We start from the raw sequence: 54,509 nt of genomic DNA, 5'->3' as shown, positions 1-54,509 counted from the left end.
TTTCCGCCGGAGAGACCGAAACCCGGACCGGCGGGGTCGCGGACGCCGTACCGCTGGGGCTCGCCGCCTTCGCGCTGTCGACCTTCCTGTTCTCGGTGTTCAACGCCGGCTGGACCAGTGGCACGACCGCCTGGCTGAGCTTCGGGTTCGTGGCCGGCGGCCTCGTACAACTGCTCGCCGGGATGTGGTCCTTCCGCAACCGCAACCTGTTCGCGACCGTCGCGTTCTCCATGTACGCCGCGTTCTACTTCGGACTGTCGTTGTACTTCACCCTGGTCGCACCAAGCGCGGACGCGGCGGCACAACGCAACGACCTCGCCTGGATCCTGCTGGCGTTCGCCCTGTTCAACTTCTATCTGCTGCTGTGGTCCAGTCAGGTCAACGAGGCCCTGTTCGCGCTGTTCTTCTTCCTGGGCGTCACCGAGGTCGTGCTCTGCATCGGCTTCTTCGTCGACAACAGCACGGCGGTGCGGGTCGGCGGGTATCTGGGCGTCATCACGGCGCTGATCGCCTGGTACGCGGGGTCGGCCGCGCTCATCAACGGACTGCTGGGGCGGGACGTGGTCAAGGTCGGCGGGCCGATCAAGTTCGACCTCGAGCGGCGAATGGCCCATCGGACGCCGGCCACACGTTAGCGCTTCGTCTGTTGGTGGCGGGCCGGGCCGCGCTCGCCGAGAATGCCGGGATGGGTGATGAACCGATCCGGGTGACGGTGTGGGGCGAAGGCCGCCACGAGAAGCGCGACGCGAACGTGCGTGAGCTCTATCCCGACGGCATGCACGCGACGATCGCCGCTGGCATCGCTTCGCAGGCCGGTTCGGCGGTCACCGTCCGCTGCGTCGCGCTCGACGATCCTGGGCAGGGCCTGCCGGCGGAGGTGCTGGACTCGACCGACGTGCTGACCTGGTGGGGACATATCGCCCACGACGAGGTGAGCGACGACCTGGTCGACCGGGTGCAGGAGGCCGTGCTCGCCGGGATGGGCTTGGTCGTGCTGCACTCCGGTCACTGGTCGAAGATCTTCAAACGGCTGATGGGTACGAGCTGCGCGTTGCGCTGGCGCAACGGCGACGACCGGGAGCTGGTCTGGACGGTGGATCCCACGCATCCGGTCGCGGCGGGGGTGCCGAGCCCGATCTCGATACCGAGCCAGGAGATGTACGGCGAGTTCTTCGACATCCCCGCACCCGACGAGCTCGTCTTCGTCAGCTCGTTCACGGGCGGTGAGGTGTTCCGCAGCGGGTGCGCCTGGCGCCGCGGGCGGGGCCGGGTGTTCTACTTCAGCCCCGGGGACCAGGACTATCCCGTCTACCACCATCCGGACGTACGCCGGGTGATCGCCAACGCCGCCGTCTGGGCCGCGCCTGCCGGTCCGCGTTCGTCGACCCCGATCGCGTACGCGGCGCCTGATTGGTTCGTGGGGTCGTGAGTGGTCTTCGGGCTGTGTTGGTGGGGGCCGGCGCTATGGGTGTCGAGTGGCTTTCGGCGATCGCCGCCAGCCCGGACGTGACGCTGGCCGCCGTGGTTGATCTCGATTTGGCGGCTGCGGAGCGCGCGGCTCAGGGCGTTGTTCCGTCTTCCACCACGCTGGCGTCGGTCGCCTCCGGTGCCGACTTCGTCGTGAACGCCACGGTGCCGTCGGCCCACTTCTCCGTCACGGCCTCGGCGTTGCGGTTGGGCCTGCCGGTGTTGGGCGAGAAGCCGCTGACCGCGACGCTGCCGGAGGCGTTGACGTTGGCGGCGTTGTCGTCGTTGACGGGTTCGCTGTTCGTGGTGAGCCAGTCGCGGCGCTTCGAGCGGGGTCTTCCGTCGTTCAAGTCGCGGCTTTCCGCGCTGGGCCCGGTCGGCTCGTTGACCACGGAGTTCTACCGGGGTGCGCGGTTCGGCGGCTTCCGCGAGACGATGGCCAATCCGCTGTTGCTGGACATGGCCATCCACGCCTTCGACACGGCCCGCTACCTGCTCGACGACGACCCTGTTTCGGTGTACTGCGACGCGTACAACCCGTCCTGGAGCTGGTACGCCGGTGACGCGTCGGCCAACGCCCTGTTCCGTTTCGCGTCCGGCGCCCGCTACTCGTACCTGGCGTCCTGGTGCGCCGACGGCGGCGACACGTCGTGGAACGGCAACTGGCGCGCGGTGGCCGCCGGAGGCACGGCCTTCTGGGACGGCGATCGCTCTCCGGCCGACGCCAACACCTTGCTGGACACCATCAGTGCGTCGTTGTCGGTCTTCGTCTCTTCTTTGCGGTCGGGCCGACCCCCGGCAACGGCTGTGCGTTTCAACGTGATGAGCCTGGCGATGGTCCTCTGCGCGGTCGAGTCGGCGTCCACGGGCCTGCCGGTCGTGATCGACGACGTGTTGGCGTCGGCCCATGCTGCCGCTCTCTCGGCAGCGTCGCCCGACGTGGCCGAGGTACTCCGCTCGTGGCCGTCAGTCCGGGAAATGTCGTAGGTGTGTGGTTGTCTTTGTCACGTGGGACGACATGGAGAGTTCACGGTGGACAACGAACCGCTCACGCTGCTGGCACGTGCGCTTGACCAGGTCGGCGAGGTGCTCTCGGAGATCCGCGCGGACCAGGAACACCTATCGAGCCCGTGTCGCTCGTGGACGGTGGCCCAACTCGGCGACCACGTGGTCCACGACCTAGGCCAGTTCCGTCTGACGGCCACCGGCGGCAAGGCCGACTGGTCCGCCGAGGCCGCGGTGGTGCCGGCAGCCGAGCGGCCGTCGATATTCCGATCGCGCGCCGCAGACCTGCTCGACGCCTGGCGCGCGGCCGGCGACCTGACGGGCACGGTCACGTTCCCGGGGATGGGTGAGGTGCCGGCCCGCTTCCCGGTCGACCTACAGACGGCCGAGTTCGCGGTGCACGCCTGGGACCTGGCCCGAGCAACAGGCCAATCGACAAACCTAGACCCGGAGGTGGGCCAACTGGCCCTCGACTGGATGCGCGGCACGCTGGTCCCCCAGTTCCGCGGCCCCGAAAGCGAAGGCAAATCCTTCGGCCCAGAGGTCCCGATCTCAGCCGAAGCCCACCTATACGACCGCCTGGCCGCCTTCGCCGGCCGCGAGGTGCACCAGGCCTAGATCCTCCCGAGGCCTTGCCGCAGCAGCGAGCCCGGACGCGGTCCACGAGCCGTCAACGCCGGCGAATCCGGGCGCGGTCCACGGGCCCGGGCGCGGTCCACGAGCCGGCAAGGCCCGCGAACCTGGGCGCGGTCCGCGAACCCGGACGCGGTCCACGAGCCCGGACGCGATCCACGAGCCCGGACGCGGTCCACGAGCCGTCAACGCCCGCGAACCCGGGCGCGGTCCGCGAACCCGGACGCGGTCCACGAGCCCGGACGCGGTCCACGAGCCCGGACGCGGTCCACGAGCCCGGACGCGGTCCACGAGCCGTCAACGCCCGCGACCGTCGACGCGGCGAAGGGGCCTCCGGTCGACCCGGTCCGCCGCGGGCGGCGAAATGACCCGGACCCTGGTGGGCATTGACCACCAGGCGGAGTGCGCTCAGGGCCACACCACAGCAAGCGGGCGTGCCCGGGGCCACCCGGGGTGGCCACGCCAGACGCGGCGTCAGACCCGACTCCGCGGTAGGCACGGACGCCGCGGCGGCGCGGCTTTGCGCAACGGGCGTGTACCTCCTGGGCGTCCGGTCCGGGCAACGGCCGGATATCTCCCGAGCGTCCGGGCCGGGTACCTCCTGGCGGTCCGGGCAACGGGCGCACGACGCCCGCAGTCGTTTCCGCCGGAGACCCGCCCCGCAACCCGGGACGTGTCGCCGCGCCACGCACGGCCTCGCGCGTCAGGACGGAGGGACCGAACGTTCCCTCGCCCTCGCCCTGCTTCGCCGCGGATCTTGCTTTTCGACCCACGGACGCCGAAGGGTCGGGCCCCCGAGGGCCCGACCCGGTCTCCGGCGGGAGCGGCGGTCCGCACCACCGCGGACCCGGGAAAGCTACTGCTCGGAAAGGGGGATGGCGCTGAGCTCCGCGTACTCGGCGAACGACATGTTCCAGTCGGTCCAGCCGTTGCCGTTCTGGAGTTTGCGCTCCGTGCCCTTGACCGTGATCGGGTCACCGATCCGGGTTTGGCCGAAGAGCCACTCGCCGTCCTTCATCGAGACGTTGACGCAGCCGTGGGAGACGTTGGTTGTGCCCTGTTGGCCCTCCGACCACGGTGCGGCGTGGATGAACTCGCCGCCCCAGGTCAGGCGCTGCGCGAAGTCGATGTCGGTGCGGTAGCCCTCTTCCGGGCCGAGCTCTTCGAACGTGTCGAAGACCGTCTTGCGCTTCTTCTCGATCACGATCATCGTGCCGGTCGACGACGGGGTGCTCTTCTTGCCGAGGCTCACCTTGATGGTCTTGATGACCTTGCCGTCCTTGGTCACCGTCATCCGCTTGGTGCTGTTGTTGACCGTCATGACCAGGGCCGGGCCGATCTTCAGATCCACCGTCAGGTCGTTGCGGAGGAACGAGCCGTTGCCCAGCGGGAGGCCACCGGTCTGCAGCTTGTAGTGGACCTTGGTGTTGGCCTTCCAAAACTCCTTGGGGCGGAAGTGGATCTCGGTCGGGCTGATCCACGCCCAGGTGCCCTCCTGCGCCGGCGTCGTGGTGACCTTCATGCGCCGTTGGACGTCGGCGCGGGCATCCTGCGGGATCGCCTTGCCGAACTTGACGATCATCGGCATGCCGACGCCGACCACGGCGCCGTCGCCGAGGAAGCTGCTCACCGCGGTCGTGTTGCCCGGTTTGGCCATGACCTTGAAGGTGCTCTCGGCCGTCGCGGCCTTGCCGTCGTCGCCGGTCGCGGTCACCGTCGCGGTGTAGCTCGTGCCCCAGTCGAGCGCGCCCGTCGGCAGCCAGCTCTTCTTGTCTGCGGACAGGGTGCCCTTGACGGTCTCGCCGTCAGCCGACTTCAGCTCGACCGAGGTGTCGACCGCGTCGGTGGTGTCGAACGCGATCGCGGTCGAAGCCGGCACGTCGGCGGCGTTGGCGGCCGGCTCGGTGATCGTCGCCTTGGCCTTCGTGTCAGGCTCGGCCGACTGCGACGAACCCGGCTTCGCACCGTCCGACCACGCCGCGTTGCCACTCTTCGTGCAACCCGCTGTGACCGAGAGCAACCCGGCCATGGCGACGGCCGCCAGCATGACGCCATTTCGGCGAGTGGGACGCCACTTTCGGCTGCTCAGCATGAGATCCCCTCACAGGTCCGTGTACCGCAGTCATGTTGCCCGAAAGACGCTTCGGAACACCTCACGGTTTCGTGCCGTGTGCGGTAACACGCAGACGAGTGTACGAACGATCGAGCTGAGCAACGGTACCCGAAAGAGACTTAATCGGTAGGCGTCGGTGTCGGCGTGGCGTTAGCGGTCGAACCCACCGACTTCAGACTGTCCGGAACGGGCAGCGCGCTGCCCTTGACGAAGTCCGCCCACGACAGGTTCCAGGCGGTCCAGCCGTTGCCGGCCTCGAGCTTGCGCTCGGTGCCCCGGATGGTGATCGGGTCGCCGACCTTGGTCTGACCGAACAACCAGCTCGCGTTCTGCGGCGCGAGGTTGACGCAGCCGTGGGAGACGTTGCGCCGGCCCTGGTCACCCACCGACCACGGCGCCGAGTGGATGAACTCGCCACCCCAGGTCAGCCGCTGCGCGAAGTCGATGTCGGTGCGGTAGCCCTCCTCCGGGCCGAGCTCGGCGAAGGTGTCGAAGACCGTGTGCTCCTGCTTGTCCATCACGATGAGCGTGCCGCTGGACGAGGGCGTGCTGGGCTTGCCGAGGCTGACCGGGAACGTCTTGACCAGTTTGTCGTTCTTGAAGACCTGCATCTTCTTGGTCTTGTTCTCGACCTTCATCTCGAACTTGTCACCGATCTTGGCGCTCGCCTTGCGGTCCTGGTCGCCGACGCGGCCGTTGGACAGCGGGATGCCCTCGAGCGCCGCCCGCACAGTGATCTTCGTGCCGGCCTGCCAGTATTCGGGCCCGCGGTAGTACGCCTGCGTGCCGCTGCTGACCCAGTGCCAGACGCCCGGCTGCGGCGGGTCGGTCTGCACGAACAGCCGGCGCTGCACGGCGGCCCGGTCCTTCTTCGGGATGCCCGGGCTGAACTCCATGACGACCGGCATGGCGACGCCGTACGTCTTGCCGTTGAACAGGTACATGCCGGAACCGATCTCGTTGCCCGACTTGCCCCGCGTGGAGAACGACACCTTCTTCGTCTCGGCCTGTCCGGCCGCACTCGTCGCGACGACGGTCGCGGTGTAGCTGGTGTCGTACTTGAGCGGCGCGCTCGGCACCCACGACGACTTGTCGTCGCGCAGGTTGCCCTTGACCGCCTTGCCGGCCTTGTCGGTCAGCGTGACGCTGGTGATCTCGCCACCCTTGACGCTGGTGCCGATCTCGGTGCTGACCGGCAGGTCTTTCTTCTTGTCGGCCGGCGTGACCGCGAACTCGAACGGAACCGGCGGTGCGGTCGGTGACGCGGAGGGCGCCGCCGCCTGGTTGGGGTTGACGAACGCGGGCGCCTTCGCCTGGTCATCGCCGCAGGCAGTGACAAGGGTGAGTGCGAGACCCCCGACCGCCGTGGCGGCAAGGATCTTCCCGATGGCTGCTTCACGTGTCACGAACCGGCCCATTAGATGTCCCCGTTCCTTCGCAACCTTGGGGTCATCGTGCCCCAGCCACACCCGCTATGTACCTCGATCCGGCAGGGTGCCAGATGACGTCCACTCCCCGCCTCAGCCACATGGGTAACCCTGGGGCGCGAACCGGTCGGAACCTCGCACTAACGACGATTTCCCCGAAGTAATCCCAGGTCAGCGCCCCTTTGTGCATGCTGAGGTTAGATTTGTTCGCATTCAGGAGAACCACGACGCTCTATCTTCGACGATCGACCGGCGTAGTTCTAGCCGCCGCTGGTTATATGGGGGTGTTTGAGGCATTCGGGCGGTCGTTCGCCACCAGTTGGAACATCCCTCAGGGCGCGTGCTAACGTACGTCTCGTTGCCGAACGAGCGCCGCTAGCTCAACTGGCAGAGCAGCGGACTCTTAATCCGCGGGTTCGGGGTTCGAGTCCCTGGCGGCGCACCAGCAATAACTCTCAGGGACGGCCCACATAGGCCCGTCCCTGAACTCTTTCCGGGCCCGGTCACAGCCGGCGGTTGCTCTTGTCACGGGCGATGATCCCGTCCAGGGGTACGCCCGGCGCCAGGTCGGTCGGGTCGAACCAGAAGATCACTACCTGGGCGTCCTCGCTCCACCGGGCCAACCGCGCTTTTATGTCCTTGCCGTCGACGGTGCCGACGATCGACTGGGCCGGGCCGACGAAGTAGCCGAACGTGGGCACCGGCGGGCGGGTCTGGCCCGGGCCCGACTCGTCGTTGCCGATCTCGTGGAAGCCGGCGCTGCGGTCGATGCCCTCGACGTCGTTGACCAAATAGTCCGAGGTGAGCGAGCCACCCGGCAGCAGGCGGCCACCGACCAGTCCCATCCGCACCTTGGGGTGACCGGGCACCTCCACGGGCACGAAGTAATAGACCCGCCGCTCGACGCCGTACGAGATGCCGGTGTCGACCACGGCGCCGATCGGCTTGCGCGACTCCGACTCGAAGGCAGGCGACGGTGTCGGCGCCACCGCGGCCGGTGTGGGGACGTGTTCGTTCAGTGACGGGTCGTCCTGGTTCACCGCGACCACCGCTACCGCCGCCACGAAGGCGGCGGCCAGCGTCGCGCCTCCGCTGCGCGCGAAAACGCGCCGCCGGCGCAGGCGTCGCCCGTCGCGCATGATGGCGGCCAGATCAAGGGAACTGGGCCGCTCGGTCACCCGCATGGCCTCGCGCAGCCGCTGTAGCTCGCTCATCGGCACGTTTCCTGAGTCTCTGACGCTCGGATGTTCGCGGCCCGCAGCTTCTCCAGCGCACGCGAACTGGTGCTCTTGACCGTGCCGAGCGAAACGCCCAGTTCGTCGGCCACCTTCGCCTCCGCCAGGTCGAAGTAGTAGCGCAGCACGACGATCGCTCGTTCCCGCGGGCTGAGCGCGCCCAGCACCGTCACCAGCCAGCGGCGGGTGGTGACCTCTTCGGCGACGTCGCCGCGTCCCTGGTCCGGCAGGTCCTCGGTCGGGTACTCGCGGATCGGCCGCCGCCAGCCGTCGACCAGGTGGTTGACCAGGACGCTGCGCGCGTAGCCGTACGCGTCGCCCTCCCGGATGCGTGACCAGGACGCGTACGTGCGGACCAGCGCCGTCTGTGCCGCGTCCTCGGCCCGGTGGTGGTCGCCGGTCATGAGGTACGCCGCGTGCACCAGCCGCGCGGACGCCGCCTGTGCGAACTCGACGAACTCGGCGTCACCCCGGGTCACCGCCACCCCTCTCCCGTTCCACGTAGGCAAAGGACGGGTGGCGACGGAAATAGGTTGAGTCTCACAAAGATCAACTTTCTAGGCCGGTCACCCGTCTCCCTTTCCGCGCAGCCGAATAACAGCGGCGCGAGGGGAGAGACATGCTGAGGAAGGGTACGGGAGCAGTGCTGCTGGCGCTGTTGCTCGCCGGCTGTGGTGCCCCGGCGGCCGGCCAACCCACGACGACGCCGGAGAAGAACGCCGCCCCCGCGGGGACCGCGCGGATGTCCCGCGCGCCGGTCCCACCCGTCAGCTATCCGGCCACGGGAAGCGAAACCTGGTCGACCGCCGACGGCGAGGGGCGGACCCCGTCCGGCGGAGGCCAGCTGCTGCGCTACCGCGTGTCGGTGGAGCGCGACATCAAGGGCCTACCGGTCGCCGGCGTGGCCAAAGCGATCACCGCGACGCTGAACGACCGGCGAGGGTGGACCGCAGGCGGGACCTGGCGACTGCGCCGGGTCGGCCCCGAACAGCCGGCCGACTTCACCATCTACCTGGTCACCCCCGGCACCCGCGACGACCTGTGCGACGACGTCCCCGACGGCTACACCTCGTGCCGCAACGGCAACAAGGTGGTGCTCAACGTGGCGCGCTGGGTCAAGGCCGTGCCCGGCTACGGTGGCGACCTGAGCACCTACCGGCAGTACATGGTCAACCACGAGGTCGGGCACCGGCTCGGCCACGGCCACGAGCTGTGCCCCGGCCGGGGCGAGCCGGCACCGGTGATGCAGCAGCAGACGCTCGGCCTGCACGGGTGCGAGCCAAACGCCTGGCCGTACCTCGACGGCCGGCGGTACGCCGGCCGCAGCGGCGCGTACGACGACGAGCTGCCGCCACGCGAAGGCGCACGCCGGGCCGGCTGATGCAACCGATCCGCGCCCACCGGAGTTCTGAGGGACATGCGGGTCGATCCCACCTTCGACGCCTTCGTCGAGCGCGAGTCCACAGCGCTGCTGCGGTTCGCTTATCTCCTCACCAATGACCGGGGCCACGCCGAGGATCTCCTTCAGGTCGCGTTGTTGCGGACCGCTCGGCGGTGGGCCGCCGCGCGCGACAGGCCCGGCGCTTATGTCCGGAAGATCCTGCTGAACCTGTCTCGGGACCGGGTGCGGTGGCTCATGCGCCGTGTCCGGGAGAGACCGCTGGCGCCGACCCACGACGAGGTCGCGGCCGTCGGGCCGCACGACCACGCGGTCGCGGAACGGCACCTGGTCGTCGCGGCGTTGGCGCGCCTGCCGGAGCGGCAACGGCAGGTCGTCGTGTTGCGCTACTTCGAGGACCTGAGCGTGGAGCAGACGTCCGAGCTGCTGGACATGCCGCCGGGAACGGTCAAGTCCCACACCTCCCGGGCCTTGGCCCGGCTCCGCGAGCTGCTGGACGACAACGACAACGACACCACCCACCTTGCGAGGGCGCACCATGACTGATGACGACCAGTTCGGGCGGCGACTCGCCACCCTGCTGCGCGACGAACTGTCCGACGTCCACTCCGCTCCGAACCTGACCGACCGGCTGCGTGGCCGGGCCAGGCGCAGACAGCTGTTGGTGGGAGCCTGCGCCGTCGCCGTGGTCGCGATCACCGGGGCGGTCGGTCTCGTGGCCGTGCCGGGCGCCGACCGCGCCGATCCGGAGTTGGTCGACGTCGCCCACGTGCGCACCCAGGTGACCGACGCGCTCGCCCGAAGCACCGATTACGTTGTGCTGGCCCGCACGGCGAACGGCGCCCCCTACCGCGTCGACAAGTGGACCGATGCCGCCACCCGCCGCGTCCGGACGGACTGGTACGGAGACGGGAAGCTGTCGGTCTCCGTCGTGGTGACGAACGAGGCCGACGGCGGCCAGCGCGGGCTCCAGATCGACTATCTCAACCGCTGGTACGCGCACTGGCAGCGGACCCCGGCCGAAATGGAGCACACCTTCCCTGATTTCTTCGAGGACCTCCCGGAAGCGAACCCGGAAAGCATCAGCCAGGCGCTCGCCGACGGCACCCTGGAGATCGTCGGCAAGGAGACGATCGACGGTCACGAGACGCTCCGACTGCGGCTGGAGACAGAGATCGAGGCCGGTCCCACGGCGACGACCCCCACGACGATGGAGCTCTGGGTGGACGCCGACAGCTACCTCCCCCATCGCAGCACCATCACCACGACGCACGAGTTCGGCGCTCTCACCCGCACCACCACGTACACCTGGTCGGAGCGCACCCCGGAGAACTTGAAGGTGTTCGACCTGACGCCGCCTCCCGGCTTCCCCGGGGGAAAACGGCGTTAGAACGGCACTGGTACGCCGGTGCCGGCGTCGCTCACGCCGATCGCCTCCATCGGGCACGAGGCGGCCGCCCCCAACACCGCGTCGTCCGGGTCGACGGGCGTCGCGAGTGGTCGGGAGCGGCCGTCAGCCCCGAGCGCGAAGTGCCGCGGAGCGCTGCCCGCGCACACGCCGGACCCGATGCATTCGGACGACACCTCGACATTCCACATCGGACGCAGCCCTACCACGTCACCGGCAGGGCGTGCAGGCTTCGTACGATCATGCCGGTCTTGAACCGCAGCTCCGAGTCGGGCACGGCGATCCGCAGGCCCGGCAGGTGTCGCAGCAGACCCCGCAACGCCTCCTGCAGCTCCAAGCGTGCCAGCTGAGCGCCCAGGCAGTGGTGCGCGCCCGCGCCGAAGCCGAGGTGCTGGGTGATCTCGCGGGTCAGGTCGAGCCGGTCCGCGTCGACGAAGACCGACTCGTCGCGGTTGGCCGCCACCATCGAGGTCATCACGACGGAGCCGGCCGGGATGGTGACGCCGCTCAGCTCCACCGCCTCGGTGGTGACGCGGGGCAGGCCCGAGCCCTCGCCGAGCTGGACGAAGCGCATCAGCTCCTCGACGGCCTGCGGGATCAGCTCCGGCGACTCGGCCAGCCGCTGGTATTCCTCCGGGAAGTGCAGCAGCGTCAGCAGGAACATGTTGATCTGGTTGGCGGTGGTCTCGTGGCCGGCGATGAGCAGGCCGAAGCACAGGTTGACCAGTTCCTGCTCGGTCAGCCGGTCCTGGTCGTCGCGCGCCGCGATGAGCGCGGTCATCAGGTCGTCGGCCGGCGTGGCCCGCTTGTCGGCGATCAGCTTGCCGAAGTAGGCGCCGAGCTTGCCCATCGCCGCCCGGATCTCGGCGGGGTCGGCGCCCGCGTCGGACAGGATCGTGTCGGACCAGGCGTGGAAGACGTGCTGGTCCTCGGGCGGCACGCCGAGCAGCTCGCAGATGACGCGCACCGGCAGCGGCAACGAGAAGTGCTCGACCAGGTCGACCGGGCGCGGCCGCGCGGCGACGTCGGTGAGCAGCGCCTCGACCAGCGCCCTGACCGTGGGCCGCAGCTCTTCGACCCGGCGCGCGGTGAACGCACCGGCGACGAGCCGGCGCAGGCGCGTGTGCTCGGGCGGGTCCATGCCGAGGATCGAGTCGGTGGCCACCATGGCGAGGCCGGTGTCGGATGCGGACGTGCTCGCCGCGGCCGCGCGGCTGAACCGCGGGTCGATCAACACCTGGCGGACGTCCGCGTACCTCGTGACCAGAAAGCCCGTCGATCCGTCCTTGAACGCGACCTCGGCGACCGGCCGGTTGGCACGCAACTCGGCGAGTCGCGGCGTCGGATGGTAGATGCTGGGTGCCGGCGGAAGCGGGAGCGCGAGCGCCGTCGTGTCGTCCAGCGATGTCATGTCAACCTCCCCGATGGCCTGACAGAGCCAATCTAGACGAAGACAAACATCAATACGAGGGCTTGTCAGAGTCCCGTCGGTCCGAGTCCGGTGCCGCCCGTCGCGTCCAGGACGTGGCCGGTGACGAACCGGGCATCGGCGGAGGCCAGGAATGCCACCACGCCGGCCATGTCGGCCGGGCCGGCCGCCGCCCGCACCGCCGCCTGCGACGCGGCCCACTCGAACCGCTCCGGCACGTGCACCAGGTAGGCGGCCATGTCCGTGTCGACCAGGCTCGGGCGCACCGCGTTGACCGTGATGTGCCGTTCGGCGATCGCGCGATCCCAGGCCAACGTCTTCGTGAAGATGTCCATGGTCGCCTTGGTCATCGAGTACGCGAGCTCGAACGGCAACCCCACGGTCGCGGCGGCGGGCCGCTACCCGATCGCGGCCAGTTGGTTGAGCTGTTCGGTGCGCCGCTGCTTCAGGCGCACGGCGAAGGCGCGGGTCTCGTCGCTTCCGGCGGCCGCCTCCTCGCCCGTGGCGAGCACCTCGCACTGCTCCAGGTGCCCCTTGAGCAGCGTCATCGCCTGGGCGTCCCGGTCGGCCTCCGGCGCGGTGCGCAGCGCGGCGAGCTGGTCGTCGAAGATCATGCCGGGCATCCGGTGGCCCTCGTGGATGTTCTGCTCAGGTGTTCCGCCCGCGGCCAGCAGCGCCCGCATGTCCTTCAGCTCCGTCCGGTGGGTTTCGGCGAGCTGGGCGGCCAGGGCACGCAGGGCCGGGGAGCTGGTGATCGTCTGCGCCTCCTCGAGGAAGGTCAGGGCGCTCTCGTCGATCGGGATCATGAGTTGGAGGAACGCGTCATCGGTGGGGTTGAGGACGATCGTCCCGGTTCCGGTCCCCGTCGCGGCCGCATTGCCGGCCGTGGTCGCGGCCGCGGTCCCCGTCGCGGCTGCTGCGGTGGGTCCGTCCGGGTCGCGATCGAGCGTTCGCACCCCGACGATCGCCACCGCAGTGACCATCAACGCGGCAGCGACGCCGGCCAGCCGGTAGGCGCGTCCTTTCTCAAGCGGCATGATGGCCTTCCGTGGTCAGCCGCAGCGCGAGCGCTGGGCACATCCGCACCGCCCGGCGGGCCTGGCCATGCAGCCAGACCGGCACGGGCGACTGCGGGAGGGCCGGAAACCCGTTGGCGTCCAGGCTGACGAGCTCCGGCAGGACGTGGGCGCAGAGCCCGTGACCGTCGCAGCGGGACCAGTCCACGCTGAGCCTGGCGTTGGTGTCGGCCGGCCCGGGCGGCACGAGGAGCTGGCCCTTGACGGGCCGGCCGCAGCCGTGGCGGGCACCGTGGGTGGCGATGTCCGCGGCGAACACCATCAGCGCGGACGCGGACATCCGGGCCGTGGCGTCCGGGTGGCCGCACGCGCCCCGGCCGCGTACCGCCTCGACCGCGGCCTCGACCAACGCCGTCGGCGCCGTCCCGGCCACGATGAGGTCGACGCTGCGCGCGAGATCCGGCAGGCCGAGCCGGCACGGCCCGCACTGGCCGGTGGACCCGGCCGCCAGGAAGTGCACCACCTGGGCGAGCTCGCCGAGCGGGCACGTGTCGGGGCCGATCGGGGCGATGACGCCGGGGCCCAGCGTGCCACCGACCGCGGCGAAGCCGGCGCGGGAGATCGTCGCCCGCAGCGCCGACTCCGGGTTGATCCAGGTGCCCTCGTAGCCGCCGGTGAGCACCGCGGCGTCGGCCGGCGCGTGGCAGAGCTCCAGAACCCGCCACAGCGGCGTGCCGGTCGGCACCTCCATCACTGCCGGCCGGGCGGCCGCGCCGGTCACCGTGAGCAGCACGGTGCCGGGCTCGTCGACCAGGCCGAGCGAAGTGTATCCGTACGGCCCGCGACGGGCCGCGATCGCCAACTGGGCGTAGGTCTCCGCGTTCGAGAGCAACGTCGGATGGGATTTGACACCCGCGTCGCTGGTTCGCTGCGAGGTCGCCGGCGGGATGTGCTTCTTCCCGTTGATGCCGTTGACCAGCGCGCCACTCTGGCCGGAGACGATCCTGTGTGGAACGACGTGGACGCTGGTCGGCACCGGCATCTGCCGTTCCGCCAGCGCGGCGCGCAGCGATCGCTCGGCACCCTCGTCGTCGGTCACCGCGACCACGATCTCGGAGGCGCCGATGGCGTCGGCCGCCAGTGCGGCGCCGTCGAGGACCAGATGAGGTGCGCGGGTCAGCAGGACCTTGTCCTTGAAGGACAGTGGCTCGCTCTCGGAGCCGTTGACCGTCACCACCGGTGGCCGCTGCTGGCGCCGTGCCGACTCCAGGACGGCCCGCAGCTTTCGGCCGAACGGAAAGCCCGCGCCGCCCCGGCCGGTGAGCTGGATGTCGTCGACGAGTTGCACCAGGACGTCGGTGGGCAGCGGCCGCAGCGGGCCGTGCACGCGACGGTGGGTCGCCGCGTCCAACCAACCGTGTTCGTCGAGCCCGGCGGTCAACCGTGGCGTCGCGAGGTGGGTGACGGGCGGGAGGGCGGAGCGGGTCACGTCGCGGTGCCCCGCAACTGGGCCCAGTAGTCGCCGTCGTCGAACGAGTCGACGTCGGGCGTGCGAGCGGTCCGGCCCCGGTCGGGTCGCACGGTGGGGGTGGAGCGGAGCTGGGTCGATTCGTCGAGTAGCCGCACGTAGCGCGTGGGCCGGGCGCCGCGCTTGCGGGCGAACAAGCCGGCGAGCCGGGCGAGCAGCGTGGCCACGACGGCCAAGGCGCAGGCGAAGTAGCTGAGCTCCACCCACGCGGCGGCCGCGCGGCCCGCCTCGAAACCGTGGTACAGCGCGATCGGCCACGCCGCGTAGGCCCCGCTGTGCAGGACCCGCCACAGCCACGGCCGGCCGGAACCGGCGAACCGGGCCCGGATCAGGCCGGTCCAGAACACGCTCACCATCAGGTACAGCGCCAGAGCGCCCATCCCGACCTCGAAGCTCCGTCCGCCGAGGAACGGCAGTAACACGTCGAGCGTCGACGCGTACCCCTTGGCGATCATGCTCACGACGTGCAGCACGACCGCACCGACGGCGAGCACGCTCAAGGCGCTGTGTACGGGTTGCAGCAACACCCGATGCCGGGGCCGCAGCACCGTGCGGTCGGTTGCCAGCACACCGACCATGACGGCCAGCGTGAGCAGGACGAGGGTGACCACCCCGGCGGCGTACTCGACGAGCGTCCGCACCATTGATCCTTCGTCTGTTGCCGTTTGCGGGACTACGGGGTAGGCGGAGCCCCTCCGCCCACCCCCGTCCTGGTTCGTCGCCCCCGACGAAGATCGTCGGGCAACGGCCAGCCTCGCCCGCCGAGAACCTGCAGGTCAACACACTGGCGCCAACTTCGGCGCGACCGGTGACGAGCATCGACACGATCGGTCCGATCGGCTGCTGCTTCGGTTCGAAAACGCGAAATTCTGTTATCCGCGGAAGGTGCGGTCACACCACCAGGGCTCGGGCCCGACGACTCGGCGTCAACAAGGTCGCCTTGTAGGGGCACGGCCGGTCCGTGATCGTGGTGTAGGCCTCGATTGCCCGATCGGCGGCGTCGAGAGCGCGTTCGGCCGCGGTGAGGCCCTTTCCCTTGTTGCGGAAGAACGCCCCGTAGAACGCCGAGCAGAAGACCGTGCCCTCGTGCCAGCCGACCTGCCCGGAGGTCCCGATATACGTGATCTCTCCCTGCAGACAGTCCCGGACGGCTTTCTGCCACGCACCGATGCCGGTCTTGCAGCCGTCGGCCAGCACCGCGCTGGCCTGTAGGCCGCGACCGTGCTCCACGGCGTACTCGCCCAGATCCTCGAGCGCGACGTGGGTGGCGCCGTCGCTGCTGCTGAAGGTCGGCGTCGCGGTGTGGTCGCCGTGGGCCATGACGTGCAGCACGTCCGAGGAGGCCGTGAACGCCGCCATCACCGTCTGTGGATCACGCGACCGCACGAAGTCGATGTCGACCACCGGGTCCGGGTAATGCAGGTTGATGCTCTGCAGGGTCGACTGGACGAGGTTCATCGACGCGTCGAAGGAGTCGTCGAGGCCGATGTCCAGGAGCGATATTCTCCTACTTTTCACTCTTTATCCCCCCGGGCGGCGCCACTCCATCGCGAGCGATCCTGTCCGGCCGGGACTGCGTCGTCAACGGAACCTTGGTCACTCTTGGAGGCCGAAGGACCACCTTTCGAAAACGCGTGCTGTCGGGGCGGCCCGCGCCTAGGCTCCCATCGGGAGCCGACACGGCCGCGCTGGTGTGCGGCCGTCTCGTCATCTGCCGAGGGCAACGGCAGGGCTCGAACGCGGGCCGAGCCCGCGCATCCCGCATGAGGAGCGAGATGAGGCTTCCCAAGGCACTGCATGCCCTCTGGATCGTGTTCGCGGCCGCCGTCGTGGCAGCCACGTTGCTCGTGGCGTCGCCCGCCAAGGCCGCCACGCTGACCGAGGTCACGAACTTCGGCGCCAACCCCGGCAACCTACGGATGTACGTGTACGTGCCGGACCGCGTCGCCGCCCGGCCCGGCCTGCTCGTGGCGGTGCACTACTGCACCGGCAGCGGGCCGGCCTTCTACAGCGGCACCGAGTTCGCGCGCCTGGCCGACCAGTACGGATATGTCGTGGTCTATCCCTCGGTCACCGCCAGTGACGGTTGTTTCGACGTCGCCTCGACCGCCACCCTGACCCACAACGGCGGCAGCGACTCGCTGAGCATCGTGTCGATGACGCGGTACGCCCAGCAGACCTACAACGCCGACCCCGCCCGCACGTACGTCACCGGTGTCTCGTCCGGGGCGATGATGACCAACGTGCTGCTGGGCGCGTACCCGGACGTGTTCCGCGCCGGCGCCGCGTTCGCCGGCGTGCCGTTCGGCTGCTTCGCCGGGTCGAGCAAGTGGAACAGCCAGTGCGCGCAGGGCCAGCTCACCCGCACGCCGCAACAGTGGGGCGACCTGGTCCGCAACGCGTACCCCGGCTACACCGGCTCCCGACCGCGGATGCAGCTCTGGCACGGGACCAACGACGAGATCCTGTCGTACGTGAACTTCGGTGAAGCCGTCAAACAGTGGACCAACGTGCACGGGCTGAGCCAGACCCCCACGTCGACGGACAGCCCGCAGTCGGGGTGGACCCGCACCCGCTACGCGAACACCGCGGGCGTCGTGCAGGTCGAGGCGATCAGCATGGCGAACACCTCGCACAACCTGCCCGTGCAGGCGTCGGCGGCGATCGCGTTCTTCGGCCTGAACAGCGGTGGGCCGACGAACCCGCCGACGACCACGTCGCCGACCACGCCGCCGCCTTCCGGGAATGGTGGCTGCACCGCGGTGTTCCGGGTGACGAGCAACTGGCAGGCCGGGTACGTGGCATCGGTGCGGGTCACCGCGGGCAGCGCCGGGATCAACGGCTGGCGCGTCGGCCTGCCGCTGCCGTCGGGCAACACCGTGGTCAACTCGTGGAACGGTCAGTTCAGCGGATCGGGCAGCACGACCCAGGTGTCCAATGTGTCCTACAACGGCCGGCTGGCCGCGGGCGCGGCGACGGAGTTCGGCTTCCAGGCCAACGGTCCGGCGCCGAACCCGGTGCGGAGCCTGAGCTGCACGGCGCTCTGACCCTGCTGTGTGCTTGCGGCGGGGGGCCTGCGTGGTCCCTCGCCGCCCGCACTTCAGGCTGACGGCCGCCGGCCGAGGTAGATGGTGTTGGTCGACGTACGCCGCTGCAGTGGGTTGGCGAACGTGACCACCTGCGCGCGAACGCCGTCGAAGACCTCGGCCATGACCGCGGTGAACGCGTCGTCGGGCGGGTCGTTGGACCAGAGGCCGAACACGCCTCCCGGGTGCAGGTGATCGGCCAGCCGCCGCAACCCGTCGGCGGTGTAGAACGGCGCGTGGCTGGGATGCAGCAGGTGGCTCGGGCTGTGGTCGACGTCGAGCAACACGGCATGGAACTGCCGACCGGGCTGCTGCGGGTCGAAGCCCGTCGCGTTCATCGCGAAGAAGTCACCGTGGTGCAGCCGGCTACGCGGATCGGCGACGACGGCCGAGGCGAACGGCAGCAGGCCGCGCTGGTGCCAGGAGATGACCTCGTCCAGGGCATCGACGACGATCAGCTCGTGCACCCGCGGGTCCTCGAGCACGGTGCGGGCGGTGTAGCCGAGGCCGAGCCCACCCACGACGACCTCAAGATCGTCGCCCACGACCTCGGCGAGCCCCAGCCGAGCCAACTCGATCTCGGCGACGGTGAAGAGGCTGGACATGAGGAACTCGTCGCCGAGCTTGACCTCGTACACGTCGGCGTCGACCGTCGCGTCCCACCGCCGCCGCAGGCTGATCTCACCCATCGGCGTCTGCCGCCAAGCCAGCTCTTCAAATCGCAAACTCATCCGGCGTCCCGTGTCGGCCATCCAGGTTGATGCCCTGCGGCAACCCCGAACCGAGGGCTTCCGTCGAGCGGAAACAGCCTACTGACCTGCACCGGCAGCCCGCACCGCAGGCTTGGCCGTCAAGGACGCGTCGCGATCAGCGCCCGAGGCATGTCGAGCCCGGCCTTTGTCATCGAACCCGACACCGCGCTTGAGATGTCGACCAAACGCGTCACGGGCGGCTTCGCCGCTAATAGTTGGGTGGGACACGCGACCGGTGGTGCGGTGGCGGCGGGCTGGGCGCTCGCGGCGGCCGCCTTCGGCGCCGGTGCGTGGGTCCTGCCCGACATCGTGGCCGCGGACCATCTGGCACGGCGGTTGGCGGCCGTCGCGCTCGGACTCTGTGGCGTCGTTGCGTCATTTGTCGCGGCACTGTCCGCTGCGGCGACGTCGCGCTTGCGTGTGGAGGCCGACGCGTACCACGTCCAGGTGAGCCATCCGTTGCTGCCCGGGCCGACGGCGCTCGTGCCGCTGCGCGAGATCCGGGCGGTGCGTGCGGTGTCGGCCCGGGCACGTCCGTGGACCTCTGGTGGTGGCCCTGGCCGATCACCTGGCACCGGGCCATCGCCAGCCGATCGGGCCCGGCGCTGCGGATCGACCTGCACTCGGGGAGGTCGCTGGTGATCAGCGTCGACCGCCCGGACGCCGCGGCGGCCGCGATCCGACACTTGCGCAACGGACACCGGTCAGCACTATTGTCGACGAACTCGGGCCATGAGCGGTGAGGTGTAGTGGACGTGGGAGCGGCTGCCACAGCACGGGTTTACGTCGACATGGTTGGCGACCTGTTCCACGCGGGCCATGTGTCGCTGTTGCGTGAGGCGCGCCGCCATGGTGACTGGCTGGTCGTCGGCGTGCTGTCGGACGACACCGCGGCCTCGTACAAGCGTCGTCCCATCATGACCCTCGCGGAGCGGGTCGCCGTGATCGAGTCGTGCAGGTACGTCGACGAGGTGATCGAGGACGCCCCGTTTCAGGTGACCGAACAGTTTCTCGCCGAGCACGGGATCACCACCGTGGTGCACGGCGACGACCTGTCGCCCGAGGCGGCCGAGTTCGTGTACGGGCCCGCCGCGGCAGCCGGGAAACTCGCATACGTCCGGCGTACGGCAGGAATCTCGACCACCGAGTTGATCCAGCGGGTGCTCGACCGCCCATGATCTCCTCCGAAGTCGGCGCCGTCGTGGAGACGATCCGGTCGTCGCTGCCGCTCGAACGCGAGTGGCGAATGATGAACTCCATGCCGGGGCCGGCTCGACCGCCCGCGCCGCCCGACGTACCGGCGGCCTACCTGGATTTCCTCGCTGTGGCGGACGGGTTCATCTGCGGCCCGGTCGTGCTGTTCGACTCGGCGACCGTCCCCACCATGCAGTTCTACGCGGATCATCAGGAGGACGCTCCCGTCCGGCTGACGCCGGAAACCTGGTTCTGCGCCGGCACCGTCAACGACGAACCCTGGTTCATCGACCGCACCGACGAGACCGTCTGGGGCTTCCCCGACACCGGAGTGACGTGGTGGATGAGCGACCGTTTCGACCAGCTCGCGCCGAGCCTGGAACGCTTCTTCCTGGGCGTCGTCTGCGGCCCGGCCTATCTCACGCTGACCGCCGCGGAAGAGGGCGACCAGTGGTGTGAGCTGCTCCGCCGACTCGGGCGGCTGCCGGGAATCGCGGATTTGTAATCAGCGGCAGCAGGGGTAGCCACCCTGCCGGGCGTTCCGTGACCTGCAGCTCGTCGGATCGGCCGCAACCACGCCCGCCGTTGGTGGAAAGTTGGCCTTGACGCCAGGCGGCCGTCGCAGCAATAGTAGCCATTGTAACCAGTGACGGGAGGGCGTGATGGGCCACCAACCGAGCTACCTGGACATCGTCGACGACATCCGCCAACAGATTGTCGACGGCGAGCTAACCCCCGGCGCCACCCTTCCGACCTGCCGAGAGATGTGCCAGACCTACCAGGTCAGCCGCCAGACCATCGGCAGCGCGATGATCGTCCTGCGTACCCAGGGTCTGATCGTCGGTCAGCAGGGACGGGCGGTCTACGTCAGCGCCAACCCCCGCAACCTTCCTGCGCCCGAATCCCCGGCCGACCACGAAAGACCGTAAGAGGGCCGGCGCCCGAGCGGAGCGGGCTCGTTTCTCTCGGCTCGGGCGCCGGCCGTCGGCCCCTTGTCACCGGGCACGCCGCACGGCCGCCGAACATCGGCGCCGCCAGGACGGTCCGGCGGGGCGAACTGGCCGCGAGCGCCGACCATCAGCCACCTGATCGACCGTGCCGCGCGTACCGACGCGAGCAACGCTGATCTGGCGTGTTAGGCGGGCCCCGGGAGTCGCCTAGGCCACGATGCGCGGCGCGATGCGGCGAACCTGGGAGGGCGCCAGCCCTGGGCGACGCACCTCGCGGCACCCGCGGTGGGGCTCGGCAGCGGCCGCTGCCGAAGGCATAGCGATCGTTAGAAGCGGCCGCCTCCGCCGCGGCGGCCTCCACCACCGAAACCGCCGCCGCCAGATCGGCGACCCCGGCTCATGCTGCCGCCGAAACCGCCACCGAAACCCCCGCCCCAGCCGCCGCCCCAGCCGCCGCCGCGGTAGCGGCCTCGGTAGCGTGAGCCGCCTCCCATGAGGATTCCGCCGAGCATCGCGCCCAGCAACGCTTCACCACCGCTGCCGCCTCGGCCGTAGCGGGGTTGGCCCCAGCCGCCTGATTGCCAGGCGGCTACCTCCGAGTACGCGGCCTCGCTCGCCGCGCTTGCCAGGCGGCCCGCCTCCTGGGCCGCCGCCAGGGCCGCCACCGGGTCGTCCAGTGCCAGCGCCTCCGCGCGGGCCAGTTGCCGCGTCGCCTCCGCCAGCAGGGTTCGGGGCTGGGTTCCTACCGCGGCCCGGCGGGTGGTCAGGTACTGGTCCGCTGCAGCTACCTCGCTTCGGGCCACCGGCAGCGCCTGGTTCAGCAGGGCGCGGGCCCGGGCCACCCGCTCCGACTCGTCCCGCGACGCGGCCAGCGCCCGGTCGAGTCGTGCGTCCGCTTCCTGTAGGCGCCGTAGGTCGGCGATCGGGTCCGTCGGGGACGAGCCCGCTCGCACCGACTCTGTGGCCGCCGCGCCCGCCGACGCCGCCGCGGCCAGTTCGCCGTCGGTGCTCGCGGCGGACCGGGCCGCCGCTACCTCCCCGTCGATCTCGACCAGCAGCGCATCTACAGCCGCGCGAGTGGCGGCAAGGTCAACGCCCGCCTTGTCCACGCCGTCCAGCAACGTCTCCGCCTGCCGCAGAGACTCCTCGGCGGCCCGAACCGCCAACGCCGCCTCCGGACGCCGGCCCGCAGCCACCGCTGCCGACGCCCGGGACAGTGCGGTGGTGGTGAAGGAGAGCCGTTCTCGGGCCTGCGCCGGGTTGGCCGAAACCGCCGACACTCCCGGACCCGTGTAGCTGCGGCCCAGCGACTCCACCGCCGACTCGGCGGCCGGCAGCCGCGACGAGACGGCGGTCGCGCGTTCGCTCAGAGAAGCCGACAGTTCTTCGACGCGCGGTTCGATCTCGCGGAGCCGGTCGAAGTCGTCGGCCGAGGCGTCCAGCCGTTCGTCGGCTGCCGCGCAGCGTTGGATGATCTCCGTCAACACGGCTCGGGTCGCGGGCTCGTCGCGCGGCTCCTCGTCGAGCGTCATGCGTAGGCGGAAGGCCTCCGCGACCTCGGTTCGCGCGCTCTCCAGCGCCGCGGTGAACTCGGCGGTCGCCGCTGCGCCGTACTGGCCCGTGGCGATCGCGAGCTCCTGCTCGCTCGACCGCAGTTCGTTATCGAGCTCGATCAGCAGCGTGTTGGCGCGGTCCTGCAGCTTGGCGATCGGCTCGCCCGCCGGCGAAGGAGCCGTCAGGGCGGGGGCGCGGCGGCGGCGCCGGTAGGCGACGTAACCGATGATGAGCAGGACCACGAGACCGGCCACCACCAGGCCGCCGATCAGGGCGCCGCGGCCGCTGCCACCGGAGACGGTGTCGGGCTGGCCCGGCTGGATCACCGGGGCCGGGATCGGTTGGCCGGCCAGCGCGGCGGCATAGCCGTTCGACGCTCCGACGACCGCGCCCGCCCAGTCGTTCTGGGCCAACGGCGGCTCGATGGCGGTCGCGGCGACGGCCGCCAGGGTCGCGTCGCTCAGCGGGAAGTTCTGCGGGAACGAGTACGCGAACTCCCGGTCGTGGGTGGCCACCGCGAGCAGCCCGTCGCGATCGCCCAGGCCGCTGCGCACGGCGGTCTCGTCCGTCCACCGCTGCGCCGGCACGCCCGAGAAGGTGTGCACGAAGACCACGAACAGCTGCAGACCGGTGTTGGTACGCAACTGCTGCAAGGACGCGGCCGCCGTGCCCGCGCGTGAGCCGAGGACGTCGGACCGGTCGGTGAGCTGCGAGTTGAGCCGGAACGGGTCGTCGGCCCGGGCCGGACCGGCCACCGCGACAGCTAGCAGGACCAAGAAGAGCACGGCACCGATGGCCCGGCGCGGGCGCGACAGAAGCACACGGCCAGGCTAGTACCGAAATAGCCCCGATTCATGCCGCTAGCAGCTGGAGTTTCTCGGCCGTGCCCGTGCCCGCGACCGGGGTGAAGACCTGGAGGGCCTGCGAGTGGTCGGGGTCCAGCAGGATCTGGCAGTGCAGGTCGAGCGGGCCGAGCGCCGGATGCTCGATGCGCTTGGTGCCGCAGTTCGCGACCGCGACCGGATGCTCCCGCCAGATGTCGGCGAACTCGGGGCTGCGCGCGAGCAGGGCGCGGACCACGGCGCCGGCTCGGGAGTCCGGACCTGAGCGGGTGTACGTGCGACGCAGGTCCGCCGCGAGCAACTGCCCGTGCCGCGCGTGCGTCGAAACCGGGTAGAGCTTCCGCGCCGAAGGATCGGTGAACCAGCGGTAGTGCAGGCTCCGCGACAGTCCCTTGTGCACGGTCTGGTCGCCGAACAGGGCCGAGGCGAGCGGGGTCTGCGTCAGCGTCTCGCCGAGGTCGCTGACCACCTGGGCGGCGCCGTCCCGCAGTCCCGCGAAGACCTCCAGCATCCCGGGGTTGACCTGGTCGTCGGTGGCAGGCCGGGCTGGCGGCGACGGATACCCACCGAGCGAGAACAGGTGGTCCCGCTCCTCGCCCGACAGCCGCAGGCCGCCGGCGATCGCGCCGAGCACCTGGCGGGACGGGTGCGGGCCACGCCGCTGCTCGATCCGGCTGTAGTAGTCCGTCGACATGCCGCTCAGCGCGGCGATCTCCTCGCGGCGCAGACCGCCCGTGCGGCGCCGCCGGCCGCGGGGCAGCCCCACGTCCTCGGGCTGCACAGCCGCCCGTCGGGTCCGCAGAAACTCGGCGAGTCCGGTGCGGTCCATGCTTCCTCCCGTGACGCGGGTCACCCAAGGGAAAGGGACCGCGCCACGAGCAAGAACAACCAAAGCGCCGAGGCTGTTCCACGGATCAGTTGTCCCTGGATGGGCTCCGCACCCCGACCAAGACTCGACCACATGAGCGACTCGCATTGGATCGACGGCGTGGCCGTGCCCTCGGCCGACGCCACGACGATAGACGTCATCAACCCGGCCGACGGCAGCGTGGCCGGGGTGGTCCCGGCCGGCACCGCCGCCGACGTGGACCGCGCCGTCGGCGCCGCCCGGGCCGCGTTCCCCGGCTGGGCGGCCACGAGCGTCGCCGAGCGCGCGGCAGCAGTCCGGCGGATCGGCACCGGCCTCGCCGCGAGAAGGGCCGACCTGGCCGCCGCGATCACCGCCGAGATGGGCGCGCCGGTCAACCTGTCCAGCACCGCACACGTCGACTTCCCGATCGCGGTCGCCACCTCGATGGCCGACCTCGCGACGGAGTTCGCCTGGACCGAGGAGCTCGGCAGCTCGCTGGTCACCCACGAGCCGATCGGTGTCGTGGGCGCGATCACCCCGTGGAACTTCCCGCTCCAGCAGGTGGTCGCGAAGCTGGCGCCCGCCCTGGTCGCCGGCAACACCGTCGTGCTCAAGCCCTCGGAGATCGCGCCGCTGACCGCGAGAATCCTGACCGAGGCCACCGTCGAGGCGGGCCTGCCCAGAGGCGTCTTCAACGTGGTGCACGGCACCGGAGAGGTCGTCGGCGAGGCGATCTCGGCACACCCGGACATCGACATGATCTCGTTCACCGGCTCGACCCGGGCGGGCCGGCGGATCGCCTCCGTGGCCGCCGGAACGGTCAAGCGGGTCGCGCTGGAGCTCGGCGGCAAGGGCGCGAACGTGATCCTTCCCGGCGCCGACCTGGCCGGCGCGATCGAGGCCGGCCTCGGTATGGCGTTCATCAACGGTGGACAGGTCTGCGGCTCGTGGCCGCGGCTGCTGGTGCCCGCCGAGCTCCACGACGAGGCGATCGAGCTGGCGGTCGCGGCAGCGGGGGCCTACACCGTGGGCGACCCCACCGACCCGGCCACCCGGATCGGCCCGCTGGCCTCCGAGGCGCACCGGCAGAAGGTCGACGGCTACATCCGGCGGGGCATCGCCGACGGCGCCAAGCTGGTCTTCGGCGGCCCGGGCCACCCCGAGGGCCTGACCGGCGGCGCGTACGCCCGACCGACGATCTTCGCCGCCGTCGACCCGTACTCGGCGATCGCGCAGGAAGAGATCTTCGGCCCGGTCCTGACGATCACCCCGTACGCGGACGTGGACGCGGCCGTGTCCATCGCCAACAGCACCGTGTACGGGCTGACCAGCGGCGTCTTCGGCCCGCCCGAGCAGGCCCTGGCGGTGGCCCGCCGCCTGCGCGCCGGTCAGGTCGACGTCAACGGCGGCCACTGGAACCCGCTGGCCCCGTTCGGCGGCTTCAAGCAGTCCGGCAACGGCCGCGAGTTCGGCCCGTACGGGCTGGCGGAGTTCCTGGAGACGAAGTCCATCCAGCGCTGACCTACCGTAGAGCCCATGCGTCTGGCGGTGGGTTGCGCGATGTGGTCGCTCAAGTCGTGGCACGGGCGCTTCCTGCGGCCGCAGTCGGCACAGCGCCTGCGCCACTACTCCGGCTGGTGCGACGCGGTCGAGGGCAACACCACCTTCTACGCGACGCCCAGCCGGGCGACCGTCGAGTCGTGGGCCGCGCAGACGGATCCGGACTTCCGGCTCGTGGTCAAGCTGCCGAAAGAGATCACGCACGAGCGGCGGCTCGTCGACACCGACGAGCCGCTGCGCGCCTTCCTGCACGCGATCGAGCCGCTCGGCCCCCGCACGCACGCGCTGTGGATCCAACTGCCGGGTTCGTTCACGCCCGCCGACCTGGGCGCGCTGCGGCTCTTCCTGCGCCGCCTGCCGGCCGCCTACCGGTGTGCCGTCGAGGTTCGCGACCCGGCCTTCTTCACCGAACCGAGGGCGGCCGAGGCCCTGGAGCGGGCGCTGGACGGCGCGGAATGGGTGCCGTTCGACACCACCTCCTTCTTCAGAAGCCCGCCGACCAGTGCCGCCGAGCGCGAGGCCTGGACGAAGAAGCCGCGCATGCCCCTGCGCACGCGGGCGTTGACCGAGTTCCCGATCGTCCGCTATCTCGGCCGGGACGCCACCGACACGACGGTCGAAGGCTGGCAGCGGTGGGTCGAGATCACCGCCGGCTGGCTGCGCGAGGGCCGGTCCCCCACCGTCTTCGTGCACACGCCGGACAACGCTGACGCGCCCGCGCTGGCCCGCCGGTTCCACGACGAGGTGCGCGCCAAGGTGCCCGGCCTGCGACCGCTCCCCGAGCCGGCATCCGTACCCGCGCCGGAAGAGCCCCTGACGCTCTTCTAGCGGTCTACAGGTCCCCCTCCTCGCCCTCCGGAAGCTTGCCGAACCAGTCTTTGGTCAGGGCCAGCCGACCGGCGAAACCACCGACGTCGGCCGGATAGGTGATGCCCAGCCGCCGCCAGAAGTCGACGAAGACCCACGCGTTGTCGAGGGTGAACTCGTCGTCGGGAAACGCCTTCACCGAAGGCGGTTCTTCTTCGTCGTCGTCGCCCAGGTCGATGTGCACCAGGTAAGGCCGTAGCTCCTCGACCGACCGCCCAAAAGCCGAGGCGACCACGGCCGGATCACCCGACCACCCTCGCCGTAGGTGGGCGACCACAGCGAGATCGTCGGTGAAGTAGTCCACCATGGACGCGAACCGGTCGAGCACCGCGCCGTCGCGCACCAGCGTGTGCGCCCAGTAGTCGCCGTCGTGGATGTGCACGGTGCTGGCCACCACGCCCAGCTCGTCGGACACGAACCGCGCCGCCGGCACGTCGGAGAAGTAGGTCGGCCACAGCACCACCGACCAACCACCGGCCGGCGCGAACTGGAGCACGTCGTTCTCGTAGTCGTAGGACTCACCGACCGACGTCGTGCTCCAGCCGTGCGCCCGCACATAGCGCTCGACGCTCGCGAGCACCTGGTCGGCATTGTCAGTGCGGAACGCCGACGTCGCAACGAATTCACCCATGCGCCGGACGCTAGCGGAGCCCTCCGACAATTCCGATCCGGATGCCGAGCCACGGGTACGTGTGCTCGAAGAACGAGTTGTCCTGAGGGTTGAGCCCGACCGCGGACGGCCACATCTGGAAGGCCGGCGCGTTGGAGATGCCGCCGTGCAGCCGTCGCCAGACCCGCGCTCCGTCCTGCCCGGCCGGCGGCGGAGTGACGGTGTCGGTCCACTCGACCGCGTTGCCGCCCTGGTCGAGGGTGCCCCACGGAGAGAGCGTGCGGGCCTGCCCGACCGTCGCGAGACTGCCCTGGTAAACCGACGCGTACGTCTGCGGGTCGAGCCCCATCGGGTTGACGGTGGTGCAGAGCTCGTCCGGCACCTGTCCCGGGCACCAGGCCGGCGCGCTCGTCCCACTGGCGTGGAAGGACGCCAGCGGCTGGACCGACCCGTTGGTGACGTCGCCGGTCGCCGGGTTGAGCACGGTCTGGTTGGGCGCGGTGTCGTCGCCGTCGCCGTAGACACCCGGGTTGGTCGGGTACTTCCAGTACGAGCGTCGACCCGGGTCGTAGTACGCCGCCTTGATCCATTCGTTCTGGCTCGGGACCACGAAGCCAGCGGCACTGGTACGTGTCGGCGCGCGCCGCGCCATGTCGTACATGCCGGTCTCGGTGCGTGGCGACAACCGGACCTGGTAGCTGGTGTAGCGGAAGTTACCGGCGCGACGGGTCTGCGAAGCGATCACCCGGCCGTTCTGCAGCGAGTTGACGAAGCGGGCCGCCCGCAGGAACGTCGCGAAGCCGTACGGCTTGTCCGCCCACTGTGGATAGGCCACCGAGTAGTGCTGCCCCCGCCCGGCGCGCGGCGCGAAGTCGACCTGCCCGTACCGCGGCCAGGCCGTCGAGCTCTCGGTGACGTCGTAGAGGTTGTGCGGGTCGCGCCCGTCCGCGTCGGCGGTGTTGAGGAACGCCACCCACTGCTTGACGGTGATCTCGAGCCGACCGATCTGGTACGGATATCCCACGCGCCCGACCATCAGACAGCCGCGCGAGGACACCGGCGCGTCGGCACACGTCCGGTAGACGGCGTCGGTGAACGGCACCACGGCGACGGCCGGGTTGTCCGGCGCCCCGACGGCCGCGGTCGTGATGGTGACGACCGAGCCGTCGTAAGCCGGCTCCCCCGCGACAGCTGCGACGGCGGCGCCCGGAGCGGCGAGCACGGTCAGCAGGACCGCGAACGTGCTGAATATTCTGCGCATAGTGGACACATGGTAATCCGGCCATCAGCCCTTTTCGGGGACGAAATGCCAAGCGGAATCCCGGTACATTGACGCCCGAGGAGGGGGTCGACGTGCCGCCTGACGAGCTGGTCCGGCGCTGGAGCACCGGCGACGGGGTCGCCCGCGCGCGCGACGTCCTGGAGCGGTTGGCCAAGGGCACGGCGCTGGACGGGCTCGGACTGGCCACCGTGGACGGCCTGGTCGACCTGCGTGGGCTGCCGGCGGGCGGCCTGGACGCGCACGGTGGCGAGGTCGTCGGCGCGGACCTCAGCCACGCCTGGTTCGCCCACGCACACCTCACCGGTGTCCGGTGGCGGCGGTGCCGATTCGACCGGGCCAACCTGTCGGCCGCGGTGCTCGTCGGCGGCGGGCTGACGGAGTGCACGATGCGGCGGGCCGACCTCCGGGAGGCGGTCGTCGCCGGGGGCATCTGGTCGTCGGTGCACCTGGCCGGAATCACGTCGAACCACCTCAGCGCCGACCACACGACCTTCACGGGTACGACGTTCCCGGCGCTGCGGCACGTCGAGTTCACCGCGTGTGCCTTCGTCGACTGCCGGTTCACCGGCCGGCTGGCCGAGGTGCGGTTCCTGGGACGCGGCCAGCCCGCGCCGATGCTCCTGCGCGACGTGACCTTCGCGTCCAGCGACTTCCGCTACGCCGAGTTTGACGGCATGGACTTCGACAACGTCGAGTTTCCGGACGACGGCGCCCTGATCGTCGTACCCCGGAGCTTCAAAGCCGTGGCCGAGCGCGCGGGGATGATCTCCCTGCGCCGCCGCGACGACGTCGGCAAGCAGCTCCGCAGGTTCCTGTCCGAGCATTCCCTGCGGCCCGGTCTGAGCGCCACGGCGGGCTGGGCCGTGAGCCGACGCGACCTGGCGCCGGACGTGGCCGAGCTCGCCGCCAGCACCCTGCACGAGGCGCAACAGCAGCTACGGGCCGAGGGCGTCATCCCGTGAGCGCGGGCACGCCGCCAGGGCGTGCCCGCGCGAACAGGTCAGGCCTGCTGGAGGAGCTGGCGCTGCCGGCCGAGACCGTCGATCTCCAGCTCGACCACGTCCCCCGCGGTCAGGTAGGGGAAGCGGCCCGAGAGGGCGACACCCTCGGGGGTGCCGGTGTTGATCAGGTCACCCGGCTCCAGGACCGTCACCTGGCTCAGCTGGTAGATCAGCGTGGCCACGTTGAAGATCATGTCGGCGGTCGACGAGTCCTGGCGCGGCTCGCCGTTGACCCAGGAGCGCAGTCGCAATGCCTGCGGGTCGGCCACCTCGTCGGCGGTGACCAGCCACGGGCCGAGCGGGTTGAAGGTCTCGCTGCTCTTGCCCTTGGACCACTGGCCGCCGCTCTGCCGGATCTGGAACTCGCGCTCCGACACGTCGTTGGCGATCGCGTAGCCCGCCACGTAGGAGAGCGCCTCGTCGGGCGACGCGAGATAGCGGGCGCGCCGGCCGACCACGACCGCGAGCTCGACCTCCCAGTCGGTCTCCTTCGAGCCGCGCGGGATCAGCACGTCGTCGTTCGGGCCGACGACCGTGTTCGGGGCCTTGTAGAACATCACCGGCTGCTCCGGCGGCTGCGCGCCGGACTCGGCGGCGTGCGCGGCGTAGTTCATCCCGATGCAGAGCACCACGCTGGGCCGGGCGATCGGTGCGCCGATCCGCTGGCCGGTCGCGTCGAACACCGGCAGGGAACCGGCGGCGTGCGCCGCGCGGACCCGCTCGATGCCGTCGCCGGCGAAGAACGCCGGGTCGATGTCGGCGGTGAGGCCCCCGAGGTCGAAATACTGACCAGACCCGTCGAGCAGGACGGGACGCTCGGCGCCGGCCGGCCCGATCCGCATCAGTCGCATGCCGCTTCTCCTTCGCTCAGACGGCCGACCAGGCCGCCGTCGAGTCGACGGTACTAGGACACACGCGAACGGACTTCACCCCAGGTGCCGGCGTCCCGGGGTACGGGCGGAAGCGACCCTAACCGTCGACGGCTTCAGCCGCGGTGAGAATGCCGGCGGCTTCGTCCGCCACTGCCTCCGCATCGGGGCCGGTGACGGTCAGCGTCACCTCGGTGCCGGTCACCGCGCCCATGGCCATCACCGCGAGCACGCCGCGGGCGTTGGCCTTCTTCGCGCCCGCGACGAGCTGGATCGTGGTCTCCTTGTGCCGGCCGGCGAGCCGGGCGAGCTGCCCGGCCGGGCGCGCGTGCAGCGGTTTCGGCAGCACCACCACCCGCTCCGCGGCGCCGTCGTCAGAACTTGGCGGCATCGCGGGCCTCCTCGGCGGCCGCGGCGACCGCGTCCAGGTCGGCGCCGCCACCGGCGGCCACCGCCGCGGCGACCGCGCCCTCGACGAACGGTGCGTCCACGAGCCGCGCCGTGGTCTCGCCGGCCAGGTCGGCCAGCACCGCGCGCGTGCTCAGCACCGCGCTGCCGAGGTCGGGGATGATCAGCACGCCCGAACCGGCCTCGGCGTCGTCGATCGCGGCCTCGATCCGGGCGGTGCTGGTGCCCAGCCCGCCGTCGTCGGTGCCGCCGGCCGGCACCACCGTCGCCCCACCGGAGATCTGTTGGACCAGCTCCGCCGCGCCTTCGGCGAGGGCGGCGCTGTGGGAGACCAGCACGATCCCCACGAGCCCCAGGCCTTCGGTCATGGCATCGCCACCTCGATCCGTTCGTCGACCAACTCGGCAACCTCGCCTGCGCCGCCGAGCCGCAGCGCGTCGGTGAACAGTGTGCGGCACTCAGCGGCGTCCAACCTGCGCAGCCTCCACCGCGTCTCGTCGATCCGGGCCACGGCCACGCTGACCGACCGCACCCCGGCGCCGAGCAGCAACGGCAGCGTCGTCGGGTGGGATCCGGCGTCGCCACAGACGGTCAACGGGGGCAGCCCGGCGGCGTTGGACGCGGCGACCACCCGGCCGATCAGGGACAGCACCCGCGGGTGTGCGGCGAGCTCGGTGCGCGCCCGCGGGTCGACCCGGTCGAGGTCGAGCACCTCGGAGGTCAGGTCGTTGCTGCCGATCGAGACGAAGTCGACGACCCGGCAGAGGGCCTCGATGTCGCGCACGGCGGCGACGGTCTCGACCATCGCGCCGACCGGCGGTGCCGGCACGCCGAAGGTGACCGAGGCGGCGTTGACGATGGTGCGCACCGGTGCGATCTGGTCGGGGCTGGTGACCATCGGCACCATGATCCGCAGCCCGACGCCGCGGCCCAGGTCGACGATCGCGCGGATCTGGGCGGTGAGCGCCGCCGGGTTGGCGAGCAGCGACGGCAGGCCGGCCGGCGGGGAGAGGAACGGAGGGATCTTGTCGTTGGCGAAGTCGAGCAACCGCACCGTGACCGGGCGCCCGTGTGCGTCGGCGAGCAGCGGCGCCAGCGTCCGCCGGTGGTCGGCCTCGCCGGGCCACCGGTCGGCCTCCAGGAACTCGAGCTCGGTGCGGACCAGCCCGCTCCCGATGGCGCCGCTCTCCAGCGCCAGGCGGACCTCGACGTCGGAGGCCACGTTGGCGTACAGGCCGAACGGCTGACCGTCGGCGGTGACGTGCGGCAGGCCGCGCTCGGCGGCGAGCTGGGCCCGGCGTTCGCGCTCGTGGGCCGAAGCTGCTTCGGTGCGCTCCACCTCGGTCGCGGACGGCTCGGCCACGACGGTGCCGGCGTCGGCGTCGACCAGCAGGTCGGTCGCGTCGGGCAGGTCGAGCACCTCCGGGTCGACGCCCGTCACCAGCGGCAGCCCGACCGAGCGGGCGACGATCGCGGCGTGCGAGTTGGCCCCGCCGCGCACCGCGACCGCACCGACCAGGCCCTCACCGAGGTGGTCGATCAGGTCGGCGGGCCCGATGTCGGTGGCGACCAGGACGAACCGGTCCCCCGCCGGTGCGTCGCGGGCACCGTCCGGGTAGGCCAGCCGCTCCAGCACCCGCCGGCCGACCTGGCGTACGTCGGCGGCCCGCTGGCTGAGCGCGTCGTCGGGCAGCGAGTCGAGGACGGTGGCGTAGCTCTCCACGGCGTCGCGTACGGCCGGCAGCGGCTGCTCGGCACCGGCCGCCTGCTTCGCCGAGTCGACGAGGTCCGGGTCGGCGGCGATCAGCGCACCGACCTCGACGATGTCGGCGGCGGCGGTGCGGCCCTCCCGGCGTACGCGCTCGGCGGCCTGTTCGAGCTCGGCCGCGACGGCCGCGAACGCCGCCTCCACCTCGGCCGGACCGATGTGGACGGTGGTGGCCGCGACCGGTCGGTCAGCGCGCCACGAGCCGGCGACAGCGGCGCCCGGCGCGACCCCTTCCCCGGTCCACCGGTGCGCGACCGCCGTCACGATGTCTCGCCGGCGGCGACCATCGCCAGCGCACGCATGATCAGCGCGGTCGACGCCGCTCCGGGATCCTCGTGGCCGATGGTGCGCTCGCCGAGGTAGCTGGCGCGGCCCTTGCGGGCCAGCATCGGAATGGTCTCCGCCAGCCCGCGCTCGGCCGCGTCCGCTGCGGCCCGGGTGGCCGCGGCGAGGTCGCCACCCTCGCCGACCGCCGCCTGGTACGCCACGACCGCCGGGCCGAGCGCGTCCAGCAGTGTCTTGTCGCCCAGTTGGGCGGCGCCGAGCTGCTGGATCCCGTTGAACGCGGCCTCCAAGGCGCTGCCGAGCAGCACGGCGTCGACCTCGGTCACGTCTCCCAGAGCCTTGCCGGCCTGGCGGAACCCCGTGCCGTAGATCGGGCCGGAGGCGCCACCGGTCTTGCTGATCAGCGCCCGGCCGACCGTCCGCAGCACCGCACCGGGCGTCTCGGTGTCGGACTCCGACTTCTCGATCATGTCGTCCGCCGCCTGGAAGCCACGGCGCAGGTTGATGCCGTGGTCGCCGTCGCCGATCGCCGAGTCGAGCTCGGTCAGCCGAGTGGCATGCTCGGTGATCAGCAACGACGCCTCGTGCACCCACGCCTGGAAAGCGCTGGTGTCCATCAACGACCCCAGCGCAGCGCCGGCGTCTGGACCGGTGCGTCCCACAGCTCGGTGAGGTCCGGCGTCATCCGGGCCACGGTGATCGAGCAGCCGGCCATCTCCAGGCTGGTGATGTAGTTGCCGACCAGGTTGCGGGTGATTGTGGCGCCGTGCCCCTCGAGCCATTCGGCGACGGCCGCGTAGACCACGTACAACTCGATCAGCGGTGTGCCGCCCAGGCCGTTGACCATCACCAGCACGTCGCCCGAGAGCGGCATGTCGGTGTGGATGGCGTCGAGCGCCACGCCCGCGATCTCCCGGGCGGTGGACATCTGCCCGCGGGTCCGGCCGGGCTCGCCGTGGATGCCGACGCCGAGCTCGATCTCGGTGTCGCCGAGCTCGAAGCCGGGCTTGCCCGTGGCGGGGATGACGTTGGCGGTCAGCGCCACGCCGAACGAGCGGGAGCGGTCGTTGACCTCGCGGCCCACCGCCGCCACCGCGGCCAGGTCGGCGCCGCGTTCGGCCGCCGCACCGGCCATCTTCTCGACGAAGACCGTGCCACCGGTGCCCCGCCGGCCCGCCGTGTAGGTGCTGTTCTCCACCGCGACGTCGTCGTTGACGAGCACCGACTCGACCTGCAGACCGTCGTCGCCGGCGAGCTCGGCCGCCATCTGGAAGTTCAGCACGTCACCCGTGTAGTTCTTCACGACGTGCAGCACGCCCGCGCCGCCGTCGACGGCCTTGGTCGCGGCCAGCATCTGGTCCGGCACGGGCGAGGTGAACACCTCACCCGGACAGGCGGCGTCGAGCATCCCGTAGCCGACGAACCCGCCGTGCAGGGGTTCGTGGCCGGATCCGCCACCGGACACCAGGGACACCTTGCCGGCCGTCGGGCCTCGGCTGATGTACCGGTCTTCCAGGTTCACGATCAGGTCAGGGTTCGCGGCCGCGAATCCCACCAGCGCGTCGTTGAGCACGCCCTCTGGATCGTTGATCAGCTTCTTCACGACTCCGACTCCTTATCCGGCTGTGCCTCGGGTGCCCTTATCGAGCGAGGCGGAAAACCGCGAAAGGTCGCGCCGGGCACATGGCCGCGCAATGCGCGCGTCAAGGCCACCCCTGCCAATATCAGCCTAGCCGTGGTTAAGGAGGGAGTCCTCCAGCTTGAGAACTTGAGGCCTGGCGATGAAGATCAAACATATGACCGATCCACGGGTACGGCTGGTGCTGGTGCGACACGGCGAGTCACGTTGGAATGTCGAGGACCGCTACCAGGGCCAGGAGGACTCGGGACTGACCGAGGCCGGGGTCGCCCAGGCGGAAGCCGTGGCCGAGGTGCTCGTGGGACGGTTCGGCGCGGCGGGCATGGTGGTCAGCAGCGACCTGCCCCGGGCCCGGGACACGGCCGAGCCCTATCGCCGCCTGATCGACGGCACGGTACGCGAGGACGCCCGGCTCCGCGAGATCAACGTGGGCACCTGGACCGGCCGCACCCGGGCCGAGGTGATGGCCGCCCATCCGGACGACATCGCGGCGGTCGACGGCGGTGTCGACATCGCCCGCGGCGGCGGCGAGACCTACCGTCAGGTGCGCAAGCGGGTCTGGGCGGCGCTGGACGAGGCGGCCGCCGGAGCGACCGGCACGGTGGTCGTGTTCACGCACGGCGGACCGATCCGGGTGGCGACGGCCGAGGCGCTCGGCGTGCCCGCTCCCGGCGAACGCGCCTTCGCACCCGTGCTCAACTGCTCGTACACGGTCATCGACCATGGCGGTCCGGACGGGCCGCACCTGCTGGTCGCCTACAACGCACCGACCACCGCGGGCAGCCGATCGACCAGAGTGGAGTGAGCCGATGCTGTTCGCCGGGGTGGACGTGGGCACGCAGAGCCTGCGCGTGCTGCTCGCGGACGAACACGGCACGGTGGTGGCCCGGGCTGGCCGGCCACTGACCAGCCGGCGCACCGGCGGGCGGCACGAGCAGGACCCGGCGGAGTGGTGGGCGGCGCTGGGTGCGGCGTTCCGCGAGGTCGGGCCGGACCGGGTCGGCGCGGTCGCGATCTGCGGCACCTCGGGCACGTTCCTGCTCGCCGACCGGTCCGGGACACCACACACCCCGGCCCTGATGTACGACGACACCCGCGCCACCGGGACCTGGGCCCTGCCGAAGCTGCGGTGGCTGCTCCGGCACGGCCCGGACGAGGTGCGCACCGGCCTGGCCGACGGCCGGCTCGTCGTGCGGCACTGCGGCGACCATCTCGCCGACCGGTTGTCCGGAGAGCTCGTCGCGACCGACTGGACGAGTGCGCTGAAGACGGGCTACGACGACGGTTGGGCCGCCTCCGAGGTGCCGGCCGCCGCGCTGCCCGAGGTGGTCCGCCCGGGCACGCTGATCGGCACGGTCGGGCCGGCCGGCGCCGCCCACACCGGGCTGCCGGTCGGCACACCGCTGCGCGCCGGGCTCACCGACGGCTGCGCCGCGCAGGTCGCCGCCGGCGCGCTGGCCCCGGGAAGCTGGAACTCCGTGCTCGGCACGACGCTGGTGGTCAAGGGCGTCACCACGACCAGGCTGGCCGACCCGTCCGGCGGGGTCTACTCGCACCGGCACCCCGACGGTGGCTGGCTGCCCGGCGGTGCGTCCAATGTGGGCGCCGCCGCCGTCGACGACCGGTTCCCCGACGCCGACCGCGCGGGGCTGGAGCTGAAGGCTGTGAAACACGAGCCCGCCGGCGCGGTGGTCTACCCGCTGCGCGGCCGGGGCGAGCGTTTCCCGTTCGTCCGGCCGGACGCCGAGGCGTTCACGCTCGGCGAGTTCAGCGGCCCCGCCGACCACTACGCCGGCCTGTTGCAGGGCGTCGCCTACGTCGAGCGGCTCTGCTACGCCCACCTGCGCCGGCTCGGCGCCGACACGACCGGTTCGCTGGCGCTGACCGGCGGTGCCACCCGCAGCCGCTACTGGTCGCAGCTGCGCGCCGACGTGCTCGGCCGCCCCGTCCTCATCCCCGCGACCCCCGAACCGGCGCTCGGCATGGCCGTGGTCGCGGCGGCCGGCGACGGTGGTCTGACCGAGACCGCCGCCCGGATGGTCCGGACGGCCGACATCGTGGCGCCGCGCCCGGGCGACCGGTTCGCCAAGCCGTTCGCCCGCTTCGTCGACGCGCTGGCCGCCCGCGGCTACGTCGACGAAGCCCTCGCCGCCTACGCCAAGGAGCCGGAATGACGAGCACGACGGTGGTGCTGGCCCGCCACGGGCGCACGGCCTGGCACCAGCCGACCCGCTACACCGGCCGCAGCGACGTGCCGCTCGACGAGGTCGGCGTGACCCAGGCGGCCGAGCTGGGCGCCTGGGCCGCCGACCAGGGGTTCGCCGCGCTGGCCTGCTCGCAGCTGGTGCGGGCCCGGCAGACCGCCGCGGCCATCACCGGCCTGACCCCGGTGGTCGACCCACGGCTGCGCGAGCTCGACTTCGGCGTCGCCGAGGGACACACGCTGGCCGAGCTGCGCGCTGCGGACGAGGCGATGGTGGCCCGGTTCGAGGCCGACCCGGTGGCCGGGCACTTCCCCGACGGAGAGCCGCCCGGCGAAGCGGCCGAGCGCGGGTTGGCCGCGCTGCACGAGCTGGCGGCAGCGCATGACGGGCAGCGGATCCTGGTCGTCGCGCACAGCACCCTGATCCGGCTGGTCGTGTGCGCGGTGCTCGGCGTGCCGCTGTCCGAGTACCGGCGCCGGCTTCCCGTGCTCGACCCGGCCGCGACGGTCACGCTGCGCTTTCCCGAGCCGGTCGGGCTCCTGTCGTACAACGTGTCGCGATGATCATTATCGGGGTCGACGCCGGGACCACCGTGACCAAGGCGGTCGCGTTCGACCCGGACGGGGTGGCGCTGGCCCGGTCCGCCCGGCCGACGGTGCTCGACCGGGTCGGCGACGGGCGTTACGAGCAGGACGCCGACGCGGTCTTCGGCTCCGTGGTCGCGGTGCTGCGCGAGCTGCGCGAACTGCTGCCCGGGCCGGTCGCCGCCGTCGGCGTCACCGGGCAGGGCGACGGGCTCTGGCTGCTCGACGGCGACGGTCGGCCGGTCCGGCACGGCATCTCCTGGCTCGACGCCCGGGCGACGCCGATCCTCGAACGCTGGACCGCCGACGGCATCGCCGCGCTCGCGTACCGGCGTACGGGCAACTACCCCTTCCCCGGCGGCGCCGGGCCGCTGCTGGCCTGGCTCGACGCCCACGAGCCGCACCACCTGGACCGGGCCGCCACCGCCGGCTACTGCAAGGACATGGTGGTGCAGCGCCTGACCGGGCTGCGGGCGACGGACCCGTCCGACGCGTCGGCGCCGTTCCTCGACCCGCACACCCGGCGGTACGACGAGGAGCTGATCGCCGCCTGCGGTCTCACCCACCGGGCGGGCCTGCTCGCACCGGTGCACGACGCGCCGCACGCACCGCTGAGCCGGGCCGCCGCCGACGCCACCGGGCTGCCTGTCGGGCTGCCGGTCGTGGGCGCGCCCTACGACCTGCCGGCCTCCGCCTGGGGTGCCGGCGTCCGCACGCCGGGCGACGGGCTGCTGACCGTCGGCACCACGCTGGCCTGCCAGGTGCTCCGGGACACGGTGGACACCGGTGGCGAGCCGGCCGGCCTGACGCTGAGCACCTGGCAGCGGGACCGGTGGCTGCGGGCGCTGCCGGCGATGGTCGGCACCGCCGCCCTCGACTGGGTACTGCGGCTGGTCGGTGCCACAGTGGCCGACCTGCCCACGCTGCTGACCGACGGCGACGCGGGCGAGCTCACGGTGCTGCCGTTCTTCGCCGAGGCCGGCGAGCGTGCCCCGTTCGTCGCGCCGCGCGCCCGGGCCCGGATCGACGGGCTGCACCTGGGTCACGCGCCCGCGGACCTGGTCAGGGCGACCTGCGAGGCGATCGCCTACAGCGCCCGGCACTGCCTGACCGCGGCGGAGCTGACCGGCGAGCTGGCCGCGTGCGGTGGCGGGGTCGCCTCGGCGGAGTGGGCGCAGATCTTCGCGGACGTGCTGGACCGGCCGGTGCGCGTGCTGGCCGGCGAGGAGATCGGTGCGCGCGGCGCCGCACTGGCGGCACTGTCCACGGTGGCCTCCGAGCCGAATGGCTGGACTCCGGCCGGGCGGGTCTTCGAGCCGGTCGGGGGCGATCGCTACCGCGCCGGCTACGACCGGTATCTCGCGCACGTCGAAGCGGCCCGACCGAACTGGAGCTGAGCATGCGCGTACTCGTCGCCGGGGATCATTTCGTCACCAACGACCTGCTCACGGCCGCCCTGCGCGGCCGGGTCGGCCCACACGTCGAGCCACGCACGCTGCTGCTGCCCTGGCCCCTCACGCCGTACGGCCGGGTGGCCGAGGTCGACGAGGCGTCCGGCGACGAGGACGAGCTGATCGCGGCGCTGGATGGGGTCGAGATCGCGGTCACGCAGATGGCGCCGTTCACCGCCCGGGTGCTCGCCGCCGTCTCCGGCACGCTGCGGCTGCTGGTGGTCTGCCGGGGCGGGCCGGTCAACGTCAACCTCGATGCCGCCGACACAGCGGGTGTCACGGTGCGCACCACGCCGGGACGCAACGCGGTCGCCGCGGCCGAGCACACGATCGCGTTGATGCTGGCCGCGCTGCGGCAGATTCCGGACCGGCACGCGGGCGTACGCGCCGGCGCGTGGCGCAGCGACCTCTACGCGCTCGACCAGGTCAGCGGTGAGCTGGCCGGCAGCACGGTCGGGCTGGTCGGCTACGGCGAGATCGGCCGGCGGGTGGCGCGGATCCTCACGGCGTTCGACGCCCGGGTGCTGGTGCACGACCCGTACGCGGACGTCGCCTCGACGGAGCTGCCGGAACTGCTCGACCGGTCCACCGTGGTCAGCCTGCACGCCCGGCTGACGCCCGAGACCGCGCAACTGATCGGCGCTGCCGAGCTCGCCCGGCTGCCGGCCGGAGCCGTGCTGGTCAACACCGCCCGCGGTGGGCTGCTCGACTACGCCGCGGTGGCCGACGCGCTGGAGTCCGGGCACCTCGGCGCCGCGGCCTTCGACGTGTTCGACGCGGAGCCGTTGCCGGCCGACTCCCGGCTGCGCACCGCACCCCGGGTCGTCCTCACCCCGCACCTGGCGGGCGCGACCCGGCAGACCGCGCAGCGCGCCGCGACCCTGGCCGCCGACGCCGTGGCGGCGTTCACGGACAGTTCGCGCTGACCCGTTCGAGCTCGACCTCTTCGTCGTCGGTGGTGATCCCGGACGGTTCGCCGCCGAACCAGGTCTCCATCTTCTCGCCGGCCCGGCGCTGCTCGTGGTGCAGGTGTGGGGCGCCGGAGTTGCCGGTGCTGCCGACCTTGCCGATCTGCTGACCGGGCGCGACCTCGTCACCGACCTGGACCAGCGGCGGCTCCAGCATGTGCAGGTACTGGGTCTCCCACCGGCCGCCGTGGTCGATCTTCACCCAGTAGCCGCCGCCGCGGCCCTTGGGGCCGTTCGGTTTCTCCGGGGTGCGCCCGCCCAGCGAGCCGTTGATGCCCGAGACCGTGACCGTGCCGCCGGCGGCCGCCAGCACCGGGCGGCCCCACGACTCGCCCTCGGTGGGGAACAGGTCGACGTCGAAGTCGTCGTGGCCCGGATAGGTGGACAGCCGCCAGGTCTCGCCGCAGGCCACGGGCAGCTGGAACAGGGGGCGCGGGCCGGCGCGGCGGAGCCGGTCGACCACCAGGATCCCGAGCAGCGTCGTGAGGACGATCGCGATGCCGGCACCGATCGCCGTGCCGCGCCGAGCCGCGGTGGTGTTCACCGGCCGGCCAGGAAGGTCTCGACCGCGTCGGCGAACGAGTTGGGCGCGTTCGGGTGCACGACGTGGCCGACCGGGATGGTGGTGAACTCACCGGCCGGGATCTGCTCGGCCATCTCGGCCATCCTGTCCTGCGGCAGGAAGCTGTCGGGGCCACCCGCGACGACGAGCACCGGCACGTTGATCCCGGCCAGCCCGTCCCACCAGGCGGGGTCGGGAGCGTTGAGCGCCGCCAGCACCGACGGGCGGATCTCGCGGTCGTAGAAGGGCGCCGACTCCGGCAGGTCGGTGGGCACCGGGATGCCCAGCGGCGTGGGTGGCGGGCACTCCTCCAGGACCAGGGCGGCGACCCGGTCCGGCGCGGCCAGCGTGGTCAGCAGGGCGACCAGGCCGCCGAGCGAATGGCCGACCAGCACGACCCGGTCAAGGCTCAGCTTGTCGAGCAGCGCCAGCAGGTCGTCACGGAACACCGTCGGCCCGTACGGGCCGGAGCGCTCGCTGGCGCCCATGCCGCGCAGGTCGGGCACGTACACCGGGCGGTCCTGCGCGAAGCGGGGTGCCAGCTGGTCCCAGCTGGTGCCGTCGCCCCCGCCGCCGTGCAGCAACACCATCGGCACGGCGCCGGGCGGCCCGGCCACCGTGCGACAGGCGAGCTTGACGCGGCCGGTGTCCACGTACTCCGTCATGGCCGAAACCCTATGCCCGCCGCGCCACCCGGGGCTCAGGCGTGGGTGCCCGATCGGCCGAGCTCCAGGGCCACCACGCCGGCGATGATCAGCAGCAGGCCGCCGATCTGCAGTGGTGAGAGCGACTCGTGCAGGAACAGCACGCCGATGATGGCGATCAGGGCGACCCCGACCGCCGACCAGACCGCGTACGCGACGCTGACGTTCATGCCCAGCTTCAGCGCCTGGGAGAGGCCGTAGAACGCGAAGCCGTAGCAGACCACCAGGATCACCGTCGGCACCAGCCGGGTGAACCCGGCCGAGGCGCGCAGCGACAGCGTGGCCACGACCTCGGAGACGATCGCACCGGCCAACCAGAACCACACGGGCACAGGCCCCTTTCAGCAGGCGGTCACTTCGACGCGGATGTCGTGGAAGGTCGGTGCGCCGCCGAGGTCGGCGTCGCGCACGGCCGTGACCGCGTTGACGGTGTTGCCGCCGGGACTGCGCTTGGCCCAGTAGGCCTTGAAGGTGAACGCGACGCCGGGCCGGGTGGCGTCGTCGACCGCCACCGCCGCGTCGAACGAGCCGTTGGCGTTGTGCACCTTGACCGCCGTGCCGTCGACGAGCCCGCGGGCGGCCGCGTCGGTCGGGTGGAGGTGGATCTTCGGTTGACCCATCTTCCGCTCGTGCCAGGGCAACGACGCGAAGGTTGAGTTGAGGAAGAACCGGCCGGCCGGCGCGATCAGCACCAGCCCGGCGGTGTCCTTCTCGGCCGGCGGGGTGTAGCCGACGAGCGGGTCGACGCCGACGGCGTGCAGCGCCGGGTCGTGCAGCCGGGCCCGCCCGGTCGGCGTCGGGAAGCCACCCTTGGCGAACGGCGCACTGCCGACCGGCACCCCGGTGGTGCGGGCCCAGGTGCGCTCGCTGAGCTCTTCGAACGTGACCGGGCCGCCGGCCAGGTGCTGGCGAACGATCTCCTCGTCGCTCTCGCGCAGCCTCGGGTGGGTCAGGCCCAGCGCCGCGGCGATCCGGCGGAAGATCTCGGTGTTGGGCAGCGCCTCGCCGGGCGCCGTCGTGGCCGGCAGGTTGAGCGCCGTGTAGTGGTGCCCGTAGGAGCTGACCAGGTCGAGGTGCTCCGGCTGCATGGTGGCCGGCAGCACCACGTCGGCGTAGTCGCAGGTGTCGGTCCACCGCTGCTCCAGCACGACCGTGAACAGGTCCGCGCGCAGCAGGCCGGTGCGCAGCCTGGTCTGGTCGGGCGCGGTGGCCGCCGGGTTGGCGTCGAAGACCACCAGCGAGGTGACGGGCGGGTCGGCCTCGCCGGTGAGCACGGCGGCCAGGCGGCTCATGTTGACCCCGCGGGCGGGCGGCTGCGGCAGGTCGGCCGGGCGCGCGACGTCGATGTCGCTGTCCGGGAAGTGCCCGGAGGTCATGCACAGCGCGCCGCCGCCCGGGTAGCGGAAGTCGCCGGTGACCAGGGGCAGCGCGCAGATCGCCCGGATCGCCTGGCCGGCGCCGGCGTGCCGTTGCAGGCCGAGCCCGACCTTGATCGCGGTCGGCCGGCTGGTGGCGATCCGGTCGCCGAGGTCGCGCAGCACGGCCGGGTCCAGCCCGCACTCGGCGGCGGCCCGCTCGACCGGCCAGTCGGCGAGGCGGGCCGCGAGCTCCGGCCAGCCGTCGACGTGCGCGTCGAGCCACTCGTGGTCGACCGCGCCCGCGTCGACCACTTGCCGCATCAGGCCGAGCGCCAACGCGCCGTCGGTGCCGGGCAGCGGCGCGACGTGGGCGTCGCAACGCCCGGCGGTGTCGGTGCGCAACGGGTCGACGGCCACCACGTAGGCGCCGCGGCGCTGTGCCTCCTGCACGAACGGCCACAGGTGCAGGTGGGTGGAGAGCAGGTTGGCGCCCCACAGCAGGATCAGCTTGCTCTCGACGATGGACTCGGGCTCGAAGCCGACCATCCCGCCGTAGAGCGAGTCGAGCGCCGCGCCGGCGGCGGCCGTGCAGATCGTGGTGCGCAGCCGGCTGGCCCCGAGGTGGGCGAACAGCCGCTGGCCCATCGTGTAGCCCTGGACGGCGCCCATCGTGCCCGCGAAGTAGTAGGGCAGGACCGACTCCGGACCGTGCCGGTCGATGCTGGCCGACAGGCCCTGCGCGACCCGGCCGACCGCCTCGTCCCAGGTCGCCGGGCGGAAGGCGATCGGGCCCTCGCCCTTGGGGCCGACGCGGACCATCGGCTGGGTGAGCCGGTCCGGCCCGTTGACCGCGTCGAGGTAGCGGTTGACCTTGCCGCACAGCGCGCCCCGGGTGAACGGGTGGTCGGCGTCGCCACGGATCTCGACCGCTTTGCCGTCTTCGACGGTGAGCTGCCAGACACAGGTGTCCGGGCAGTCGAGCGGGCAGGCGCCGCGGTGGGTGGTTCGGGCCATGCCCGGATGCTACGTGAGCCCCACTCGTACCATCTCTCGCATTTTCCGGCAGGTCACGGCGGGTGACGGTTTGGCCGGGACGGGCGGGGGAAGACGGCCGCCATGGGATTCATGGACCGCATCAAGGACATGATGGGCAAGCACGACGACAAGGTCGACAAGGGCCTCGACAAGGCCGGCGACAAGATGGACGAGCGCACCGGCGGGAAGTACGGCGACAAGATCGACAAGGGCGTCGACGAGGCGCAGCGCCGCACCGGCGGCGGCGACACCATGCCGTAAGGGACGGCTTGTCGCGACGGGTTGCCGTACCGTTCGCGCATGGTGACCCTGGACGACGTGGCGCAGTTGGCGGCTCGGCTGCCGGAGACCGACATGGTCGACCGGCGGGGCAGCCGCGCCTGGTCGGTGGCGGGCAAGGTGTTCGCGTGGGAGCGGCCGTTCAGCAAGGCCGACATCAAGCGGTACGGCGACGAGCCGGTGCCCGAGGGTCCGATCGTCGCGACCGCGGTCGGTGACCTGGCCGAGAAGGACGCGGTGCTCGCCGCGGGCGCGCCTGGCGTCTTCACCATCTCGCACTTCGACGGCTACGCGGCCGTGCTGATCCAGCTCTCCGAGGTCGACCGGGTCACGCTGGAGACCGCGCTGGTCGACGCGTGGCTGGCCAAGGCACCGAGCCGGCTGACCGAGGCCTACCTGGCCGGCTGACCGCCGTAGAGCGCCGCCACGGCGTGGAAGGCCAGCTTGGGCTCCCAGCCGCCGTCCGGGCGCATCGCCACCAGTCCGTACGACGCCAGGTCCAGGTCGTGCGCCGGGTCGTCGGGGCGGTGCGGCAACTCGAAGCCGGCGAAGGTGAACCAGAACGCGCCGGCGACCCGCTCCTCGTCGAACACGGCGTCGAGCTCGTGCAGGTAGCGGACCTGTTCAGCCTCGTCCCGCTCGTACTCGGCGGGGATCGTGCCGTCCTCGGTGACGATCGTCCAACCCAGACCGCCGCGGTCGGCCGCTCCCCGGTACGTGCAGCAGCCGAACTCGGTGACCACCACCGGACGACCGAAGCGGTGGTACGCGCGCAGCTCGTCCGCATAGCGCTCGGCGTTGCCGGCGTCCCGGTAGGCGTCGACCGAGACGATGTCGAACTGGTCCCAGTCGACCTGCTCCCACATTCCCGCCGCGTACGTGAGCCGGCCGCCGAACACCTGCCGGGCGGCGGCGACGGTCTCGCGCTGTGTGTCCCGGGCGCGCTGGAAACCGGCCAGCAGCGGCGCCCGGCCCTCCTCCGTGGCCCAGGTGGCCGGGTTCGTCATCGTGGCCGTGCGGCCGGGCAGCCCCTCCCCCGGCACGAAGCCCTTGCAGAACAGGGTCATCTCGCAGCCGAGCACCATGACGACCTCGCGCTCGGTCTCGCGACGCAGGAGCTCGGCACGCTCGGCCGCACCCGTCAGGTAACCGACCAGCTCGGCGGCGTCGAGGTCGTAGGGGAACGGCGAGAAACCAGACGTCGAGCCCGGCCTGGGCGGCGAGCCGGCCGGCCGTGAGGATCCGGTCGGGGTCGTCGCCGGAGACGCGTACCGCAGTGGCATGGAGGTCTTGGGCGATGGCCGCCATGTCGCGGCGCACCGCGTCGTCGTCGAACACCGACCTGGTGTGGAAGTCGTCGAGCCTCTGGCCGGTGTCGTAGTTCACCCCGCGGATCTCCACGATTCCGACGCTACGCCGTCAGGGCAGCACTTCGAGGTCCCAGTCGCCTTGCGTGTCGACCTCGATCACCCGGGTGTCCGGCGGCAGGTGGACCAACCAGCTCAACGGGCCGATGCCGTCTTCGAGCAGGCCCATCCGGCTGTCTTCGCCGTAGCCGCGAATGACGTAGTTCCCGGTCCCGCGGTAGCTGAGCGTGAGCCGTGCGCTGAAACCGGCGTCCTTCGGCACCAGGAAGACCGCTGGCTCGCGACCGGTCGCCTTGCCGGTGAACTTCCGCGCTTTTCTGACGTCGCGCAGAACGATCTTCCAGTTGCCGTCCGCCCGGACCCGGACCGCCGCCACGGTGTCGAACTCGGCCAGGCCGACGGTGCGCTCACCGGAGTAGTCGCCCTGTGCGTTGACGATCAGCCCGACGTTGCGGCCGCCGTCGCCGAGCGTGTCGACCATGAAGTTCGCCGTGCCGTCGTGGGTGATCGTCGCGACGTACACGGCATCGGGCACGAGCCCGACGTCGACGGTCCGGTCGCCACGGCCGCTGATCGTGACGTCCTTCCCCATCGCCCACGGCCTGGGCGACTCACCAGGTGCCGTGGTGATCCGGGGCATCGGTTCTTCCGCGGTGTTCGGATCGGTCTGACCGACCGGTGGCGGTGGTGCCACGGTTTCGCGGTCGCCGTCGCCGTCGCCGTCGCTGTCGCGCAACGCCAGGAGAGTGCCGGCGGAGAGGCCGAGGATCATGACGAAGGCAGCCGCTGCACCGACGAGCCAGGGCCAGGTGGGTGGCTTTGGCGGCGGAGGGGTTGGCTGCGTCACCGCCGAACGGTATGACGGGTGAGCGAGCGCCGCCGCCCCGGGCGATCGCTTTCTTGATCACAAAGCGAAACGGCCCGGCCGGGAAACCCGGTCGAGCCGTCACACGGTGGGGTGACTGAGGGGATTTGAACCCCCGACACCCGGGACCACAACCCGGTGCTCTGCCAACTGAGCTACAGCCACCATGTCGACCCGCGCCGGCATTTCCGCCGGGCGAGGCGCCGACCAATGATAGCCATACGCCGCCCGGCCCCGTCGACAGGGTATTAAAGCTCCGCCGCGATCGCCTTCGCGGTCTCCACGTCCGGGCCGGGCAGGGGCACGAACACCGTCCGGCGGTAGTACTCGAGCTCGCGGATGCTCTCCCGGATGTCGGCGAGGGCGCGGTGGGCCAGGCCCTTGGCGGGCTGGCCGAAGTAGACCCGCGGGTACCAGCGCCGGCACAGCTCCTTGATCGACGACACGTCGATCATGCGGTAGTGCAGGTGCGCGTCGAGCCGGGGCATGTCGCGGGCGAGGAAACCGCGGTCGGTGGCGATCGAGTTGCCACACAGCGGCGCCGTGCGCGGGTCCTTCACGTACGTCGTGATGTAGGACAGGAGTTGGTCCTCGGCCTGTTCGAGGGTGACCGTCGACCGGCGTACCTCCTCGGTCAGCCCGCTCTTGGCATGCATCTCCCGAACCACGTCGGGCATGCCGTCGAGCTGCGCGTCGGAGGCGTGGATCACCAGGTCGACCCCCTCACCCAGGACGTTCAGGTTGGGGTCGGTCACCAACGCCGCGACCTCGACCAGCGCGTCCTTGCCGAGGTCGAGCCCGGTCATCTCACAGTCGATCCAGACCAGAAGATCAGCCACGATCGACAGCCTACGCGCAGGTCGCTCTCGGTGAGCCTCCACTAGGCTGCCGGGCGTGCAGGCAGCAGCGCCACCCATGAAGATCAACCCCGGCACCGCACGGCGGATCGCCGTGGTGATCGCGCTCACCGCCGCTTCGGTCGCGTTCATCTGGGTGTACGCGGCCCGCCGCGACTTCTTCGACCTGCGCATCTACGTGAGCGCGCTGCGCTGGTGGGCCGACGGGCACCCGCTCTACGACTACGCCCAGCCGGACCGGGTCCAGGGCGAGCTGTACTTCACCTATCCGCCCTTCGCGGCCCTGCTGCTGCGGCCGTTCGCGGCTGTGCCGCTCGGCTTCACGATCGGGTTCTTCTGCGTCTTCACGGTCGCTGCCGTGGCCGTGGCCGCCTGGTGGCTGACCGCGCCGATCGCCGACCGCCGGGGCCCGCCCCGCTGGCTCCTGGCCGGGCTGCTCTTCCCGGTGGCGCTGGCGGTGGAGCCGAGCCGCGAGACGTACTTCTTCGGCCAGATCAACATGCTGCTCGTGCTGCTGATCCTGGCGGACTTCTGCCACGCCGTGCCCCGCAGGTGGTTCTGGGCGGGCGCCGGCGTGGGCCTCGCGACGGCGATCAAGCTGTTCCCGGGCATCTTCATCCTGTATTTCCTGGTCACCCGCCGCTGGCGGGAGGCAGCCGTGTCGGCGGGCACGGCCGTGGTGGCGACGTTGCTGGCCGCAGCGGTGGCACCGCGCGACTCGTGGCAGTTCTGGACGTCGTCCCTGTTCTCGACCGAGCGGGTCGGCCGCCCTGATTACACGGGCAACCAGTCCTTGCAGGGTTTGCTGGCCAGGTTGGTAGCGCCCTCCGAACCGGCCAAGATCTGGTGGCTGCTGCTGGCCCTGGCGGTCACCGGCTTCGGCATGTGGCGGGCGGCCCGGGCCTTCCGCGCCGGGGACGACCTCTCCGGGCTGACGCTGACCGGCCTGGTCGGCGCGCTGGTCAGCCCGATCACGTGGCCGCACCACGTGTTCTGGTTCGTGCCGGCCCTGGTCGTCCTGGTCGACTCGGGACGGCGGCGGGACCTGGCCCTGGCCGGCGGGACGCTGGCGGTCGCCCTGTACGGCGTGAACACCTTCATCGACTGGGGCATAGCCCCGGACCCGACCCGCACGATCGGCGACTTCCTCCTGCGGAACCTGTACGTCCTGGCAGCGCTCGCACTGGTAGCCCTGCTACCGGCCCGCGCGCGGATCCGCCCACCAGAACCGCCTAGAACTGGACAGACCTAGCCAGTCGACACCGGAAGGGTTAAACTGGCATTAACGGATCAAGTTCTCCAGTTGCACCGTTCCCCCGGTGAGAGCGTCCCTTCGCGTCGGCAGCGCGAAGGGACGCTCTGTTTTTCCCGGGGTTTCGCTAGCTTGCCTGGTCGGTCGGACGGGCGTTCGGCGCCTTCGCGGGGCGCCGGCGGGCGGCGGTGTTGGGCCGCTTGGCGGCCAGCGCGGCGACCGCGGTGTGCGCCGGCCCCGCGTCGGTGGCCTCGGGCGCCGGCAGCCCAGCAGCGGTCTTCCGCCGCCGCGCCTTGGCCGGAGCCGCATTGCCGAGCATTCCCCCGAAAGGAGTACCGGCCACGGCCGACTCACCCTTGCCGTCGCTGGCCGCTGCCTTGACCGGAGAGTCGGTCACGGCCTCCGCCGGAGGCTCAACTGCGGCCTTGGCCGGGGCTTCGACCGGCGCCTCGGTCGCGGCCTTCACAGAGCTCTCGACCAGAGCGTCAACCGCAGCCTTCGCCGGGGTCCCGGCCGGCACTTCGACCTCGGTCTCGACCGCAGCCTTGGGCGCGGCCTTCGCCGGGGTCCCGCCCGGCACTTCGACCGAGGTCTCGACCGGGGTCTCGACCGCGGCCTCGGGCGCGGCTTCGGGCGCGGCTTCGGGCGCGGCTTCGGGCGCGGCTTCGGTTTCCGCCTTCCGGCGCGGGGTCCGGGTCGCCTTGGTCGGCTTCGCCGCGGCTTCGGGGTCGGCGGCCTTCTTCGCACGGGTCGTCCGACGAGCGCGCTTGGCCGCCGCCTCCGGCGCCGGGTCGCCCGTCGTCCCGACGATGGCGCCGGTGCCAACCGGAGCGCCGGCCGAGACCGTGCCGTGCTCAGCATCCGCCTGGTCCGCGTCGGACCCGGTCGACTCGATGACCTCCGTGCCCACCGTGGTCGGTTCCACGACGTCGGCGACCGCCGTGGTCGGCTCCACGACGTCGGCGACCGCCGCGTCACGCTTCTTGGACTTCGTCGACCTGGCCGCCTTCGGCCCGCCGGCGGCAGCCGCGCCGGCCCGCGCCGCGACCGTCCCGCCAGCCGCACCGATCTCCGCGGCGCTGGACGCCTTGGGCTCGGCGGCGCCGCCCGCCAGCTCCGCCTCGGTGAGCAGGGCTGGTGCGCTCGCCGCGGTGCGACGGGGCTTGCGCTTCGCCGTCTTGCCCGCGGCAGGCGCGGCGGCACTTGCCGTCTCGGAACGGCCAAGACCCACGAGGACGTCGCCTGATGTCGACACGTCGGTGGTAGATCCCGCAGAGGTCGTCGTCGCACCGGTCGGCGACCCGGCGACCACCGGCCGCGCCTCAGCCACCTCTACGTCGGTGGTCGAGACAACAGCCGTCGTCGTCGGCTCGACCGACGCACCCGTCACCGACCCAGCGACCGCCGGCCGCGCCTCGACCGCATCCGCGTCGGTGGTCGAGTCGACGGAGGCCGCTGTCGGCTCGACCGACACGCTGGTCGCCGACCCGGCGACGGTCGGCTCCGCGTCGGTCGATGCCGGCGCCGTTTCGGTGTTGGCCGGCGCGGTTTGCGGGCTGGCGGCGTCGCGTGGTTGCGGTGCCGACTTGGTGCGGGTGCGGGTCGCGACGACCGGGCGGTCCGGGCTTTCGCCGGTCGGCTCCACCGCCGTGTCGACGAAGACGACCGGGCGCTTCTTGGTGGCCGTCCGCGAACCGCGCTTGCCGGCCGGCCGCTCCGGGCCGTCGGTCTTGACCGAGCGCAGGTGGGCCACGCCCGGAGTCGGCGGGCCGTCCTGGTCGGCGTCGGCCTCCGCACGAGGCGACGGGGTGCGCGGGCCGGACTCGGTCGGGATCGCGGTGGCCGCGCCGGCCGGGGCGTCCGAGGTCGGCACGGACTCGACGGAAAGCTGCGCCGCCGCGGCGGTCACCGCGGGCAGGCCCGCGAGCCGGGCCGCCTCGGCACGGCGCCATGCGTTCGGCTGCGCCGGGTCGGGCGTCCGGTCCGCCGCGCCTGGCTGCGCCGGGGGCCAGGCGGGGCCGGGCGGCGGCGGCACGGTCTTGCCGGCGCCGGCGAGCGCGTCGGCCAGCGTGGCCGGGCGGCCGGGCGTGCTGTCGGAGGGCCACTGCGGCCAGGTGCCGTCGGCCGGCCGGGGCTCGTCGCCGGCCAGCACCGGAAGCGGTTCGGCCACCTCGGTCGCGGGCAGTGCCGGCCAGACCGGTGGCGGGCCCGCCGGGCCTTCCAGGCCGCCGAGCCGGGCGGAGACCTCTGGGACCTGGCTCGGGTCGACCACGAAGACCACCTCGCGGGACCGGACCGGCCAGGCCAGCGAGACGATCCCGGCGGCCAGCAGCAGCGCGCCGAGGGCGACCAGCGTCCAGGTGACGGGCGCGAGCCAGCCCGGCGTCGCCGACGCACGCACGTCGACGGTGAGCCCCGGTGTCGCGTCGACCCGCATGATGACCAGGCTGACCTCGCGGCCTTCGACCTCGTCGGCCGTCCATTCGAGGTTGCCGCTGCCCTGCCGGGTCCAGAACGACTGGCTGCCCGGCGCCACGTCCGACGCGGCCGGACCGGCCAACCCCGACGCGTCCACCGGCGCGATCCGCACCGGCAGGTCGCCGCGCGCGACGGTGACGGCGTCGACCCGGGAGTACGCCGCACCGGCCAGGTATTCACGCACCGAAGCCGCGGGCGCCAGGCCGAGGAAGGTCTCCCCCGGGACGGTCAACCGCATCCGGGTGTCGCCGGCGCGGACGAACGCGGCGTCTTCGCGCAGCAGGGTGTCGACGTCCGGCACGACGATCGCGCGCCCGGTGGTGGACACCTGTTCCAGGGAGCCACTGAACGCGCCACCCGCGTCCCGATGTTGCATGAGCGTCCACAGTGCACCACCGACCAGCAGCACCGGCAGTCCGATGGTCAGCAACACCAGACCGGCGACCGTGCGTACGACCCGCATCAGCGTCTCCCCCTTGATCGCGTTACCGGACAAACTGTACTCAACGTGACGATCCGAACACACGACGCAGATGGCGTGGCACGCGGACAAAGAAAAAACCCGCCGGTCCAGGGACAACGCCCCGGACCGGCGGGTTCCGCCGAGCGAAGAGAGCTATGAGCCGGAAGACGGCCGCGCACGCATGAAGGCGAGACCGCCGAGCACCAGGCCGAGCACACCGGCGATCAGACCCGCGATGCCGAGGCCGGTCGCGGTGCCCGAGGAGGAGTCGTCAGACGAGGCGACGGCCGCAACCGTCGGCCCGGCAGTGGGAGCGGCAGCCTCGTCGGCTGCCGCGGCCAGCTTCAGCACCGGCGCCGGGTGCTCCGGCTCCTCGCCGCCCTCGACCGGCTCGTCGATCCAGCGGGAGATCTCGCCGTCCGAGTACGTCTGGAGGACCTTGAAAATCATCTGGTCCTTCTCGGGCAGCGGGCCCATCGAGACCGGGAACTCCTGGAACTCGCCCGGCTTGACCCCGCCGCCGGCGGCCGCCGTGAAGGTCAGCTTGCCGACCACCTCGGTCACCTGGCTGCCGTGCACGGTCAGCGGCGTCGCAAGCTTGCGCTTCTCGACGGCCACCGTCCAACCCGGAACCGGCATCGTCGACACCGACGCCACCGGGGCGTCCTCGGGCAGGTTCACCTCGAGCTTGACGGTCGACGCGGTGTCGCTCTCGTTGGGCACGCGGAACGCCAGCCGCCCGTACCCGCCCTGCGTCGCCTCTTTCGGGTTGACGGTGACGTGCGCGAACGCGGGTCCGGCGACGCCGAGGGCGACCACGACGGCGCCGACGCTGAGAGCGGCGGCCTTGGCCAGCCGGCTACGGATCATGGGTGAGCCTTCCTACGTGACAGGCACGGTGGCGGTCACCGTGCCCTGGTCGATGTCGGATATCCGGACGGTGAACTTGAGCTCCCACTGCCCGGGACGCGGAAGCTGGATCGCGCCGCTGGCGTGGGTGGGCGCGAGCCCCAGCAGCGGGATGTCGATGGCCTCGATCCCCGCCGAGGGCAACGACGCGGTGCCCTTCCACTCCACGACCACCTGCGGCTTGTTGTCCTTCGTGTACGCGTACAGGTGGATGTCGTTGTTGCCCTGCTTGGCGGGATCGACCTCGACCTGCAGGTTGAGCTTGGGGCTGGTGGTGATCATGGCCGAGTAGTAGCCCGGCTGTTCCGCGCCCGCGGCGACCGTGGCCGACGCGGTGCGGGCCGGCGTGGTCTGCACCAGCACCGAGGTCAGCGCGAGCACGACCGCGATGCCGGCGATCTCGATCAGGACGGCCTTGCGCAGCGGGCGCGGGTCGTCCGGCTCCGCGTGCTTGCGGACCTGGTTGCGGGAGAACGCTGCCACCCCGAGCACCACACCGAAGAGCACGACCTTGGCGATGATCAGTTGCCCGTACGTCGTCGAGTAGAGCGCCTTGATCGTCGAGACCTCGACCAGCGCCTGGACGACCCCCGCGAGGAACAGCGCGGTCACCGCCAGCGTCGCCCAGCGCGACCAGACCGGCAGGATCGCGCCGAGCTCGCGTGGCGACGCCTGGCGGAACAGGAAGGCGAACAGCATGACCAGCCCGCCGAGCCAGACCGCCATGCCGGCGAGGTGGGCCATGTCGACCACGACCGAGACCGCCGGCACCGGGGACGCGCCGGGGTGGCCGGAGATGGGCCAGGTGGCCAACCCGATCACGCCGAGCACGACGAGCAGTACGCGGTCGGCGACCCCGCTGCGGCCGGAGAGCACCGGGCGGAGCAGGAAGGCCGCCGCCGCGAGCACGCCGAGGCGGATCAGGTGGGCGGTGCCATACGTGCTGCCGAGCACGTCGCGCAACGCGCCGCCGTCGAAGTAGCCGCCGCCGGTCGTGTACGGCGCCTGCAGGAACAGCTCGCCCACCGTCGACAGCCCGACGAGCCCGAGCCCGAGCCAGGCGAGCCGGCTCGGTGCCGCCCGTGCCAACCGTTGCGGCCAGAGCAGCGCGAGCACCATCGCCGGGCCGATCAGCAGCACGAGGCCCGCGTACCCGAGATATTTGACGATCGGGAACGCGATCTTGAGGGCGGTGCTCTCCTCGGTCGCGGGCGCGTTGCTGTCGGTCGGCGCGGCCGACGGCTCACCCACCGAGTACGTGAAGGCGCCGGCGATCGGGTGGCTGTCCGCCGAGATCACCCGGTAGTTGACCAGGTAGGTGCCGTTGGCCCCGCCCGGCTTCAACGGGATCCGGACCGCGGCGTCGCCGAACACCGGAGCGCCCGTGTCGGCGCGCGAGCCGTCCGGCGCCACCACGTGGATCTTGTCCGGAACCTGCCGGACATCCTCGCTGAAGGTCAGCACGACCTCGGGCGGAGCGGCCGGGACGATCGAGTTGGCGGCGGGGCTGGTGCTCTCCAGGACCGCGTGTGCGCTGGCCGGTGCCGCCGGAGCGAGGAAGAGGGCCGCCCAGCCGACGACCAGCGCGGCGACGATGACGAGCCGCGAGACGACCTTGCTCACCCGCGACCTGCCGCGGTCGCGGTGGTCAGCGGGGTGCCGCGGTAGGCGCCGCGGCCCAGGGCCCACAGCGCGGCGGCCTGCACGACGGCGGCCAGGTGGCCGAACTCGTGGACGGCGGCGGCGCGCCCGCCGGCCACGTCGACGGCGCTGGTGACGGCCAGGCAGAGGGCCAGGACGATGGCGATGGGCAGCAGGGCGCGGGCGCGCTCGGGGCGCAGAGCAGCGAGCGCGAAGCCGACCGCGAGCGCGATGTCGAAGCAGGCCATCTCGCGGGTGGCATGTGCACCCGTCTCGGCACCGAACAGCGCCGGCGTGGCGGAGACGAGCTGGGCGAGGGCGAGCACGCCGACCGCGACCCGGAGTACCTGGCGGCGGCCGGCGGGTTCGTCGGACCGCCGGTGCCGGTCGGCCGCGACGGCGGCGAGCACGTTGGCGGTCAGGTCCGGTGCGGGCGCCGGAGTGGCCCTGACCAGGCGGTCGAGCCGCTGCGCGCTGGTCAGCCAGGCCTGGCAACCGGCGCAGGTGGCGGTATGCGCGTCGATCTCCTCGACGGGGATCGGCACCGCCTCCCCATCGAGGCGCGCCGACAGCGCTCCCCGGACGTGCTCGCACATCATGGTCAGGTAGTCGTCCGCGAGCGGTGATTGGTTCCCGGCGATTTCTCAGGTCGGCGTGGCGGACGACACGGCGTCCGTCGCGCGGCCGCGCGGAGGGGTCGACCGCGTACATTGGGTTGCCATGATACCCGCCCAGCGCGCGCCCGAGGCCGTGCCCACGAGCACCGTCGACCTCGATGCCGCGACCCGTTGGGCGCTCGCCGCGCGCAGCGGTGACCCGGTCGCCCAGGCCGCCTTCGTGCGGGCGACCCAGACCGAGGTCTGGCGGCTCGCCGCAGCGTTGGTCGATCCGGACGCCGCGGACGACCTGGCACAGGAGGCCTACCTGCGGGCGTTCCGGTCGCTGCCCGACTTCGAGGGACGATCCAGCGCCCGCACCTGGCTGCTCGGCATCACCCGGCGGGCCTGCGCCGACCATCTGCGCTCGGTCGTCCGCCGCCGGCGGCTGCGGTCGCGCCTGGAGGCGCACCCGGAGCCAGAGCGGTCGGTGATGGCGGCCGCCGAGCCCGACCCGGCCCAGCGCTTCGCCAGCGCGGAGCTGCTGCGCCGGCTGCCCGCCGACCGCCGCAGCGCGTTCGTCCTCACCCAGCTCATCGGCCTCTCCTACACCGAGGCGGCCGAGGTCGAAGGGGTGCCGGTCGGCACCATCCGGTCGCGGGTCGCGCGCGCCCGGGCCGAGCTCGTCGCCGTGTTGGACGAGGCCGGCGCAAGCTGAATCCCAGCTATCAGAAAACTGGGAAAAAGCTGAGCATTGGA

General features: G+C 71.7%; 57 protein-coding genes and 2 tRNA genes (1 of these 59 only partly in view). 25 read left to right on the top strand and 34 right to left on the bottom strand.

What is annotated here, in order from left to right; all coding sequences use genetic code 11:
- The 4 genes in view from CHC05_RS07310 to CHC05_RS07295 are tightly spaced (at most 50 nt apart) and all read left to right on the top strand, a layout consistent with a single transcriptional unit that may run on beyond the window.
- Positions 1 to 635, top strand: the 3' portion of a protein-coding gene (locus CHC05_RS07310; protein ID WP_089245943.1) for an acetate uptake transporter. It extends 37 nt beyond the left edge of the window; the window shows 635 of its 672 coding nt (coding positions 38-672); its start codon lies beyond the left edge, outside the window; its stop codon occupies positions 633 to 635.
- A 50-nt stretch (positions 636 to 685) separates the two neighbouring features.
- A complete protein-coding gene (locus tag CHC05_RS07305) occupies positions 686 to 1,429 on the top strand; it encodes a ThuA domain-containing protein (RefSeq protein ID WP_089246198.1) in 744 nt (247 codons plus the stop codon).
- Entirely contained in the window at positions 1,426 to 2,454 is a 1,029-nt protein-coding gene (locus CHC05_RS07300) for a Gfo/Idh/MocA family protein (protein WP_342745615.1), read from the top strand. Before CHC05_RS07305 ends, CHC05_RS07300 begins: the two co-directional genes overlap by 4 nt.
- Before the next feature lie 45 nt (positions 2,455 to 2,499).
- Positions 2,500 to 3,090 carry a TIGR03086 family metal-binding protein gene (locus tag CHC05_RS07295; protein ID WP_218824469.1) on the top strand — a complete coding sequence of 197 codons (591 nt, stop codon included), beginning with the start codon at positions 2,500 to 2,502 and terminating at the stop codon, positions 3,088 to 3,090.
- Positions 3,091 to 3,961: 871 nt separating this feature from the next.
- On the opposite strand, the gene CHC05_RS07290 is transcribed toward CHC05_RS07295, so the two are convergent.
- Both CHC05_RS07290 and CHC05_RS07285 read right to left on the bottom strand, forming a co-directional pair.
- A complete protein-coding gene (locus CHC05_RS07290; RefSeq protein ID WP_245870689.1) occupies positions 3,962 to 5,152 on the bottom strand; it encodes a L,D-transpeptidase in 1,191 nt (396 codons plus the stop codon).
- Positions 5,153 to 5,337: 185 nt separating this feature from the next.
- Positions 5,338 to 6,636, bottom strand: coding sequence for a L,D-transpeptidase (locus tag CHC05_RS07285; RefSeq protein ID WP_089245935.1), 1,299 nt, complete (start codon positions 6,634 to 6,636; stop codon positions 5,338 to 5,340).
- 378 nt (positions 6,637 to 7,014) lie between these two features.
- On the opposite strand from CHC05_RS07285, the gene CHC05_RS07280 reads away from it, so the two are divergent.
- Positions 7,015 to 7,090, top strand: a tRNA-Lys gene (locus CHC05_RS07280).
- Positions 7,091 to 7,148: 58 nt separating this feature from the next.
- Here CHC05_RS07280 and CHC05_RS07275 read toward each other — a convergent pair.
- Entirely contained in the window at positions 7,149 to 7,859 is a 711-nt protein-coding gene (locus tag CHC05_RS07275; protein ID WP_089246196.1) for a hypothetical protein, read from the bottom strand.
- Positions 7,856 to 8,359, bottom strand: a complete 504-nt coding sequence (locus CHC05_RS07270; RefSeq protein WP_089246194.1) for a SigE family RNA polymerase sigma factor — start codon at positions 8,357 to 8,359, stop codon at positions 7,856 to 7,858. The genes CHC05_RS07275 and CHC05_RS07270 overlap by 4 nt, the downstream gene beginning before the upstream one ends.
- A gap of 140 nt (positions 8,360 to 8,499) precedes the next feature.
- On the opposite strand from CHC05_RS07270, the gene CHC05_RS07265 reads away from it, so the two are divergent.
- From CHC05_RS07265 to CHC05_RS07255, 3 genes are read left to right on the top strand one after another with little or no spacing between them, the layout of a single operon-like run.
- Positions 8,500 to 9,261: a DUF3152 domain-containing protein gene (locus CHC05_RS07265; protein WP_089245933.1), complete on the top strand. Its 762-nt coding sequence runs from the start codon at positions 8,500 to 8,502 to the stop codon at positions 9,259 to 9,261.
- 36 nt (positions 9,262 to 9,297) lie between these two features.
- Entirely contained in the window at positions 9,298 to 9,825 is a 528-nt protein-coding gene (locus CHC05_RS07260) for a SigE family RNA polymerase sigma factor (protein WP_089245931.1), read from the top strand.
- A complete protein-coding gene (locus CHC05_RS07255; protein WP_089245929.1) occupies positions 9,818 to 10,669 on the top strand; it encodes a LolA-like protein in 852 nt (283 codons plus the stop codon). The genes CHC05_RS07260 and CHC05_RS07255 overlap by 8 nt, the downstream gene beginning before the upstream one ends.
- Here CHC05_RS07255 and CHC05_RS07250 read toward each other — a convergent pair.
- The 7 genes from CHC05_RS07250 to CHC05_RS07220 all read right to left on the bottom strand — a co-directional run bounded on the left by CHC05_RS07250 (position 10,666) and on the right by CHC05_RS07220 (position 16,178).
- A complete protein-coding gene (locus tag CHC05_RS07250) occupies positions 10,666 to 10,878 on the bottom strand; it encodes a ferredoxin (RefSeq protein WP_089245927.1) in 213 nt (70 codons plus the stop codon). The two genes, CHC05_RS07255 and CHC05_RS07250, sit on opposite strands and share 4 nt — an antisense overlap.
- Before the next feature lie 11 nt (positions 10,879 to 10,889).
- Entirely contained in the window at positions 10,890 to 12,098 is a 1,209-nt protein-coding gene (locus CHC05_RS07245; RefSeq protein WP_089245925.1) for a cytochrome P450, read from the bottom strand.
- A gap of 65 nt (positions 12,099 to 12,163) precedes the next feature.
- On the bottom strand, positions 12,164 to 12,496 hold the full coding sequence (locus tag CHC05_RS07240; RefSeq protein WP_281257648.1) for an SDR family oxidoreductase: 333 nt from the start codon (positions 12,494 to 12,496) through the stop codon (positions 12,164 to 12,166).
- An 18-nt stretch (positions 12,497 to 12,514) separates the two neighbouring features.
- Positions 12,515 to 13,153 (bottom strand): DUF305 domain-containing protein, encoded by a 639-nt coding sequence (locus tag CHC05_RS07235; RefSeq protein WP_089245923.1) that lies wholly within the window; start codon positions 13,151 to 13,153, stop codon positions 12,515 to 12,517.
- Positions 13,143 to 14,621, bottom strand: coding sequence for an NADH-quinone oxidoreductase subunit NuoF family protein (locus CHC05_RS07230; RefSeq protein ID WP_089245921.1), 1,479 nt, complete (start codon positions 14,619 to 14,621; stop codon positions 13,143 to 13,145). Before CHC05_RS07230 ends, CHC05_RS07235 begins: the two co-directional genes overlap by 11 nt.
- Entirely contained in the window at positions 14,618 to 15,301 is a 684-nt protein-coding gene (locus CHC05_RS07225) for a ferric reductase-like transmembrane domain-containing protein (protein ID WP_144022510.1), read from the bottom strand. The genes CHC05_RS07230 and CHC05_RS07225 overlap by 4 nt, the downstream gene beginning before the upstream one ends.
- Before the next feature lie 250 nt (positions 15,302 to 15,551).
- Positions 15,552 to 16,178, bottom strand: a complete 627-nt coding sequence (locus CHC05_RS07220) for a hypothetical protein (RefSeq protein ID WP_179266083.1) — start codon at positions 16,176 to 16,178, stop codon at positions 15,552 to 15,554.
- Between the two features lie 257 nt (positions 16,179 to 16,435).
- On the opposite strand from CHC05_RS07220, the gene CHC05_RS07215 reads away from it, so the two are divergent.
- Positions 16,436 to 17,707, top strand: a complete 1,272-nt coding sequence (locus tag CHC05_RS07215; protein ID WP_089245917.1) for an extracellular catalytic domain type 1 short-chain-length polyhydroxyalkanoate depolymerase — start codon at positions 16,436 to 16,438, stop codon at positions 17,705 to 17,707.
- A gap of 53 nt (positions 17,708 to 17,760) precedes the next feature.
- Here CHC05_RS07215 and CHC05_RS07210 read toward each other — a convergent pair whose 3' ends face one another.
- Positions 17,761 to 18,477, bottom strand: a complete 717-nt coding sequence (locus CHC05_RS07210; protein ID WP_089246188.1) for a polyamine aminopropyltransferase — start codon at positions 18,475 to 18,477, stop codon at positions 17,761 to 17,763.
- Positions 18,478 to 18,627: 150 nt separating this feature from the next.
- Between CHC05_RS07210 and CHC05_RS40585 the strand changes: the two genes are divergently transcribed.
- The 4 genes from CHC05_RS40585 to CHC05_RS07190 all read left to right on the top strand — a co-directional run bounded on the left by CHC05_RS40585 (position 18,628) and on the right by CHC05_RS07190 (position 20,621).
- Positions 18,628 to 19,140: a hypothetical protein gene (locus CHC05_RS40585; RefSeq protein WP_144022509.1), complete on the top strand. Its 513-nt coding sequence runs from the start codon at positions 18,628 to 18,630 to the stop codon at positions 19,138 to 19,140.
- Positions 19,141 to 19,253: 113 nt separating this feature from the next.
- Positions 19,254 to 19,676 carry an adenylyltransferase/cytidyltransferase family protein gene (locus CHC05_RS07200; RefSeq protein WP_144022508.1) on the top strand — a complete coding sequence of 141 codons (423 nt, stop codon included), beginning with the start codon at positions 19,254 to 19,256 and terminating at the stop codon, positions 19,674 to 19,676.
- Entirely contained in the window at positions 19,673 to 20,197 is a 525-nt protein-coding gene (locus tag CHC05_RS07195) for a hypothetical protein (protein WP_089245911.1), read from the top strand. Before CHC05_RS07200 ends, CHC05_RS07195 begins: the two co-directional genes overlap by 4 nt.
- A 157-nt stretch (positions 20,198 to 20,354) precedes the next feature.
- A complete protein-coding gene (locus CHC05_RS07190; RefSeq protein ID WP_089245909.1) occupies positions 20,355 to 20,621 on the top strand; it encodes a winged helix-turn-helix domain-containing protein in 267 nt (88 codons plus the stop codon).
- A gap of 347 nt (positions 20,622 to 20,968) precedes the next feature.
- Here the strand turns inward: CHC05_RS07190 and CHC05_RS07185 are convergent, their stop codons facing one another.
- Entirely contained in the window at positions 20,969 to 23,017 is a 2,049-nt protein-coding gene (locus tag CHC05_RS07185; RefSeq protein ID WP_245870687.1) for a TPM domain-containing protein, read from the bottom strand.
- 31 nt (positions 23,018 to 23,048) lie between these two features.
- A complete protein-coding gene (locus CHC05_RS07180; protein WP_089245907.1) occupies positions 23,049 to 23,867 on the bottom strand; it encodes a helix-turn-helix transcriptional regulator in 819 nt (272 codons plus the stop codon).
- A gap of 132 nt (positions 23,868 to 23,999) precedes the next feature.
- Here CHC05_RS07180 and CHC05_RS07175 point away from each other — a divergent pair, with 132 nt between their 5' ends.
- Complete coding sequence (locus CHC05_RS07175; RefSeq protein ID WP_218824467.1) at positions 24,000 to 25,409, top strand: aldehyde dehydrogenase family protein; 1,410 nt, start codon at positions 24,000 to 24,002, stop codon at positions 25,407 to 25,409.
- A 39-nt stretch (positions 25,410 to 25,448) separates the two neighbouring features.
- Complete coding sequence (locus CHC05_RS07170; RefSeq protein ID WP_218824480.1) at positions 25,449 to 26,276, top strand: DUF72 domain-containing protein; 828 nt, start codon at positions 25,449 to 25,451, stop codon at positions 26,274 to 26,276.
- A 4-nt stretch (positions 26,277 to 26,280) separates the two neighbouring features.
- Here CHC05_RS07170 and CHC05_RS07165 read toward each other — a convergent pair whose 3' ends face one another.
- Positions 26,281 to 26,946, bottom strand: coding sequence for a hypothetical protein (locus tag CHC05_RS07165; RefSeq protein WP_089245901.1), 666 nt, complete (start codon positions 26,944 to 26,946; stop codon positions 26,281 to 26,283).
- 10 nt (positions 26,947 to 26,956) lie between these two features.
- A complete protein-coding gene (locus tag CHC05_RS07160) occupies positions 26,957 to 28,186 on the bottom strand; it encodes a hypothetical protein (protein WP_089245899.1) in 1,230 nt (409 codons plus the stop codon).
- 92 nt (positions 28,187 to 28,278) lie between these two features.
- Between CHC05_RS07160 and CHC05_RS07155 the strand changes: the two genes are divergently transcribed.
- Positions 28,279 to 29,169 carry a pentapeptide repeat-containing protein gene (locus tag CHC05_RS07155; RefSeq protein WP_179266082.1) on the top strand — a complete coding sequence of 297 codons (891 nt, stop codon included), beginning with the start codon at positions 28,279 to 28,281 and terminating at the stop codon, positions 29,167 to 29,169.
- A gap of 38 nt (positions 29,170 to 29,207) precedes the next feature.
- Here the strand turns inward: CHC05_RS07155 and CHC05_RS07150 are convergent, their stop codons facing one another.
- From CHC05_RS07150 to dhaK, 6 genes are all read right to left on the bottom strand, one after another.
- The gene (locus CHC05_RS07150) at positions 29,208 to 30,059 is read right to left on the bottom strand and encodes a fumarylacetoacetate hydrolase family protein (protein WP_089245895.1); all 852 of its coding nucleotides are present in this window, start codon (positions 30,057 to 30,059) and stop codon (positions 29,208 to 29,210) included.
- A 118-nt stretch (positions 30,060 to 30,177) separates the two neighbouring features.
- The gene (locus CHC05_RS07145; RefSeq protein ID WP_089245893.1) at positions 30,178 to 30,468 is read right to left on the bottom strand and encodes an HPr family phosphocarrier protein; all 291 of its coding nucleotides are present in this window, start codon (positions 30,466 to 30,468) and stop codon (positions 30,178 to 30,180) included.
- Complete coding sequence (dhaM, locus tag CHC05_RS07140; protein ID WP_089245891.1) at positions 30,452 to 30,853, bottom strand: dihydroxyacetone kinase phosphoryl donor subunit DhaM; 402 nt, start codon at positions 30,851 to 30,853, stop codon at positions 30,452 to 30,454. Before dhaM ends, CHC05_RS07145 begins: the two co-directional genes overlap by 17 nt.
- Positions 30,850 to 32,517, bottom strand: coding sequence for a putative PEP-binding protein (locus tag CHC05_RS40580; protein WP_179266081.1), 1,668 nt, complete (start codon positions 32,515 to 32,517; stop codon positions 30,850 to 30,852). The genes dhaM and CHC05_RS40580 overlap by 4 nt, the downstream gene beginning before the upstream one ends.
- Positions 32,514 to 33,155, bottom strand: coding sequence for a dihydroxyacetone kinase subunit DhaL (dhaL, locus tag CHC05_RS41320; RefSeq protein WP_089245889.1), 642 nt, complete (start codon positions 33,153 to 33,155; stop codon positions 32,514 to 32,516). Before dhaL ends, CHC05_RS40580 begins: the two co-directional genes overlap by 4 nt.
- On the bottom strand, positions 33,155 to 34,141 hold the full coding sequence (dhaK, locus tag CHC05_RS07120) for a dihydroxyacetone kinase subunit DhaK (protein WP_089245887.1): 987 nt from the start codon (positions 34,139 to 34,141) through the stop codon (positions 33,155 to 33,157). Before dhaK ends, dhaL begins: the two co-directional genes overlap by 1 nt.
- A 193-nt stretch (positions 34,142 to 34,334) precedes the next feature.
- On the opposite strand from dhaK, the gene CHC05_RS07115 reads away from it, so the two are divergent.
- Genes CHC05_RS07115 through CHC05_RS07095 form a run of 5 tightly spaced genes read left to right on the top strand, consistent with a single transcriptional unit; the run spans position 34,335 to position 39,342 of the window.
- Positions 34,335 to 34,982, top strand: coding sequence for a histidine phosphatase family protein (locus CHC05_RS07115; RefSeq protein WP_179266080.1), 648 nt, complete (start codon positions 34,335 to 34,337; stop codon positions 34,980 to 34,982).
- A 4-nt stretch (positions 34,983 to 34,986) separates the two neighbouring features.
- The gene (locus tag CHC05_RS07110) at positions 34,987 to 36,351 is read left to right on the top strand and encodes an FGGY-family carbohydrate kinase (RefSeq protein ID WP_089245883.1); all 1,365 of its coding nucleotides are present in this window, start codon (positions 34,987 to 34,989) and stop codon (positions 36,349 to 36,351) included.
- A complete protein-coding gene (locus CHC05_RS07105) occupies positions 36,348 to 36,944 on the top strand; it encodes a histidine phosphatase family protein (protein ID WP_089245881.1) in 597 nt (198 codons plus the stop codon). Before CHC05_RS07110 ends, CHC05_RS07105 begins: the two co-directional genes overlap by 4 nt.
- On the top strand, positions 36,941 to 38,362 hold the full coding sequence (locus CHC05_RS07100) for an FGGY-family carbohydrate kinase (protein ID WP_218824463.1): 1,422 nt from the start codon (positions 36,941 to 36,943) through the stop codon (positions 38,360 to 38,362). Before CHC05_RS07105 ends, CHC05_RS07100 begins: the two co-directional genes overlap by 4 nt.
- 2 nt (positions 38,363 to 38,364) lie before the next feature.
- On the top strand, positions 38,365 to 39,342 hold the full coding sequence (locus CHC05_RS07095) for a 2-hydroxyacid dehydrogenase (RefSeq protein WP_089245879.1): 978 nt from the start codon (positions 38,365 to 38,367) through the stop codon (positions 39,340 to 39,342).
- Here the strand turns inward: CHC05_RS07095 and CHC05_RS07090 are convergent.
- The 4 genes from CHC05_RS07090 to CHC05_RS07075 are packed head-to-tail and all read right to left on the bottom strand — an operon-like array spanning position 39,323 to position 43,022.
- Positions 39,323 to 39,928 (bottom strand): M23 family metallopeptidase, encoded by a 606-nt coding sequence (locus tag CHC05_RS07090; protein ID WP_089245877.1) that lies wholly within the window; start codon positions 39,926 to 39,928, stop codon positions 39,323 to 39,325. The genes CHC05_RS07095 and CHC05_RS07090 overlap by 20 nt on opposite strands.
- Entirely contained in the window at positions 39,925 to 40,611 is a 687-nt protein-coding gene (locus CHC05_RS07085) for an alpha/beta fold hydrolase (protein WP_089245874.1), read from the bottom strand. The genes CHC05_RS07090 and CHC05_RS07085 overlap by 4 nt, the downstream gene beginning before the upstream one ends.
- A 35-nt stretch (positions 40,612 to 40,646) precedes the next feature.
- A complete protein-coding gene (locus tag CHC05_RS07080) occupies positions 40,647 to 40,976 on the bottom strand; it encodes a DMT family transporter (protein WP_218824462.1) in 330 nt (109 codons plus the stop codon).
- Positions 40,977 to 40,991: 15 nt separating this feature from the next.
- The gene (locus CHC05_RS07075) at positions 40,992 to 43,022 is read right to left on the bottom strand and encodes a molybdopterin-containing oxidoreductase family protein (RefSeq protein WP_089245870.1); all 2,031 of its coding nucleotides are present in this window, start codon (positions 43,020 to 43,022) and stop codon (positions 40,992 to 40,994) included.
- A gap of 102 nt (positions 43,023 to 43,124) precedes the next feature.
- Here CHC05_RS07075 and CHC05_RS07070 point away from each other — a divergent pair, with 102 nt between their 5' ends.
- Positions 43,125 to 43,304, top strand: coding sequence for an antitoxin (locus tag CHC05_RS07070; RefSeq protein ID WP_089245868.1), 180 nt, complete (start codon positions 43,125 to 43,127; stop codon positions 43,302 to 43,304).
- Between the two features lie 39 nt (positions 43,305 to 43,343).
- Positions 43,344 to 43,730, top strand: a complete 387-nt coding sequence (locus tag CHC05_RS07065; RefSeq protein WP_089245866.1) for an MmcQ/YjbR family DNA-binding protein — start codon at positions 43,344 to 43,346, stop codon at positions 43,728 to 43,730.
- Here CHC05_RS07065 and CHC05_RS07060 read toward each other — a convergent pair.
- The 4 genes from CHC05_RS07060 to orn all read right to left on the bottom strand — a co-directional run bounded on the left by CHC05_RS07060 (position 43,715) and on the right by orn (position 46,393).
- Entirely contained in the window at positions 43,715 to 44,605 is an 891-nt protein-coding gene (locus tag CHC05_RS07060; protein WP_218824461.1) for a glycoside hydrolase family 113, read from the bottom strand. The genes CHC05_RS07065 and CHC05_RS07060 overlap by 16 nt on opposite strands.
- Positions 44,606 to 44,741: 136 nt before the next feature.
- Positions 44,742 to 45,536, bottom strand: a complete 795-nt coding sequence (locus CHC05_RS07055; protein ID WP_144022505.1) for a hypothetical protein — start codon at positions 45,534 to 45,536, stop codon at positions 44,742 to 44,744.
- A 107-nt stretch (positions 45,537 to 45,643) separates the two neighbouring features.
- Positions 45,644 to 45,719, bottom strand: a tRNA-His gene (locus CHC05_RS07050).
- A gap of 83 nt (positions 45,720 to 45,802) precedes the next feature.
- Positions 45,803 to 46,393, bottom strand: coding sequence for an oligoribonuclease (gene orn, locus CHC05_RS07045; RefSeq protein WP_281257647.1), 591 nt, complete (start codon positions 46,391 to 46,393; stop codon positions 45,803 to 45,805).
- 76 nt (positions 46,394 to 46,469) lie between these two features.
- Here orn and CHC05_RS07040 point away from each other — a divergent pair, with 76 nt between their 5' ends.
- Positions 46,470 to 47,663, top strand: a complete 1,194-nt coding sequence (locus CHC05_RS07040; protein ID WP_089245860.1) for a glycosyltransferase 87 family protein — start codon at positions 46,470 to 46,472, stop codon at positions 47,661 to 47,663.
- 127 nt (positions 47,664 to 47,790) lie between these two features.
- Here CHC05_RS07040 and CHC05_RS41315 read toward each other — a convergent pair whose 3' ends face one another.
- From CHC05_RS41315 to CHC05_RS07020, 4 genes are all read right to left on the bottom strand, one after another.
- The gene (locus CHC05_RS41315; RefSeq protein ID WP_089245858.1) at positions 47,791 to 50,604 is read right to left on the bottom strand and encodes a hypothetical protein; all 2,814 of its coding nucleotides are present in this window, start codon (positions 50,602 to 50,604) and stop codon (positions 47,791 to 47,793) included.
- 153 nt (positions 50,605 to 50,757) lie between these two features.
- A complete protein-coding gene (locus CHC05_RS07030; protein ID WP_089245856.1) occupies positions 50,758 to 51,474 on the bottom strand; it encodes a YcnI family protein in 717 nt (238 codons plus the stop codon).
- Positions 51,475 to 51,486: 12 nt separating this feature from the next.
- Positions 51,487 to 53,136, bottom strand: coding sequence for a copper resistance CopC/CopD family protein (locus CHC05_RS07025; protein ID WP_179266079.1), 1,650 nt, complete (start codon positions 53,134 to 53,136; stop codon positions 51,487 to 51,489).
- Positions 53,133 to 53,750: a zf-HC2 domain-containing protein gene (locus tag CHC05_RS07020; RefSeq protein WP_179266078.1), complete on the bottom strand. Its 618-nt coding sequence runs from the start codon at positions 53,748 to 53,750 to the stop codon at positions 53,133 to 53,135. The genes CHC05_RS07025 and CHC05_RS07020 overlap by 4 nt, the downstream gene beginning before the upstream one ends.
- A gap of 124 nt (positions 53,751 to 53,874) precedes the next feature.
- Here CHC05_RS07020 and CHC05_RS07015 point away from each other — a divergent pair, with 124 nt between their 5' ends.
- Positions 53,875 to 54,468, top strand: coding sequence for a sigma-70 family RNA polymerase sigma factor (locus CHC05_RS07015; RefSeq protein WP_089245852.1), 594 nt, complete (start codon positions 53,875 to 53,877; stop codon positions 54,466 to 54,468).
- Positions 54,469 to 54,509: the final 41 nt, after the last annotated feature.

This window comes from Asanoa hainanensis (genome assembly GCF_900188485.1).
GTDB classification, from domain to species: domain Bacteria; phylum Actinomycetota; class Actinomycetes; order Mycobacteriales; family Micromonosporaceae; genus Asanoa; species Asanoa hainanensis.
Note: the sequence above shows the minus strand (reverse complement) of the source record. Positions and strands in the feature narration are given on the sequence as shown.

Excerpts from the sequence above, each read along its gene's own strand:
- CHC05_RS07305 (WP_089246198.1), top strand. The coding sequence starts at position 686 with ATGGGTGATGAACCGATCCGGGTGACGGTGTGGGGCGAAGGCCGCCAC.
- CHC05_RS07110 (WP_089245883.1), top strand. The coding sequence starts at position 34,987 with ATGCTGTTCGCCGGGGTGGACGTGGGCACGCAGAGCCTGCGCGTGCTG.
- CHC05_RS07065 (WP_089245866.1), top strand. The coding sequence starts at position 43,344 with ATGGTGACCCTGGACGACGTGGCGCAGTTGGCGGCTCGGCTGCCGGAG.
- CHC05_RS07245 (WP_089245925.1), bottom strand. The coding sequence starts at position 12,098 with ATGACATCGCTGGACGACACGACGGCGCTCGCGCTCCCGCTTCCGCCG.
- CHC05_RS07235 (WP_089245923.1), bottom strand. The coding sequence starts at position 13,153 with ATGCCGCTTGAGAAAGGACGCGCCTACCGGCTGGCCGGCGTCGCTGCC.
- CHC05_RS07255 (WP_089245929.1), top strand. The coding sequence starts at position 9,818 with ATGACTGATGACGACCAGTTCGGGCGGCGACTCGCCACCCTGCTGCGC.
- CHC05_RS07150 (WP_089245895.1), bottom strand. The coding sequence starts at position 30,059 with ATGCGACTGATGCGGATCGGGCCGGCCGGCGCCGAGCGTCCCGTCCTG.
- CHC05_RS07290 (WP_245870689.1), bottom strand. The coding sequence starts at position 5,152 with ATGCTGGCGGCCGTCGCCATGGCCGGGTTGCTCTCGGTCACAGCGGGT.
- CHC05_RS07040 (WP_089245860.1), top strand. The coding sequence starts at position 46,470 with ATGAAGATCAACCCCGGCACCGCACGGCGGATCGCCGTGGTGATCGCG.
- CHC05_RS07195 (WP_089245911.1), top strand. The coding sequence starts at position 19,673 with ATGATCTCCTCCGAAGTCGGCGCCGTCGTGGAGACGATCCGGTCGTCG.
- CHC05_RS07100 (WP_218824463.1), top strand. The coding sequence starts at position 36,941 with ATGATCATTATCGGGGTCGACGCCGGGACCACCGTGACCAAGGCGGTC.
- CHC05_RS07015 (WP_089245852.1), top strand. The coding sequence starts at position 53,875 with ATGATACCCGCCCAGCGCGCGCCCGAGGCCGTGCCCACGAGCACCGTC.
- CHC05_RS07170 (WP_218824480.1), top strand. The coding sequence starts at position 25,449 with ATGTGGTCGCTCAAGTCGTGGCACGGGCGCTTCCTGCGGCCGCAGTCG.
- CHC05_RS40585 (WP_144022509.1), top strand. The coding sequence starts at position 18,628 with ATGTCGAGCCCGGCCTTTGTCATCGAACCCGACACCGCGCTTGAGATG.
- CHC05_RS07215 (WP_089245917.1), top strand. The coding sequence starts at position 16,436 with ATGAGGCTTCCCAAGGCACTGCATGCCCTCTGGATCGTGTTCGCGGCC.
- CHC05_RS07190 (WP_089245909.1), top strand. The coding sequence starts at position 20,355 with ATGGGCCACCAACCGAGCTACCTGGACATCGTCGACGACATCCGCCAA.
- CHC05_RS07095 (WP_089245879.1), top strand. The coding sequence starts at position 38,365 with ATGCGCGTACTCGTCGCCGGGGATCATTTCGTCACCAACGACCTGCTC.
- dhaL (WP_089245889.1), bottom strand. The coding sequence starts at position 33,155 with ATGGACACCAGCGCTTTCCAGGCGTGGGTGCACGAGGCGTCGTTGCTG.
- CHC05_RS07260 (WP_089245931.1), top strand. The coding sequence starts at position 9,298 with ATGCGGGTCGATCCCACCTTCGACGCCTTCGTCGAGCGCGAGTCCACA.
- CHC05_RS07105 (WP_089245881.1), top strand. The coding sequence starts at position 36,348 with ATGACGAGCACGACGGTGGTGCTGGCCCGCCACGGGCGCACGGCCTGG.
- CHC05_RS07165 (WP_089245901.1), bottom strand. The coding sequence starts at position 26,946 with ATGGGTGAATTCGTTGCGACGTCGGCGTTCCGCACTGACAATGCCGAC.
- CHC05_RS07210 (WP_089246188.1), bottom strand. The coding sequence starts at position 18,477 with ATGAGTTTGCGATTTGAAGAGCTGGCTTGGCGGCAGACGCCGATGGGT.
- CHC05_RS07175 (WP_218824467.1), top strand. The coding sequence starts at position 24,000 with ATGAGCGACTCGCATTGGATCGACGGCGTGGCCGTGCCCTCGGCCGAC.
- CHC05_RS07115 (WP_179266080.1), top strand. The coding sequence starts at position 34,335 with ATGACCGATCCACGGGTACGGCTGGTGCTGGTGCGACACGGCGAGTCA.
- CHC05_RS07070 (WP_089245868.1), top strand. The coding sequence starts at position 43,125 with ATGGGATTCATGGACCGCATCAAGGACATGATGGGCAAGCACGACGAC.
- CHC05_RS07285 (WP_089245935.1), bottom strand. The coding sequence starts at position 6,636 with ATGGGCCGGTTCGTGACACGTGAAGCAGCCATCGGGAAGATCCTTGCC.
- CHC05_RS07075 (WP_089245870.1), bottom strand. The coding sequence starts at position 43,022 with ATGGCCCGAACCACCCACCGCGGCGCCTGCCCGCTCGACTGCCCGGAC.
- dhaM (WP_089245891.1), bottom strand. The coding sequence starts at position 30,853 with ATGACCGAAGGCCTGGGGCTCGTGGGGATCGTGCTGGTCTCCCACAGC.
- CHC05_RS07085 (WP_089245874.1), bottom strand. The coding sequence starts at position 40,611 with ATGACGGAGTACGTGGACACCGGCCGCGTCAAGCTCGCCTGTCGCACG.
- CHC05_RS07160 (WP_089245899.1), bottom strand. The coding sequence starts at position 28,186 with ATGCGCAGAATATTCAGCACGTTCGCGGTCCTGCTGACCGTGCTCGCC.
- CHC05_RS07275 (WP_089246196.1), bottom strand. The coding sequence starts at position 7,859 with ATGAGCGAGCTACAGCGGCTGCGCGAGGCCATGCGGGTGACCGAGCGG.
- CHC05_RS07180 (WP_089245907.1), bottom strand. The coding sequence starts at position 23,867 with ATGGACCGCACCGGACTCGCCGAGTTTCTGCGGACCCGACGGGCGGCT.
- CHC05_RS41315 (WP_089245858.1), bottom strand. The coding sequence starts at position 50,604 with ATGCGGGTCGTACGCACGGTCGCCGGTCTGGTGTTGCTGACCATCGGA.
- CHC05_RS07265 (WP_089245933.1), top strand. The coding sequence starts at position 8,500 with ATGCTGAGGAAGGGTACGGGAGCAGTGCTGCTGGCGCTGTTGCTCGCC.
- CHC05_RS07060 (WP_218824461.1), bottom strand. The coding sequence starts at position 44,605 with ATGCCACTGCGGTACGCGTCTCCGGCGACGACCCCGACCGGATCCTCA.
- CHC05_RS07030 (WP_089245856.1), bottom strand. The coding sequence starts at position 51,474 with ATGATCCGTAGCCGGCTGGCCAAGGCCGCCGCTCTCAGCGTCGGCGCC.
- CHC05_RS07250 (WP_089245927.1), bottom strand. The coding sequence starts at position 10,878 with ATGTGGAATGTCGAGGTGTCGTCCGAATGCATCGGGTCCGGCGTGTGC.
- CHC05_RS07020 (WP_179266078.1), bottom strand. The coding sequence starts at position 53,750 with ATGTGCGAGCACGTCCGGGGAGCGCTGTCGGCGCGCCTCGATGGGGAG.
- CHC05_RS07145 (WP_089245893.1), bottom strand. The coding sequence starts at position 30,468 with ATGCCGCCAAGTTCTGACGACGGCGCCGCGGAGCGGGTGGTGGTGCTG.